Source organism: Paenibacillus sp. 1-8, assembly GCF_056316205.1.
Genome location: NZ_CM149995.1, coordinates 4,827,672 through 4,885,342, shown reverse-complemented (window position 1 = coordinate 4,885,342; position 57,671 = coordinate 4,827,672). Strand labels below are relative to the sequence as shown.

At 45.8% G+C, this 57,671-nt stretch carries 53 protein-coding genes (2 of these 53 cut by a window edge); 51 read left to right on the top strand and 2 right to left on the bottom strand.

Translation table 11 applies throughout. The annotated features are described in order from the left end of the window. From AC0WRU_RS22500 to AC0WRU_RS22295, 42 genes are all read left to right on the top strand, one after another. Positions 1-340: the end of a sensor histidine kinase gene (locus AC0WRU_RS22500; RefSeq protein WP_025681980.1), read on the top strand. 821 nt of this gene lie to the left of the window's left edge; only the last 340 of its 1,161 coding nucleotides appear in the window; the start codon falls outside the window, past its left edge; its stop codon occupies positions 338-340. Between the two features lie 4 nt (positions 341-344). Beyond that, complete coding sequence (locus AC0WRU_RS22495; RefSeq protein ID WP_137060550.1) at positions 345-1,067, top strand: response regulator; 723 nt, start codon at positions 345-347, stop codon at positions 1,065-1,067. Positions 1,068-1,156: 89 nt separating this feature from the next. Further along, positions 1,157-1,597, top strand: a complete 441-nt coding sequence (locus AC0WRU_RS22490) for a hypothetical protein (protein ID WP_431086414.1) — start codon at positions 1,157-1,159, stop codon at positions 1,595-1,597. A gap of 199 nt (positions 1,598-1,796) precedes the next feature. After that, on the top strand, positions 1,797-3,884 hold the full coding sequence (locus AC0WRU_RS22485) for a helicase-related protein (RefSeq protein WP_476126363.1): 2,088 nt from the start codon (positions 1,797-1,799) through the stop codon (positions 3,882-3,884). Between the two features lie 535 nt (positions 3,885-4,419). After that, positions 4,420-4,797: a ComF family protein gene (locus AC0WRU_RS22480; protein WP_476126362.1), complete on the top strand. Its 378-nt coding sequence runs from the start codon at positions 4,420-4,422 to the stop codon at positions 4,795-4,797. Positions 4,798-5,180: 383 nt separating this feature from the next. Continuing rightward, the gene (locus tag AC0WRU_RS22475) at positions 5,181-5,633 is read left to right on the top strand and encodes a LysM peptidoglycan-binding domain-containing protein (RefSeq protein ID WP_476126361.1); all 453 of its coding nucleotides are present in this window, start codon (positions 5,181-5,183) and stop codon (positions 5,631-5,633) included. A gap of 808 nt (positions 5,634-6,441) precedes the next feature. Beyond that, positions 6,442-6,852, top strand: coding sequence for a TIGR03826 family flagellar region protein (locus tag AC0WRU_RS22470; RefSeq protein WP_476126360.1), 411 nt, complete (start codon positions 6,442-6,444; stop codon positions 6,850-6,852). Between the two features lie 196 nt (positions 6,853-7,048). Then, a complete protein-coding gene (gene flgM, locus AC0WRU_RS22465) occupies positions 7,049-7,324 on the top strand; it encodes a flagellar biosynthesis anti-sigma factor FlgM (protein WP_476126359.1) in 276 nt (91 codons plus the stop codon). A gap of 10 nt (positions 7,325-7,334) precedes the next feature. Then, positions 7,335-7,835, top strand: a complete 501-nt coding sequence (locus AC0WRU_RS22460) for a flagellar protein FlgN (RefSeq protein ID WP_476126358.1) — start codon at positions 7,335-7,337, stop codon at positions 7,833-7,835. An 18-nt stretch (positions 7,836-7,853) separates the two neighbouring features. After that, positions 7,854-9,422 (top strand): flagellar hook-associated protein FlgK, encoded by a 1,569-nt coding sequence (flgK, locus tag AC0WRU_RS22455; RefSeq protein WP_476126357.1) that lies wholly within the window; start codon positions 7,854-7,856, stop codon positions 9,420-9,422. 66 nt (positions 9,423-9,488) lie between these two features. Continuing rightward, positions 9,489-10,409 carry a flagellar hook-associated protein FlgL gene (gene flgL / locus AC0WRU_RS22450; protein WP_476126356.1) on the top strand — a complete coding sequence of 307 codons (921 nt, stop codon included), beginning with the start codon at positions 9,489-9,491 and terminating at the stop codon, positions 10,407-10,409. Positions 10,410-10,425: 16 nt separating this feature from the next. Continuing rightward, positions 10,426-10,995 carry a DUF6470 family protein gene (locus AC0WRU_RS22445; protein WP_476126355.1) on the top strand — a complete coding sequence of 190 codons (570 nt, stop codon included), beginning with the start codon at positions 10,426-10,428 and terminating at the stop codon, positions 10,993-10,995. Between the two features lie 95 nt (positions 10,996-11,090). After that, complete coding sequence (gene fliW / locus AC0WRU_RS22440) at positions 11,091-11,543, top strand: flagellar assembly protein FliW (RefSeq protein WP_044648599.1); 453 nt, start codon at positions 11,091-11,093, stop codon at positions 11,541-11,543. Between the two features lie 2 nt (positions 11,544-11,545). After that, a complete protein-coding gene (gene csrA / locus AC0WRU_RS22435) occupies positions 11,546-11,785 on the top strand; it encodes a carbon storage regulator CsrA (protein ID WP_044648598.1) in 240 nt (79 codons plus the stop codon). 151 nt (positions 11,786-11,936) lie between these two features. Then, positions 11,937-12,752 (top strand): flagellin Hag, encoded by an 816-nt coding sequence (gene hag / locus AC0WRU_RS22430; RefSeq protein WP_476126354.1) that lies wholly within the window; start codon positions 11,937-11,939, stop codon positions 12,750-12,752. 174 nt (positions 12,753-12,926) lie between these two features. Then, the gene (locus AC0WRU_RS22425; RefSeq protein WP_476126353.1) at positions 12,927-14,816 is read left to right on the top strand and encodes a glycosyltransferase; all 1,890 of its coding nucleotides are present in this window, start codon (positions 12,927-12,929) and stop codon (positions 14,814-14,816) included. 14 nt (positions 14,817-14,830) lie between these two features. After that, positions 14,831-15,841: a Gfo/Idh/MocA family oxidoreductase gene (locus AC0WRU_RS22420; protein WP_476126352.1), complete on the top strand. Its 1,011-nt coding sequence runs from the start codon at positions 14,831-14,833 to the stop codon at positions 15,839-15,841. After that, the gene (locus AC0WRU_RS22415) at positions 15,802-16,941 is read left to right on the top strand and encodes a DegT/DnrJ/EryC1/StrS family aminotransferase (protein WP_476126351.1); all 1,140 of its coding nucleotides are present in this window, start codon (positions 15,802-15,804) and stop codon (positions 16,939-16,941) included. The genes AC0WRU_RS22420 and AC0WRU_RS22415 overlap by 40 nt, the downstream gene beginning before the upstream one ends. Before the next feature lie 30 nt (positions 16,942-16,971). Next, positions 16,972-17,979: a hypothetical protein gene (locus tag AC0WRU_RS22410; protein ID WP_476126350.1), complete on the top strand. Its 1,008-nt coding sequence runs from the start codon at positions 16,972-16,974 to the stop codon at positions 17,977-17,979. 206 nt (positions 17,980-18,185) lie between these two features. Then, positions 18,186-19,517, top strand: coding sequence for a hypothetical protein (locus tag AC0WRU_RS22405; protein WP_476126349.1), 1,332 nt, complete (start codon positions 18,186-18,188; stop codon positions 19,515-19,517). An 84-nt stretch (positions 19,518-19,601) separates the two neighbouring features. After that, positions 19,602-20,000, top strand: coding sequence for a flagellar protein FlaG (locus AC0WRU_RS22400; protein WP_149095588.1), 399 nt, complete (start codon positions 19,602-19,604; stop codon positions 19,998-20,000). A gap of 13 nt (positions 20,001-20,013) precedes the next feature. Beyond that, positions 20,014-21,513: a flagellar filament capping protein FliD gene (gene fliD, locus AC0WRU_RS22395; protein ID WP_476126348.1), complete on the top strand. Its 1,500-nt coding sequence runs from the start codon at positions 20,014-20,016 to the stop codon at positions 21,511-21,513. Positions 21,514-21,534: 21 nt separating this feature from the next. Next, positions 21,535-21,927: a flagellar export chaperone FliS gene (gene fliS / locus AC0WRU_RS22390; RefSeq protein ID WP_476126346.1), complete on the top strand. Its 393-nt coding sequence runs from the start codon at positions 21,535-21,537 to the stop codon at positions 21,925-21,927. Between the two features lie 3 nt (positions 21,928-21,930). Continuing rightward, positions 21,931-22,269 (top strand): flagellar protein FliT, encoded by a 339-nt coding sequence (gene fliT, locus AC0WRU_RS22385; protein ID WP_476126345.1) that lies wholly within the window; start codon positions 21,931-21,933, stop codon positions 22,267-22,269. A 354-nt stretch (positions 22,270-22,623) separates the two neighbouring features. Further along, a complete protein-coding gene (locus AC0WRU_RS22380) occupies positions 22,624-22,821 on the top strand; it encodes a cold shock domain-containing protein (RefSeq protein ID WP_013373372.1) in 198 nt (65 codons plus the stop codon). 482 nt (positions 22,822-23,303) lie between these two features. After that, entirely contained in the window at positions 23,304-23,864 is a 561-nt protein-coding gene (hpf, locus tag AC0WRU_RS22375; RefSeq protein ID WP_025684132.1) for a ribosome hibernation-promoting factor, HPF/YfiA family, read from the top strand. Positions 23,865-24,280: 416 nt separating this feature from the next. Then, positions 24,281-26,731 (top strand): preprotein translocase subunit SecA, encoded by a 2,451-nt coding sequence (gene secA / locus AC0WRU_RS22370; RefSeq protein WP_476126344.1) that lies wholly within the window; start codon positions 24,281-24,283, stop codon positions 26,729-26,731. Positions 26,732-27,085: 354 nt separating this feature from the next. After that, a protein-coding gene (gene prfB / locus AC0WRU_RS22365) for a peptide chain release factor 2 (RefSeq protein ID WP_155985392.1) occupies positions 27,086-28,199 on the top strand; the annotation gives its coding sequence in 2 pieces (ribosomal slippage) (positions 27,086-27,157 and positions 27,159-28,199; 1,113 coding nt in all). 99 nt (positions 28,200-28,298) lie between these two features. Beyond that, entirely contained in the window at positions 28,299-29,198 is a 900-nt protein-coding gene (locus AC0WRU_RS22360; protein WP_476126343.1) for a YitT family protein, read from the top strand. A gap of 269 nt (positions 29,199-29,467) precedes the next feature. Next, positions 29,468-30,517 (top strand): N-acetyl-gamma-glutamyl-phosphate reductase, encoded by a 1,050-nt coding sequence (argC, locus tag AC0WRU_RS22355; RefSeq protein ID WP_476126342.1) that lies wholly within the window; start codon positions 29,468-29,470, stop codon positions 30,515-30,517. 106 nt (positions 30,518-30,623) lie between these two features. Continuing rightward, complete coding sequence (argJ, locus tag AC0WRU_RS22350; protein WP_476126341.1) at positions 30,624-31,850, top strand: bifunctional glutamate N-acetyltransferase/amino-acid acetyltransferase ArgJ; 1,227 nt, start codon at positions 30,624-30,626, stop codon at positions 31,848-31,850. An 80-nt stretch (positions 31,851-31,930) separates the two neighbouring features. After that, a complete protein-coding gene (gene argB / locus AC0WRU_RS22345; RefSeq protein WP_476126340.1) occupies positions 31,931-32,770 on the top strand; it encodes an acetylglutamate kinase in 840 nt (279 codons plus the stop codon). A 39-nt stretch (positions 32,771-32,809) separates the two neighbouring features. Continuing rightward, positions 32,810-34,051 (top strand): acetylornithine transaminase, encoded by a 1,242-nt coding sequence (locus AC0WRU_RS22340; protein ID WP_476126339.1) that lies wholly within the window; start codon positions 32,810-32,812, stop codon positions 34,049-34,051. Between the two features lie 44 nt (positions 34,052-34,095). After that, positions 34,096-35,052 carry an ornithine carbamoyltransferase gene (gene argF, locus AC0WRU_RS22335; protein ID WP_476126338.1) on the top strand — a complete coding sequence of 319 codons (957 nt, stop codon included), beginning with the start codon at positions 34,096-34,098 and terminating at the stop codon, positions 35,050-35,052. 114 nt (positions 35,053-35,166) lie between these two features. Beyond that, the gene (locus tag AC0WRU_RS22330; RefSeq protein ID WP_476126337.1) at positions 35,167-36,402 is read left to right on the top strand and encodes an argininosuccinate synthase; all 1,236 of its coding nucleotides are present in this window, start codon (positions 35,167-35,169) and stop codon (positions 36,400-36,402) included. Positions 36,403-36,492: 90 nt separating this feature from the next. Beyond that, positions 36,493-37,905: an argininosuccinate lyase gene (gene argH / locus AC0WRU_RS22325; RefSeq protein WP_476126336.1), complete on the top strand. Its 1,413-nt coding sequence runs from the start codon at positions 36,493-36,495 to the stop codon at positions 37,903-37,905. Between the two features lie 556 nt (positions 37,906-38,461). Continuing rightward, positions 38,462-38,713 (top strand): hypothetical protein, encoded by a 252-nt coding sequence (locus AC0WRU_RS22320; protein WP_476126335.1) that lies wholly within the window; start codon positions 38,462-38,464, stop codon positions 38,711-38,713. Continuing rightward, on the top strand, positions 38,706-41,168 hold the full coding sequence (locus AC0WRU_RS22315; protein WP_476126334.1) for a glycosyltransferase family 2 protein: 2,463 nt from the start codon (positions 38,706-38,708) through the stop codon (positions 41,166-41,168). Before AC0WRU_RS22320 ends, AC0WRU_RS22315 begins: the two co-directional genes overlap by 8 nt. A 23-nt stretch (positions 41,169-41,191) precedes the next feature. Then, entirely contained in the window at positions 41,192-42,199 is a 1,008-nt protein-coding gene (locus AC0WRU_RS22310) for a glycosyltransferase family 2 protein (RefSeq protein WP_025684145.1), read from the top strand. Next, positions 42,162-42,581: a GtrA family protein gene (locus AC0WRU_RS22305; protein ID WP_476126333.1), complete on the top strand. Its 420-nt coding sequence runs from the start codon at positions 42,162-42,164 to the stop codon at positions 42,579-42,581. Before AC0WRU_RS22310 ends, AC0WRU_RS22305 begins: the two co-directional genes overlap by 38 nt. Continuing rightward, positions 42,578-44,179, top strand: a complete 1,602-nt coding sequence (locus AC0WRU_RS22300; RefSeq protein ID WP_476126332.1) for an ArnT family glycosyltransferase — start codon at positions 42,578-42,580, stop codon at positions 44,177-44,179. The genes AC0WRU_RS22305 and AC0WRU_RS22300 overlap by 4 nt, the downstream gene beginning before the upstream one ends. Positions 44,180-44,289: 110 nt before the next feature. After that, positions 44,290-45,921: an ArnT family glycosyltransferase gene (locus tag AC0WRU_RS22295; RefSeq protein WP_476126331.1), complete on the top strand. Its 1,632-nt coding sequence runs from the start codon at positions 44,290-44,292 to the stop codon at positions 45,919-45,921. A gap of 115 nt (positions 45,922-46,036) precedes the next feature. Here the strand turns inward: AC0WRU_RS22295 and AC0WRU_RS22290 are convergent, their stop codons facing one another. Beyond that, a complete protein-coding gene (locus tag AC0WRU_RS22290) occupies positions 46,037-46,825 on the bottom strand; it encodes an alpha/beta hydrolase (protein ID WP_476126330.1) in 789 nt (262 codons plus the stop codon). Between the two features lie 266 nt (positions 46,826-47,091). Between AC0WRU_RS22290 and AC0WRU_RS22285 the strand changes: the two genes are divergently transcribed. Further along, entirely contained in the window at positions 47,092-48,249 is a 1,158-nt protein-coding gene (locus tag AC0WRU_RS22285) for an S-layer homology domain-containing protein (RefSeq protein WP_476126329.1), read from the top strand. 145 nt (positions 48,250-48,394) lie between these two features. On the opposite strand, the gene AC0WRU_RS22280 is transcribed toward AC0WRU_RS22285, so the two are convergent. Next, positions 48,395-49,813, bottom strand: a complete 1,419-nt coding sequence (locus AC0WRU_RS22280) for a VanW family protein (protein WP_476126328.1) — start codon at positions 49,811-49,813, stop codon at positions 48,395-48,397. A 224-nt stretch (positions 49,814-50,037) separates the two neighbouring features. On the opposite strand from AC0WRU_RS22280, the gene ftsE reads away from it, so the two are divergent. From ftsE to AC0WRU_RS22240, 8 genes are all read left to right on the top strand, one after another. Then, a complete protein-coding gene (ftsE, locus tag AC0WRU_RS22275; protein ID WP_014278394.1) occupies positions 50,038-50,724 on the top strand; it encodes a cell division ATP-binding protein FtsE in 687 nt (228 codons plus the stop codon). Further along, positions 50,714-51,631, top strand: a complete 918-nt coding sequence (gene ftsX / locus AC0WRU_RS22270; protein WP_476126327.1) for a permease-like cell division protein FtsX — start codon at positions 50,714-50,716, stop codon at positions 51,629-51,631. Before ftsE ends, ftsX begins: the two co-directional genes overlap by 11 nt. A gap of 84 nt (positions 51,632-51,715) precedes the next feature. After that, positions 51,716-52,999, top strand: a complete 1,284-nt coding sequence (locus AC0WRU_RS22265; RefSeq protein ID WP_476126326.1) for a murein hydrolase activator EnvC family protein — start codon at positions 51,716-51,718, stop codon at positions 52,997-52,999. Between the two features lie 208 nt (positions 53,000-53,207). Then, a complete protein-coding gene (locus AC0WRU_RS22260; protein WP_476126325.1) occupies positions 53,208-54,674 on the top strand; it encodes a S41 family peptidase in 1,467 nt (488 codons plus the stop codon). 165 nt (positions 54,675-54,839) lie between these two features. After that, positions 54,840-56,150 (top strand): serine protease, encoded by a 1,311-nt coding sequence (locus tag AC0WRU_RS22255; RefSeq protein ID WP_476126324.1) that lies wholly within the window; start codon positions 54,840-54,842, stop codon positions 56,148-56,150. Between the two features lie 176 nt (positions 56,151-56,326). After that, complete coding sequence (locus tag AC0WRU_RS22250; protein WP_025684156.1) at positions 56,327-56,884, top strand: class I SAM-dependent methyltransferase; 558 nt, start codon at positions 56,327-56,329, stop codon at positions 56,882-56,884. A gap of 184 nt (positions 56,885-57,068) precedes the next feature. Beyond that, a complete protein-coding gene (locus AC0WRU_RS22245; RefSeq protein ID WP_476126323.1) occupies positions 57,069-57,605 on the top strand; it encodes a sigma-70 family RNA polymerase sigma factor in 537 nt (178 codons plus the stop codon). Continuing rightward, positions 57,592-57,671 carry the 5' end (the start) of a DUF4179 domain-containing protein gene (locus tag AC0WRU_RS22240; RefSeq protein WP_476126322.1) on the top strand. Its footprint extends 1,132 nt past the window's final position, so only the first 80 of its 1,212 coding nucleotides appear in the window; the start codon lies at positions 57,592-57,594; its stop codon lies beyond the right edge, outside the window. The genes AC0WRU_RS22245 and AC0WRU_RS22240 overlap by 14 nt, the downstream gene beginning before the upstream one ends.

Sequence of the window (57,671 nt, the reverse complement as noted above, 5' to 3'; positions counted from 1 at the left end):
GGGCAAGGAACATCGTCTCTCTTCCGCGATGGAAGCAGCCATTTACCGTCTGATCCAAGAAGCTTTGACCAACGTTGCCAAGCATGCTTATCCTACCTATGTGCTTGTTGAGATTACCTATCAGGCGCAGCTTGTAAAAATCGTGGTGCAGGATAATGGTCTGGGCTTTAAGCCAGAGCTTTTTCAGCAGAAAAGCAAAGATCATGGACATTTTGGTCTGATTGGTATGCGGGAAAGGGTTGAACTGCTCGAGGGGAGAATGGAAATCGAATCAGCTGAGAATCAAGGCACCAAGATAGTGATTCATATCCCAACCAACGTGGAAAAGGGAAAGGAGTAACAACATGGAAAATCAGGAAATTGGTAACGCACCCATTAAAGTTCTCTTGGCGGACGATCATCAGTTGTTCCGTGAAGGGCTTAAACGTATTTTGAATATGGAGGACGACATTGAGGTCATCGGAGAATGTGGCGATGGTATTCAGGTGTTGGAATTCTGTAATGTAGAGAAGCCGGATATCGTTCTAATGGACATTAATATGCCTATTGAAAACGGTGTGGAGGCAACGGAGAAGCTGCGTGAGATGTTCCCGGATGTCAAAGTTATCATTTTGTCCATTCATGATGATGAAAGCTATGTATTCGAGACGTTGCGCAAGGGGGCTAATGGCTACCTGTTAAAAGATATGGAGGCCGAGTCCCTCATTAATGCGATTCGCTCTGTGCATGAAGGGTATGCGTTTATTCATCCGAAGGTAACGGGTAAACTCATTCAGCAGCTCCGCCGGATGACGTATCTGAATGAAACCGGGGCTATGGCTGAAGGTCATACGAAGGAAGCTGGCGTGAAGTTCGTCGCAGGCGAAAATAACCCGCTGACCCGTCGTGAGGCTGAAGTGCTGCGCTTAATGGCTGAAGGCAAGAGCAACAAGATGATCGGTGAATATTTATTCATTAGTGAAAAAACGGTCAAAAACCATGTCAGCAGTATTTTGCAAAAAATGGAGGTTGATGACCGGACACAAGCGGTTATTAATTCCATCAAATACGGATGGGTTACGCTGTAAAGTGTAGTCTTTGAAACCCAGTACATAACCGTGACACCTCTTCCTGTTATACGGCATATATTGTCGCTATAGGAGGAGGTGGAACCTTCGTGATGGCTCATTTGGTTTGGATATTGCTTATATATGGTCTGGGAGCCGCAGTCGTGCATCTTATGTATATACGGCAGGCGGTTCAAGCCTATCGCAATGGCGACGATGTGCGCGCGTTATCTTCGGATCAACGGCCGACCCGTTATATTGTCATTACTTCTAATGACGGAGAACGTGTGGAGTGGGTGATGCGTTCATTGAGCATACTTGCCTGGTTACGTCGGAGGCCGCTGCATGTGACGGTACTGGATGATGAATCCGTGGATGATACACTGCCGATCCTTACACGGATGGTGCGTTACAGCCATATGGATGTTTCGGTTATTTCATATCGTTTTTCACCGGGAAACCCGGTTTTACCGAAGTTAGGCGGTGAAAAGCGTGTTGTTATTGACCTCAGAACAGCCAACCCGTTGGTGGATGCTCCACTTGTTCGTTAATGACAAAGTATGGTGGACATTACGGTCGAAACCGGATATAAATGTTTACAAGGAATTGCATATGCAAGATAAAAGGGATTTCGCTGAAATCCGAATGATGTGGAGCACACTTCAGGCTATGGGCCATGGAAGTGTGCTTTTTTGCTTTTTTGTTGTTAGAAAGAGGAAAATAAACTCTTGAGAAGTGAAAGGGTGCCAAATGAAAATTGCGGTATATGTGGTCAGGTATAGAGGGAAATGGGATATCCGCTTATCCGTGGATATTCGAGTAGATATGACATGGTGGTTGAAAGGGAACAAGGGACAGGAGAATGCTGTCGAAAAATGGGTGGTACTGGGGCGAGAGCTTCCGTTGCCTTGGGGCGTAAAGCTGTGTGAAGTGTTCAAGGGATCAACGGACATGAAGCGATGGACAAGGAGGCAATGGTGGCAATACGTTCTTGCACAGCTAAAGGATGAACTGAATTCAGAGTCTGGTGACGTAGAGCAACATTTAACCGGAGGGATCAATGCTATATGCATTTGGGATGGGCAACTGTTTCATCCAAGCAGCAGCATGATGTATGGGGGAGGGAGTGAGGAACGGAGAATAGCAGGAGTATCGTACCTCGGGCAAACAAGGCATTCCAACAGTGAAATTGAAAAATTGGATATGGAGCGAGTGGCACGACAAGCGGATGCGCTGGCTGATTTGCTGTCAGGTCGCCAGTTGCTTGTTCTGGAAGCTGAAGCGTTGCTGGCTGAGGTGGCACCAGGATTGGAGCGCGTTTGGCGCTTGGCTGCGCAGCTCGCGTACTTGCAAGGTCGGCTTAGCTTTGCTGCTGGCCTTGCACCACATGCGCGTAGGCCCGCTACGAGTAATCTCCGCTGCAACCGTTGCGGCCGCGGGGCGATGTACCGCACGAGCTGTGCATCGTGCGGGCGCAAGGCGTGCGCCTACTGCGAGACGTGTCTCGCGCTGGGGCGCAGCCGTGAGTGCTCGCTGCTGCTGTGCGGTGCAGCGAAACCCGCCGTGCCGTGCACGGCGGACACAGCCCCGGCCGCGGAGCTCGACCGCTGGGGGCTGAGCCCTGCGCAACGCGCCGCTGCCGAAGCGGCGCTGCGCTTTTTGGCCGCACCGCCCAGTGGGGTGCGGGGGCGCTCTCGCCCGGTAAGCCTCTGGCTCCGGGCGGGCGAGCTGCTGCGGCGTGGCATGGCTACACGCCGGGGGACAAGCCCTGCTGCTGCATCGCAGGGCAGTGTCCTTGCCCGCGACAGCGGGCATCCTTCGCCAACAACTGGCGAAGGCGTGGCAGAGCGGTTTTTGCTTTGGGCCGTGACTGGCGCAGGCAAGACGGAAATGATGTTTCCACTCCTGCAACATGTGCTGGAGCATGGAGGAACGGCGCTTGTAGCGACACCGCGCCGGGATGTGGTACTGGAGTTGGCGCCCCGTTTGGCAATCGCCTTTCCTCATGTAAGCATGGTGACGCTCTATGGAGGCAGCGATGAACGCTGGCAAAGGGGGCAGCTGACACTCGCAACGACTCATCAGCTTCTGCGTTATCGTCAGGCCTTTGATCTGGTTGTCATTGACGAAATTGATGCGTTTCCCTATCACAATGATCCAATGCTCGCCTTTGCCGCACAGGCTGTATGTAAGCAGGAGGGGAAATTCATTTATTTGTCTGCTACTCCACCGCTACTGTTGCAAAAAGAGGCTGCACGCGGCCTGTTACCGCATGCCAAGGTTCCCGTTCGTTTTCATCGCCATCCACTGCCTGTCCCATTCCGTCTGGAGACTTCTCCGGTGAAGTATTGGCTGCAAAAGGGACGACTTCCTGCATCCCTGATTCAACGCTTGTTCGCATCCATACATCGCGGCGCTCAGGTCTTCCTCTTTGTGACACGAATCTCACATATTCAATCTCTAGTAGAATTGTTGATCAGACGCTTGCCTGATATCCCAATTGCGGGCACTTCATCCCAGGATGAAGAACGAAGCGCTAAGGTACGTTCCTTTCGAGCAACTGAAATACGTGTACTGGTCACAACCACTATTCTGGAGCGCGGTGTGACCGTTCCACGGAGTGATGTTTATGTATTGGATGCGGACAGCAGCCTTTTTGATGAAGCCTCTCTGGTACAAATGGCTGGTCGAGCAGGAAGGTCGAAGGATGACCCGTGTGGAAGCGTCATTTTCACATCTCCCCAATGGACTCGCGGCCAAAAGAGGGCGATTAGACAAATTAAGCGCATGAATACACTAGCGCGAAAAAAGGGCTATCTACAGGAGGTGAAGCATTAAATGCACAAAATAAAAAAAGTTTTTTTGGAAATGTGAAACCTGATACAATATTGACACGTAAACTACCAAGAAAGGTGCATTCTGTATGATAATGGTGCGCAGAACCCAACTTTTTTTGAATTGGCTACTTCAGCGTCAGTCAGAGACATGTATCGCTTGTGGAATTCACACTGGGGGTTTTTCCAAGTTCCCCGGGATTTGTACTTCTTGTTCGGCACAAATTCCTTGGATCCACAACATTCGATGTGTTCATTGTGGACGCCCGACATTTTGTCCTGATTGTGTAAGGCCTGACCGGGCAGCACGCTACTATGTGTGTAATCGGAGTGCGACTAGCTATACGCCTATCATGAGAGAATGGATTGGGCAGTTTAAGTATCGCGGAAATGAAAAGTACGGTCCTCCGCTCGGCGAGATGATGCATCGGGCTTATCAGGCTATGAGGCATGAGTTTGCTGGTCGGGAATATTTTCGTTTCAATCAGTCTCTGCAGAACGTGAATTTGGTGACATGTGTTCCGGTAAGCGAGACACGATTGACAGAGCGAGGTTTCAATCAGGCTCAAATTTTGGCAGAGGAGCTTGCCAGGCGGAATAAACTACCCTTTTTACCTTTACTTGCTCGTCCACAAGATACTGGCAAACAAAGCTTCAAAACAAAAAAAGAACGCACAGACACGATGTACAATGCGTTCTCTGCTGTGCCGGGTATGACGGAGTTAATTAAGCCTTTTATTCTAAATGCTGAGTCTCAAACTAAAATGGGAAATCAGAAATGTGTGACTGTCTGGCTGGTGGACGATATTTATACGACAGGGAGCACTTTACAAGCGTGTGCGCGTGTTTTAGGGGAAAAGGCATCCGAGGAGGGAATACATATGACCATTTTTTGCCTGACTTTGGCAAGGTCATAAGCCCAAATTTTATGTCCCTTTACGAGAGTTTTGGTTTGAAACTAGGAAAAAAGTTCATAACGTTCCGAGGAAAACTCGAATGCTAGAGCAGAAAAGCCTTTTAAACCGCACGATAAGCAAGATTTGACAACGAGATAGAAAGAGGTATATAATAAAAATATAGACACAAACAAAAAGTAAGGAAGTGAGGGATGAAAACAGAACATTTTAATTTAGAGGTTGATTTTTTTGGAAAAGAGGAGTACAATTTCTATCTGTTGATAGCTAACATGGTTTGGTAATAAATGATTAGCTAACGACAACAGAGCGGACATTGGGAGTGTCTCGCTCGGTAGTAAAGCAGTTAATTAAAATTTAACCTAAAAAGAGGAGAGAAAAAAATCATGAAAAACGTAATGAAAAAAGTAGCAGTATCTAGTATGTTGGCAGTAAGTTTAGGTGCAGTATCTCTGTTGAGTCCACTTGCTACAGGTCAAGTATCCGCAAAGTCTAACTCGGATAACAACAAGGATCAGGTAGAACTACAACTGATCATTGAACAACAAGAAGCAGCACAGAAAGCACTGGAAGCTAGACTCTTTGGAACTGAAAATGCTACGACTACAACACCGGCTCAACCAGCTACTGAGAACAACAATCAAGCAACTACAGCGCCAACTAATACAACTGGAACACCAGCTACTGTAAATACAATCACAGTAAGTGTTCAAGATGGCGATACGCTGACTTCCATTGCTAAAAAATACGGTGTTACTGTTGAAGAACTGCTTAAAATCAACAACCTGATTAAAGTAGGCCAGGAACTGCAAGTTCCGCAAGCAAGCACTAATAAATAATTCGTTATAAATTCATAATAAAATGTTTTTATTAAACCAAGTGTTTGACTACAGTATACGGGAAGGCCTCTATTAAAACAATGCTTTTTTGAATAATTATTTGTGAAATAGCTTGTTTTTTTGGGCTGCAAATTTCCAATGGTGCGTCTATCCTATCTTAAGATAGATTTTAAGCTGGGATGATGTTAGTCGTATGATATAATGAATACCCACACTCCATGTGCGGAGCATTCGTATGGGCGCCGTTCCCCCGGAATTGTAGCAGTTACTTGGTGGCATTCGGGGCACAGGTGAACATGAATTCTTCTGAGGATTGTTTCGCCCGGTTTTTCCCTCATCTTGATTCGTATATTTACTCCATTTATAATCATATACAGCTATTTTAATTATAGTGAGGCGCTATTCCCGAAATAACCGGAATGGCGCTTATTTTATTTTAATCTAAAAACCTGAGCGTTGTATGACGATAAATAGACACATGCAATAGGATTGATCTGGCAGAAATCATTTGTCTCCTTAGGGTACATGCGATTTGCATATCATTATATAGATCTAAGGAAAGATTTGACGTTAGGTTATGGCCCCGTTAGCTGGTGTGGGATTTAAATGCTTGGTTTTCTTGTTGCACTTCCTAATACAGAGTACGTTAAGCATTTTGTACCTTTATTATGATATCGTACAAAATGTGCAATTGTGTAAAATCTATAAATCTTTTTTTAAAATATTCGCTAGACGAGGCTCTTAGATATAAGGTAATGTAAGGATACACTAATACGAGACCGGAAACAGGAAAGGGGCGCTGCAGAGGATGAATTTGGATAACTGTCCTCGCTGTGGAAAGCTGTTCATTAAGAATGTCAGGGGTATTTGTCAGAACTGTATTAAAGAAATTGAGATTGAATACGAACGCTGCGTCAAACATATACGTGAAAATAAGGGTATTCATATGCATGAGCTTTCAGAAGCTACTGGTGTATCCGTTAAACAAATCACGACATTTATACGTGAGGGACGTATTTCCATTGCTAATGCGCCCAATATGACCTATCCTTGCGAGGTGTGCGGGATACCAATTCGTGAAGGGCATATGTGCGATTCTTGTCGAACACGTCTGACCAAAGACCTGCATCAGGCCGTACGCGAAAGTAGTAATCAGGATCAAAGTAATAATATGGGCTCAGGTACCTACAGCGCGATTGATAAACTTCGTGGAAAGTAGTACAGGGGAATTAAAAACGTATTCAGCTATTCAAAAAGTTTCAAATACCGCCGATAATCTTTATAGAGCTTATCGGTTTTTTTATTTTTAGCAACTATGCACAAAATAAAGAAGTAAGGCATAATACGAACCATGTTCGACGCTATGTCGTCTGATACATTCTGACCATATCAAATAACTAAGGAAGGTGGAAGTTATGAAAATTAACGAGACCAACCGCATCGGAGCTATTAATCCATATCAACGAAATATTGAAGCAGGACGCCAAGAGGAACAAAAGAAATCCCGCCGCAAGGACGAGGTCTCGATTTCCCCGGAAGCGATGGAAATGCTGAACCGCAGCAGTGACGCAGACCGCGTTAAAAAGATTCAGGAGCTTAAGCAGCAAGTAGCTTCTGGAACCTACAGTGTGGATGCCGATAAAATTGCGGAGAAGCTGTTACCTTACTTCAAGCAGTCTTCCGAAAGCTAGGTGAAGGAATATGCCTTTAGAGCGTTTGATTGATGTGCTGGAGCAGCTAGACCAAAAGCATCTTATCTTGTTGGAACTGGCAAAAAGTAAAAAAAAAATTGTCATGGAAAATGATATAGATAGCTTGGTTCAGCATTTGAACCAGGAATCCAGACTCCTTAAACAGGTGGAACAGCTGGAAGAAGCTCGCATGGAGGTTTCGTATGAGCTTCTTCGTGAACGCGGTATCAAGTCTCAACTTAATTTGACTATAACCGAGCTGGTACGTCTTGTCTTTGATCCTGAAGATAAGAAAAAACTCCTCAGTGTACAGAGCCATTTATCCCACACTCTTTCAGAATTAAAGGAAATTAATGCAATCAATCAAAAGCTCATCGAGCAATCGTTGGTGTTTATTGACTACTCGTTAGATCTACTTGTAGGTCGTCCTAATCAGGAGATGACTTATATGCATCCGGATCAGAAAAGTAATCAACTCGCACGACCTGGATTGTTCGACACTAAGGCTTGAACCGAGGAGGAAAATAGAGTGCCATCCACATTTCATTCCATAGAAACAGCCAAAAGAAGCCTTTTTACACAAACGGCAGCTTTAAATACAACAGGACACAACATAGCTAATGCCAACACTGAAGGCTATACACGGCAAACTGTTAAGATGAGAGCTTCTATACCCATGGAGGCTTATGGTATTAACCGTTCAAATGTGCCTGGTCAGTTGGGAACAGGCGTTGAATTTGATGCTATTGAACGCATTCGTGAGAAGTTCTTGGACAGTCAGTATCGCGGAGAAAATACTGAGCTGGGCAGTTGGACGATTCGAAGTAACACCCTTGATAAGCTTCAACAGATTATAAATGAGCCGTCTGACACAGGGATTCGAAAGGTTTTAGATAACTTTTATAAATCTTGGTCTGATTTAAGCAAAGACCCAGAAAGTGTAACCGCACGAACTATTGTTAAAGAAAATGCACTTGCATTGACTGATGCAATGAATCATATGAGTAAACAGTTAAGCAATTTATCTGCGGATTTAACCTCGAATGTGGAGGCTAAGTCTAGTGAGCTACAAAGCTATGTAAACTCCATAGCGGACCTGAACCAATCAATTACTAAAATTGAAGGCTTGGGAGATAACGCTAACGATCTTCGTGACCAGCGTGATTTGATCGTCGATAAAATTTCAAAAATCGTTAATGTAACGGTGACTGATACCGATCAAGGTTACAATGTCAATATGGGTGGTCAAGCGTTAGTAGCCGGATTTACACCGACTACTGGAATTAACGGCGCTTTTTTACAAGCTGCTTTTGCTTCCAATGATTTGCAAGGTGGCGAAGTACATGGAATGATTTTCTCCAGAGATCGATTTGTAGCAGATTATACTGCCCAAATGGATAATCTTGCTAACACATTGGCAAACGGTAATATTTCTGTAACGCTACCTAAAGGCTCGGTATTGCCAGAAGGCACTGTACTGAACGGAGTGACTTATACAGGGACCAACCGCACGCTTCAATCAGATTTAACAGTTACGGTTAAAGGTCTTAATGGTTTGCATCAACTGGGTTATACCCAAGAGGATAAAGATGCTAACGGTAATATGGTTGCAGGTAAACCTTTTTTTGTAGCTTCAAATAATGGCGGGACGATAACGGCAGGCAACATCACGTTAAATACAGTTATAGCCGATAATCCTAACGCCATTGCAGCATCCCTTCGTGTAACAGGTACTGCTCCTACTGAGGAATTGGTTAAAGGTAATAATACATTGGCATCCCTGATGGCCAATTTAAAATTAAACAGTTTCACTTCTGTTTCTACGGGGAATACGGCTACTATTGATAGCTTTTTCAGTTCTATGGTTGGTCAGTTGGGTATAGAGGCTCAAGAGGCAACAAGACAGACACAAAACTCGACAGCCCTCGTATCTCAGGTGGAAACTATGCGCCAATCCGTGAGCGGTGTTTCGCTGGATGAAGAAATGTCCAATATGATCAAGTTTCAGCATGCCTACAGCGCCGCTGCTCGGTTTATGACCACATTCGATCAATTATTGGATAAATTAATTAACTCCACAGGTGTAGTGGGAAGATAAGAATGGGGATTAAATATCTTGTGTTTTTATATACAAGTGGGTATTTAATTACGGGGGGATATGATTATGCGAGTTACTAACAATATGCTGAGCTCACAGCTTTTGCTGAATTTAAATCGGAATTCCGAGCGTATGAATAATACGCAGAACCAGCTGGCGACCGGGCGTAAGCTGAACAAGCCCTCTGATGATCCTGTAGGTATTACGTATTCCTTGAGGTATCGATCTGAATTATCTTCAAATGAACAATACCAACGGAACGTAGACAGCGCGGTGTCGTGGCTTGATTTTAATGATACGGTGATGGATCAGGCGGGCCAAATTATGCAGAGAGTACGGGAGCTGACGGTCCAGGCTTCTACAGGAACCAATCCACAGTCTGCTCTTGACAGCATTAACAAAGAAATTGGTCAGCTTAAGGAACAGATGATTGATGTTGTGAACAGCCAACTGAACGGTAAATATATATTTAATGGTCAAACCTATGACAAGAAACCATACGATCTTCCTTTGAATGCTGATAATACGCATGATACATCTGGAGCAGCATCCATTGTTACGGATACAGGAAATGTTAATTTTATAGTGGGTGAAAATGTTGCCTTGCCCATTAATGTTACTGGTAATGAAGTCGTAGGAACAAGCACGGATACCGATAATTTATTTACTATTTTTAATCAGTTATCTGCAGCCTTGGCAAGTGGTAATATTAAAGCAAGTGGTGATCAATTAGCTAATATCGATGCACGTGTGGACAAAATGCTGAAAGTTCGTTCTGAAATGGGAGCTAAATCCAATCGTGTTGAGCTGATGCAAAGCCGTTTAAGCGATCTGGAAGTGAACTTAACGGACTTGCAATCGAAAACGGAAGATGCAGATTACGCCGAGCTTTTGATGAATTCCAAGATTCAAGAAAACATTTACAATGCATCTTTGTCAGCGGGAGCGAAGATAATATCCCCATCATTAATGGATTTCTTAAGGTAGGCTAAGGAGGGGTATAGTGGCCATCATTCCGATGCTTCAAATCCGTCAAACTCCGGCTATCCTGCATATTGATGCAGACCCAGGGCAGTATTCGATTCGACAGCCTTCGGCTGATATGGAATTAACAACGCGTCGTGCTCAACTGGAAATTCACCAGTACAAGCCACAGCTTACTATAGATCAAAGCGCGGCCTACTCTGCATATAACGGGGGTAATTACCTTGAGATGAATAATCGAATTTATTCAGGGTTGCCGCAAATATTTTTACAGGCTCTTGCACATAAAGTGGAGCAAGGCAACCGAATGGCGGCGATTCATATTCCTGGGAATACAGTAGCCAATGTTTTTGGAGAGGATACAGAAACTCATGTTCTTCCTGAATTCAGGGGGGCTGCATCCATGGATAATGTGGATATTCATGTTGAAACGCGTGCACCTGATATTACATATACACCTGCTGTATCGGAAATGCATGTGACCGTTAATCGTCCCGAGATTGAGTATACTCCAGGAAAACTGGAGATTTATATGCAGCAGTATCCATCAGTGGCCTATATTCCGCCTGAAATTGATGTAACGATGTAAAATAAGTTAAGGTTATAGAGGAGTTGTTCAAGCCGTCTATAGCCTTTTTTTTGTAGCAAAATGTATAAATCTGATTAAATATTGGAGGAATATTTGTGATTATATCCACATCTATTTGGGGTGACATTGAAGTTAATGAAAAAGAAGTATATCGTTTTGAAAAAGGAATTCCGGGGTTTGAGGAGACGATTGAATTTGTGTTGCTTGATCAAAACGAGGCACCCTTTTACTATCTCCAGTCCCTTCAGCAGAAGGAACTATCTTTTGTCTTAGTGGACCCTTTTATTTTTTATCCTGAATACGAGTTCGAACTGCCGGATAGTGAAACGGAAGAACTGGAGATTGGATCTAATTTAGTCGTTCGCAGCATACTAACATTACATGAGCAGGTAGAAAACTCAACGATCAATCTATTGGCACCTTTGGTGTTCAATCCCGATAATAGGCAGGCCAAGCAGGTTATTTTGCACCAGACCACATATCAAACGAAGCATCCATTGCAGCCCACCAAGGAAGACGAAACCATCCGTTCAAAGGAAGGTGAATAATCATGCTGGTACTTTCGCGTAAGAAAGGTGAATCCATCATCATACAGGATCACATTGAGGTTACCGTGCTCGGAGTAGAAGGGGATACCGTCCGTATAGGGATTTCAGCGCCCAAGCAGATGGATATCTTCCGTAAGGAGATCTACTTGTCCATTCAAGAGTCCAATCGTGAATCCGCAGCCCATACACAGTCGAATTTGGATGCTTTGCGAAGCTTGATAAATAAAAATAACGAAAAATAAAAAAAATCCTAAAATGCTATTAAAAGATCGGCGAGATTGTCGATATATATAGTACAAGCTATTACGGAGGGGCGGCCGACTTCAACGAATAGCTGTAACAACAATAAACCACATGGATGTGGGACATTTACCTTCAGGGAGGAAATTTAAAATGATTATTAATCACAATATCGCTGCAATGAACACTCACCGTCAATTGAATGCAAACACTGCTAACACGAACAAAGCAATTGAAAAATTGTCTTCCGGTCTTCGTATCAACCGTGCTGGTGACGATGCTGCTGGCTTGGCAATTTCCGAAAAAATGCGTGGTCAAATCCGCGGTTTGGATATGGCTTCCAAAAATGCTCAAGATGGCATTTCTTTGATCCAAACAGCTGAAGGCGCACTGAACGAAACACACAGCATTCTGCAACGTGTTCGTGAATTGTCTGTACAATCTGCGAATGATACTAACACTGATGCTGACCGTAAAGAACTTCAAAAAGAAGTAGCAGAATTGACAACAGAAGTAAATCGTATTTCTACAGATACAGAGTTCAATACTAAAAAACTGCTGGACGGTGCTGGTGTCAGCAATGCAGTATTCCACATTGGTGCTAACATCGACCAAAATATTAAATTGTCCATTGGAAACATGGGTGCTGTATCGTTAGGAATTGATGTAGTAAACATCGACACGCAAACAGGTGCTAACGCTGCCATTTCTATATTGGATGCAGCTATTACAAAAGTATCCTCTGAGCGTGCTAAACTGGGTGCAAACCAAAACCGTTTGGAACACACAATCAACAACTTGGGAACCACTTCCGAGAACCTGTCTGCTGCTGAATCCCGTGTTCGTGACGTAGACATGGCTAAAGAAATGATGAACCAAACGAAAAACAATATTCTTGCTCAAGCTTCCCAAGCAATGCTGGCTCAAGCAAACCAACAACCGCAAGCAGTTCTTCAATTGCTTCGTTAAGTTTAATAGAACAATTGAAAAAGGCTATAATATCTTTAGACTATCGAGAACCTTCATCTTTTTTAGATGGGGGTTTTTCTTTTTTTTATGCCTTCTAAACTAATTACTCATCTAAATATGACCGATATAAGGAGTAACGATAACTATTTTTTTAGTGAGAGGAAATTCTGATATATGTATAAAACAATTGCATTATGTATGATTGTAAAAAATGAGGAACAGTATTTAAGAAGATGCCTAGATAGTGTGAAGGACAAAGTGGATCAAATCATAATCGTAGATACAGGTTCGACCGATGCGACGGTGGATATAGCGAAAGAATATACAAATGAAGTTTATAACTTTAAATGGGTTAATGACTTTTCTGCTGCGAGAAATGAAGCGATTAAATATGCGACATCAGATTATATTTTGATTATGGATGCAGATGAATATTTGGATGAGAGCTCAGACCTAAAAGCGGATGTAAGTTCAGAATGTGATTATTATTTCCTGAAAGTTCATAACTTTTTTTCTCAGGGTCAAAAAATAGAGCATACCTCTATACGACTTTTCGCTAATTTTAGGGGATTGTTTTATCGCAATCGGCTGCATGAGCATTTAAATAATTTAGACGAGGATAAGAAGGGATTTACAAGCAATTTCGGAAAATCGTTTCTTTTTCATACAGGGTACACAGATGAAATGATGCAAGACAGAGATAAACAAAAAAGAAATTTACCTTTAATGCTACAGGAAGTAAAGGAAAATCCCAATGCTTATAATTTGTTTAATATGGGCAGAACTTATAAGTGGGTTGGGGAGCACGAAAAGGCTATACAATATTTTAAAAAGGCGTATCCATTAAGTACAAATTTAATTATTGTGTCTGATCTTTTGACCAATTTAAGCCACTGCCTAGTTTCTTTAAAAAGAGAGTTTGAGGCTTTACAGATACTTAATGATGCTACTGCTCTGTATCCCAATGAAACAGATTTACGTCACACCCAAGCACTGGTGTTCTCGGAGGTTCATTACTATAAAGATGCTATAGCAGCTTTAAAAACTTGTTTACAACTCGGTGATCAAGGAATAACAATAACTGAGGGCAATGGGGGCTTCATGGCATATTATAGATTGGCAGAATTGAATGAGAAAAATTATCGCCTTTCGCTAAGCTATGAACACATCATTGAATGCGTTCGAATAAAAAAAGACTTTATGGCTGGAATTGCAAAATATTTTGAGATAGTGACCATGGCGAGTATCCCACTGACTGATGTTTATCAGAATTTTAATCAGATATATCGTATCTCAGCCATTAAAGAGCTTAAGGTTTTACTTGAAGTGCTTTATGCTTTACGGCATCCTATATTGAACAGATATCTCAGTGACTATAAAATCAATCCCGAAGATAATGTTCTGGTGGTGGCAACTCAGTACGATAAGCAATACGACAAAGCAAAATTAATGTGGTTAGGAATGGAAAATATAGATGTGGAGAATGGTGAAGATATTTTGCTACTTGCACTAATTCTCAAGGATTCTGAGCTTTTCCAATTATCCAAATCTTATTTGAATTTAAGTGTAAAAGAAGCAAAGGTGCTTCGAAGCATTATTATAAATCACGCAATAGATACACCGAAATTTACAACATACTTGGAAAATATACTAGAAAAATTAGTTGATCGCTTGTTGGTACTCCAAGAGTATGAAATCTTCCAAAGTATTCTAGAGTATATTTGGTTGGGTTCTTTAGAACTTAAATATAATACTTTAGAAAAAATGATGAGGTATGGTTTTAATGAAGTAGCTATTGACCTTCTAGTTAAATTATTCGAGGTTAATCCTACTGATGAGAAAATAATAAGATTATTGGGGGATGCTTGTTTGAATTCTGGTTATCTGGAAGATGCACAGCTTCTTTATACAAAGCTATTAGATCTTTCCCCTGAATACAGCTCTTATGAAAGAAGCTACCGTTTGTACGAGCAATTAGAAGATAAGGAAATGATGAAGAATATTGTTGATAGTATCAAAAATAAATTTCCACTTTGTTTGTGGGTTCATGAAATAGCTAACTAAGGAAGGTGAGGGAAATGAAAGTTAGAGTTGCTGTCATTGGTACAGGTAATATGGGTCTTCATCATATACGGAACTTATACCATAATCCTAATGTGGATTTAGTTGGCGTGGTAGATATTGATGAAGAACGAATAAAGCAGGCGCAAAAATTTTTTAGTGTGGAAGGGTTTAAAGATTACAGAGAACTTCTAGGAAAAGTTGATGCAGTAAGTATAGTAACACCAACAAGTACGCATTATGAGATTGCTAAGTTTTTTCTCGAAAATCATGTAAATGTTCTTTTGGAAAAGCCCATTACTCAAGAGATCCGCGATGCTGAGATGCTTATTGGAATATCAGAGAAAACGGGTAGTCGACTGGCTATTGGGCATATTGAGCGTTTTAATCCTGTCATGACAGAATTGAAGAAGCTACTTAATGGTAAAAAGCCTGTCTATATAGATATTCATCGGGAAAGCCCTTTTGATCCTCGAATCTTTGATACAGATGTGATATCTGACCTTATGATTCATGACATCGACTTATTATACTATTTGCTCAATGAACCTGTACAGGTTACATCTGCTCAAGGCGTATGTGTTCATTCTAATAGGAATGATTTAGTAAATGCACAACTTATAAGTCGAAGTGGTGTTCTTATTAGCATAACTACAAGCCGCGCTACTGAGCAAAAAATAAGGTCATGGAGAATCATTATGCCCGAGAAGTTAATTGAGGCAGATCTTTTAGAGCGTAAGCTATATCTAACCCGTAGAACATCAGTAGGAGTGGACTTATTTCAAACAGGCTTTGATCATAAATATACACAGGAGCAAATTACTGCGAAAGTCTTGGTTGCTAATCATGAGCCGCTGCATATGGAAATAAATGATTTTATTAAGTCTATACAAACTGGGGTTGCTCCCCAAACCGGTGGAACTGCAGGTCTCCAAGCCTTGAAAATAGTAAAAGAAATTCAAAAAGCGACAACAGAGGTTTCAAAATCGTGGGAATTACAAGAACAGGAGCTGAATATAACGATATGAGACATATTTCCATAGCAAAGCCGTCGGTGGGAACAGAAGAAATTGAGGCCGTAACTCGAGTTTTGGAAAGTGGACAGTTAGCTCAGGGAGAGACGGTTTACCAATTTGAGAGAGAGTTTTCAGAGCATTTTGGCTATACAGGATCAGCAGCGGTTGCCAATGGTACTGAAGCTTTGCACGTTGCCCTATTGGCTGCAGGCGTAAAGCCAGGGGATAAGGTTCTTACAACTCCATTCACCTTTGTAGCAACTAGTAATGCTATATTATATTGCAATGCAGTCCCTGTTTTCGTAGATGTAGACGAGGCCAGTTTTAATATATCACCAGAAGCTATACGTAAGGCAGCCAATGATTTCCCTGAGGCAAGATATCTTCTGCTTGTTCATTTGTTTGGACAATCTTGCGAAATGGACAAAATAGCTGAAATAGTTAAAGAATTTAATTTAACTATTATTGAAGATTGTGCTCAAGCCCATGGTGCAACTTATCAATCCAAGCCAGTAGGTACATTTGGATGTGGCGGCACGTTTAGCTTTTATCCTACCAAGAACATGTCTACTGGGGAAGGGGGAATGATTGTTTCTCAGGATACGCAGTTCTTGGATACTAGTAAATTACTAATCAATCATGGTTCAAAACAAAGATATGTGCATGAAGTACTTGGCTATAACTATAGAATGACTAATATTGCGGCAGCTATCGGTATTGAGCAACTCAAAAAAATTGATCAAATGAATTCTGCTCGCAGAAAAAATGCGGAATATTATTTCTCCAATATACACAACAATCTGGTTACGTTACCATTTGTTCATGAGTATTCACATCATGTGTTTCATCAATTCACAATAACGACTACTTATAGAGATCAACTCGTAAACTATTTAACTGAAAAAGGAATTGGGACGGGCATTCATTATCAATTACCAGTCCATAAGCAATTGCACATAAAAGAGTACTTGGCATCTGTTAAGCAAAAGCAGTATTCATGTCCTACAGCAGATAAACTATCAGAGCAGGTTCTGTCTATTCCTGTGAATCCTGCACTGTCTATGGAAGACCTTGAGTATGTAGTTCAGACAATTAATAACTTTTCTGTATAACTGAAATTTAGCATGGTAGGGTGATCTTAAATGGAAATTGAATTATGTATGGACCCCATATTGTTATCTTCTATAGCGGAACAATTTGATTGCAAAGTTTTAGGAGACGATATCCCTATCTCGAGATTTGGTAATTTAACCAGTAGGACAAATATGCCTCAAATGCAGCTAAGCTATACTAATTCAGAAGTGTATGTAGAACAATTTAATAATTCTAGCATTGGAGCTTGCATTGTTCATGATTCCTTAGTGAAATTGAGAACTTACAGTTCAGCAAAAAGCTATTTAGTAACAGATGAGGATCCTGAGAAGTTGTTCTATCGTATTTTTATGTATTTTGTTCATGAAAATACATTTCAAGTTGTAGAAGAACGAAGAGGAGCTAATATTTTTTTAGCAAAGACAGCGGTGATTGGAGAATCAGTCGCTATTGGGAATGATTGCGTAATAATGGATAACGTAGTTATCATGCCTAACACTATTTTGGGTGATCGGGTCGTTATAAAACCCAACACAGTTATAGGTGGAAATGGATTTCAAGTGAAAGATATAGGTGGAAAGAGGAAAGTTATTCCGCATGTGGGTGGTGTCTATATCTCTGATGATGTTGAAATTGGATCATGTGTGACGATTGATAAAGGTCTATTCGGGGAATTTACAACAATTGGTAGTGAAGTAAAAATAGATAATCATGTATATATAGCGCATTCTGCTTGTATTGGTAAGAGAACGATGATTGCTGGAGGAGTAGTGGTAGCAGGAGGAGTATCCATAGGTTCAAGTGTATGGTTGGGTATACAGGTTTCAGTAAACCAACTCTTAACTATTGCAGATTATAGCTATGCAGGAGCTCATGCGGCTATAGTGAGGTCAGTGAGAGCTCATCAGAAGATAGTTGGTGTTCCAGCAAGAGCAATCGGATGGTTATGTACTTGTGGAAATGATTTATATCCAGCAAAAGAACCTTCAGTCTGGATTTGTCCCCAGTGTGAAAGTCACTATATGTTAAATGATAGTGGAAATTTGAATAAACAATAGAACCTGCAAGTTAAAAAATAGGATAAGTCTTAAGGAGATGAAGGACTATTAATGCAAAAAATGGAATAGATGTAATTGATTACTATAACGATATTGAGAAGCTAAATGTACTTAGAAATGAAATGGTTGGACTGAGTAGTGATGAAGAAATATTTAGTTGTATTAACATCCTGGTTGAATTCATTATTGGAAGCCAAAAATATTTAATGTACCAAGAGTTCGAACAACTAACGGAGAGGGTCACTACATTTATTGAGTATTGTAATGGTGAGTATACACGAGAAGAAATGATTTCACTCTATCAAGGAGTTATATTTAAATGCAGTGAGTTTTATCAAGTTCTAAAAAATGAACATCGAATCAATATTTATTTTTTAGGACAAGATGATCAAAATATTATAAGCGAATGTTTCCATGAAGAAAATACAGTATTTAAAGGGTTCTTCTCAAATGATAAAAGTTCGTTACCCTTTTTAAAGGAAATGGTTGAGAAGCGAGAGGTCAAATATAATGTTTTGATTCAAAATGTGGATGATGTAAGTGAAGAACTAGCTGGTTTGCTAGCTAGTTTTGACGAAGTCATTAGTTATAAAAAATTGGTCCAGGAATTGATTGGTAATTTTGTGAATCGGAAATATTATAGTAATTATGACTACTACTATTTATCCAAAAATATTAAGGAAAATACTGATTCAGAAATTTTAGCAGCAGGATCGTCTTATTCAATGTTTGGGCTTAGTGAACGCAGTTTTGGTAAAAGTGTTTTGAATTTGTCTCTTGCTTCTCAGGATCTTTACTACAGTCGTAAAATCGTGAAAGAGGCCTTGAAGTATAGTAGAAATATTAAATACTGTATTATAGGTATGTCCTACTACAGTTTTCACTATGATCTATCCAGAAGTAAAAAAGAAGCTGTGAATAGGATTAACAAGGTCTATTATCCTATTTTTAAGGATTCCCACCATTTCGAAGTAAAAGATAGTGTTACCTCATCTGATATGAATTTTGATAATAATTTAAGTTTTTTATATCATATTATATTCAATAAAATAAAATTAGACCAAACTATTGTTGATGCAGTAATTGTACACGATTCATACTTTAATAATAATATTAACAGAGAATTTTTCAGCTTACTCGGGAATATTAGATTGGAGGACATGGATCTGTCGCAAAAGGTAGCAGCAGGTCAACAAAGAGCAGAACAACATAATCAATTATTAGTCCATAATGAAACTGTAAAAGAGAATACTAATGTTTTGAAAAATCTTATCAATTATTTAAACGAAGAAAGGATAACTCCTATCGTTGTGGCGTTCCCTGCGACGGAATATTACCAAAACTTTTTTGATCCCGAATTTAAAGCTGTTTTCTATGAAGTTATGAATAGTCTGGCTAGTACGCACATATTTAGGTTAGTCGATTTATTTGATTCAGATGACTTTGTTGAGTCTGATTTTTTAGATATGGACCATCTTAATGAAAAGGGTGCTATTAAGGTTACCAATATGCTGAATATAGTATTAGATAGTCTTTAATATACCTATTATAGTTTTATATTCTTCACAATATACTCTACACAACCGATAAAATAATAAATAGGCCATCGGGAGGTTGGAAGAATGAATCTGCAATTTTCAGTTTCAACGAATCAGATGAATGGACAGGCGAACGGTGTGTCTCAAATTAGTGAAGGTTCCACTGCTGGAAACAAAACAACTGAGTTATTAGTAACTGCCATTAAAAGTGGATCAGCTCTAACTAAATTGGAGCAGCAGGGGGTTGCTATTCCTCTTGGAGAAGAGCAGCTTATCCGTGCTATAGACCGCGCAGTCAAAGCTCTTCAGGGGCCCACAACCACATTGGAAATGAGTGTGCATGAGAAGACACATCAGATCTTGGTCAAAGTTCTCAACAAAGATACAGGTGAATTGATTCGAGAAATCCCACCTGAAAAGACTTTGGATTTAGTAGCAAAGATGATGGAAATTGCAGGAATTCTTATCGATGAAAAAGTATAAGGGGGCAAATTAGATGCGTATAAATGGCTTCTCCGGAATGGATATAGATAGTATGGTCACATCAATGATGACTGCCAAAAGAGTTCCTTTAAACAAGCTGAATCAGCAGAAACAGACATTGGAGTGGACGCGTGATAGCTATCGTGAATTAAACACCAAAATCGTACAATTTAGTCAAAAAATGAAGGATATGAACCAGTCAGCTGCTATGAACACTCAAAAATCGACGATAACTGGTAATGTAACAGCTATTAAAGCAGACGCGAATGCTGATGCTAACTCTACACCTATGTCTGTAGTCGTTAACAAGTTAGCAACAAAGTCCAATATGCAAACCTCTACAGGCTTACGTACTGCTGGAAGTAGTACAGCAGATGCTACTAAAAATACAACATTGGAGCAAATTGCAGGTGGTAGTGCATCAGATACTTATGAGTTAAATATAAATGACAAAACAATCACTTTTCTAAAAACCGATACAATATCTGCAGTGATGGGCCGTATCAATTCGGAAGGGGCGAACGTAACAGCGACCTTCGATGAAATCAGCGGCAAGTTCTCCATTACAGCTAAAGAATATGGGGATAGCAATAATATTAAATTAACAGGTGCCGATAAGCAGGCTAAAAGCAGTACGCTCATGGATTTATTCCAAATTAGTTCTACAGATGTAAAGGCGGCTGAAAAAGGAGAAGTTATAGTAACGAATACTGCAGATTCGAGTTCTAAAACTTATAATCCTGATGGAAGTTCTCTGGTTGTAAATGGAGTGAAACTCACTCTGTTAGAAACTACGGGGACTACGGGGCCAGTTAAAATTACAACACAATCAGATCCTACAAAAGCTATGGAAACTATTAAATCCTTTGTAGAGACCTACAACGATTTATTAAGTACATTTAATACGAAACTAAGTGAACAAAAGTACCGTGATTTTCCTCCATTGACAGCCGATCAGAGGAAAGACATGAAAGAAGATGAAATTAAGCAGTGGGAAGAAAAGGCCAAAAGTGGCCTCCTCAAAAATGATTCCATTTTGAGTTCTGCTGTGTCTTCTATGCGCACGATTATTTCCAGTAAGTTAGGTGATTTGAGTTCAGTTGGTATTACTACAGGTCAGTACTACGAAAATGGTAAACTACAGATTAATGAAGAAAAGCTGAAGGCTGCTTTAACGACAAATCCTGAAAAGGTTTTGAATATATTCCAAGGTTCGTCTGCTGATGTAAACAGTAAACCGATCTATAGCGAACTAAGAAGTAAGCTTGATACTACGTTAGACATGTTTGTAAAAAAAGCGGGTACATCCAAATTTGATACGAATGGCAGCATGACCTTTAAAACAGAAAGTGTAATGGGGGATCAATTAAAAAGCTATAATCGCCGTATTACAGATCTAACAAGCAGGCTTAAAGATGCTGAAACTCGTTATTACAAGCAGTTCTCAGCCATGGAATCGGCTATGAGTAAGTATGAATCGCAGTCGTCCAGTTTGACAGGTCTTTTAAAATAGTAAAGAAAAGGGTGATCAGTTTTGATTTCATCTCCTTATGAAAAATATAAACAGTCTTCGGTGCAGACATCTACTCCGGGGCAACTCATTATTATGTTATACGATGGTGCCATTCGCTTTGTAAAGGCCGGTCTTGAGGGAATATCATCAAATGATATTGCTAAAGCCAACATGAACCTGGGCAAGGCACAAACAATCATCAGCGAGCTAATGTCAACGTTAAATCATTCGTATGACATTTCCAAAAATTTATATGCTTTATATGAGTATATGAACTATTTATTGATCCAAACCAATATCAAGAAAAAGATTGAGTCAGGTGAAGAAGTTCTTGGTTATCTGCAAGAATTGCGTGAAACTTGGGTTGAAGTGAACAAGCTGACAGTAGGTATGTCATTATCTTCGGAACAGTAAGCTATGATTAATGAAGCTTTATCCCAATTGGAGCAACTAACCCAACAATTCATACTTCGACTGAATGAGACAAATTACGAGGAAGTTGAGATTTTTGTCGAAGTTCGTCAAATGAAGGTGGATAAATTGCTGAGTGTCTTGGAAAATTCGCCCATGACAGAAGAGCAAAAACAGAAATTAGAGTTTATTCTAAGCCATGATGCAATAATTAATCAGCACATGCAATCGCTAAAACAGGAAGCCCAAAATTGGCTTGTCCAGCGAAATATGGCCAAATCGCAGCGCAGTGCTTATGAATCTAACTATACGCCTGATAGCTTTCTGATGGATCGTAGGAAATAAATTTAAAAAGCTCTCGCCCAACACGTTTTATTGTGTGGACGAGAGCTTTTTAACATTTGTAAAGCCTCTAATAACTTTAACCGAAAACAAAGGGCGTATACAAAAAAATCTATCAATTTATCGTTTCAGGCACTAAAATGTAGTTTAAAACATGATTAGTAAGTCTACTTTAGTCCCAAGTTTTAATGGTTCAAGAGAACAAAGTTGTTGACTATTTACCCATTGTATTATATATGGAATAACTATGCATGAAAACATTATCAATTCCAATTGACAATGGATAACCTTGGGTGGTATAGTCGGAATTGTAGGCGAGAGCCTCACTTCATTTGATGACGAAGGGAATGTTAGTGCATGCAAGGTAAAGTTAAATGGTTTAACGCAGAAAAAGGTTATGGTTTCATTGAAACTGCTGATGGCGGCGACGTATTCGTTCATTTTTCCGCAATTCAAACAGAAGGCTTCAAAACACTTGAAGAAGGACAAGACGTGGAGTTCGACATTGTCGAAGGCGCACGAGGACCACAAGCCGCTAACGTAACCAAATTATAATCATCCCCGGCATAGCCGACCTACATAATTGGTAAGATGGTTAGCAACGGATAACGCGCTAGCAACTGCCCTGGAATATATTCCAGGGCTTTTTTATGTTTTCTAGATGAGCAGATGTACAATAAAAACATAAAAAAGCCTCTTACACGATGGTAAGGAGCTAGGCGATACACAGCACGGTGAAAAGCTACTTTACAGAACCGTCGAAGTCAGCCATCTCCACAAAAATGGTGTTGAAGGAAATAGCTGAGCATCAAGCCAAGAATATATAGATGTCATGATGCAACAGAGCAACTTTTTTATCATTATTCACATGTGTATGCAGGTCTCTTTAAAACATGATCTTTTTCAAAAGATGAGATAGTCGCCAAGGGTTTTATCGAAAAAAGAAGATTTTTGTAAAATAGCTCCGAAATGTTGGGTGTTTTTTTACTTGGCGCTAACATATGTGCTATACTGAAGGGGCAAAGGAGGCGTGCCCTATGAACTTAACAGTACGAGGTCAACAGATCGAGGTTACCGACGCTTTGAAGGACTACGTTGATAAGAAATTCAGCAGACTTGAGAAGTATTTCGATGCACCCCCGACGTCTGATGGAAGTGTGACGTTAAGCACAACCAGAGATTTGCACACTGTAGAAGTAACCATTCCTTTGCCGGGGCTTGTACTCCGTGCCGAAGACGAAAGCGACGACATGTATGCGTCCATTGATGCCGTGGTAGACAAGCTTGAGCGGCAGATCCGCAAGCATAAAACCAAGCTGAACCGTAAATTCCGTCAGGAAGGCAGTTTGAAGACCCTTTTTGTGGAAGGGACGGCAGGTAGCGTGGCTGTTGCTGAAGATGAGGATGCAGAATTGGATGAGCTGGAAGTCGTCCGCACCAAGCGTTTCTTATTGAAACCGATGGATGTGGAAGAGGCCATTCTTCAAATGAACATGGTTGGACATAATTTCTTCGTATTTGCCAATATCGATAACGAAGAAGTCAGCGTGGTTTACAAGCGCAATGACGGCAAATACGGCCTGATCGAACGGGAATAATCTGTAAGGCAGGAACTTATCATGTTTTAAAATGAATAGCGGGTTCCCGATTGAAAGCATGCTTCATTGGAGATTGGGAAGAATGAAAATAACGACGAGCCTTATCCTTGCGAACCTGGCGGGGTAGGGCTCTTTTATATGTTTTTCTGAAAATGAAATGTAAATTTTGATGCAAATAAGCGTAACCAAATGTGTATTTCATGCGTCAATTGTTTTGGTATCTTTAACCGGATGCAAATCAGGGAGCGGCTTGTGTTGCGGCATGTCCTACAAACTGTTACAATTTATGCAAAGAACATCGCACGATGGGCTGGTATAGCCGGGCCTGTCAAACATATCGGGAATCAATTTCATCATGGACCCTTTCTTATTGTGAAATTGATTCTATTAATTGTTTTGCGTGAAAGGGGTAAACCATGCTAGGAATTGTAAAGAAAATTTTTGGAGATACAAATGAACGTGACGTCAAGCGTTTAATGAAGACGGTTGAGCTGATCAATAAATTAGAGCCGGATTTCGAGAAGCTATCGGATGAGGAGCTGCAAGCGAAAACGGCGGAGTTTAAAGCCCGGATCGAGCAGGGAACTACGGCGGAGGAGATTTTGCCGGAAGCTTTTGCAACCGTCCGTGAGGCGTCCAAGCGGGTGCTGGGCAAACGTCATTATGATGTACAGATGCTTGGCGGTATTGCGCTGCATGAAGGTAAAATTGCCGAAATGAAAACCGGCGAAGGTAAAACACTGGTGGGAACACTGCCGGTTTATTTGAATGCACTGTTGGGCAAAGGCGTGCACGTGGTTACGGTTAATGACTATCTGGCGCAACGTGACAGCGGAGAAATGGGACAAGTCTATAACTTCCTGGGCATGTCGGTCGGGCTGAATTTGTCCGGTCTGGGTCATGGAGAAAAACAAGCTGCATATGCTTGCGACATCACGTACGGCACGAACAATGAGTTTGGATTCGATTACCTGCGTGACAACATGGTGCTTTATAAAGAACAGATGGTACAACGTCCGTTGTACTTCTGTATCATTGATGAAGTGGATTCGATTCTCGTCGATGAAGCTCGTACACCATTGATTATTTCAGGACAAGCTCAAAAATCAACGGAGCTGTATTTTGCGGCTGACCGTTTTGTGAAGAGTTTGAATGTTGAAGAAGATTACACCTTGGATATCAAGGTGAAGTCGGTTGCTTTGACTGAGAACGGTGTATCCAAAGCTGAGAATTTCTTCGGACTGGAGAACCTGTACGATCAGGAAAGTGTGACAATTAATCACCACATTGTGCAGGCATTGAAAGCTAACGCCATTATGCGTCTGGATGTGGATTATGTCGTAGCTGACGGCGAAGTTCTGATTGTCGATGAGTTCACAGGCCGTCTGATGGCCGGACGTCGCTACAGCGATGGTTTGCATCAGGCGATTGAAGCGAAGGAAAATATCGTTGTACAGAACGAGAGCATGACGCTGGCGACGATTACTTTCCAAAACTATTTCCGTATGTATCGCAAATTGGCGGGTATGACGGGTACAGCTAAAACAGAAGAAGAAGAATTCAAAAAAATATATGGTCTGGAAGTTCTCCAGATCCCTACGAACCGGGCGAATCAGCGTGTGGATATGCCTGACGTAGTATACAAGAGCGTAAAAGGTAAATTCCATGCGGTAGTGGATGAAATTGTGGAGCGCCACAAAAACAACCAGCCGATATTGGTAGGTACGATTTCTATTGAAAATTCGGAGCTTCTTTCCGAAATGCTGAAACGCAAAGGCGTCCGGCATAAAGTGCTTAACGCCAAGTATCATGCCGAGGAAGCTGAAATCATTTCCCGCGCAGGTGAAGCGGGTTCAGTAACCATTGCCACGAACATGGCAGGGCGGGGTACAGACATCGTGTTGGGCGAAGGCGTATCGGGTATTGGCGGTTTACACATCATCGGTACAGAGCGTCACGAATCTCGCCGTATTGATAATCAGCTTCGCGGACGTGCAGGACGTCAGGGTGATCCGGGCTCCACACAATTTTACTTATCGCTGGGCGATGAGTTAATGAAGCGTTTTGGTGCAGACAACGTGCTGAATATGATGGAGCGCTTGGGCTTCGAGGAAGATCAACCGATTGAAAGCCGAATGATTACACGTGCTATCGAATCGGCGCAAAAACGCGTTGAGGGCAACAACTTTGACCAGCGTAAAGTCGTTCTCCAGTATGATGACGTGATGAATCAGCAACGTACTATTATTTACAAACAGCGTCGTGAAGTGCTGGGATCCGAGAACATTAAAGAAGTTGTGTTCGACATGATCAAGCCTGTCATTGAGCGTGTGGTTGAAGCTCATTGCGGCGATGACATTCCTGAAAACTGGGAACTTGAAGAAGTGGCAGAATATGTGAACAGCAATCTGCTTGATGAAAATGCAATCAGTCGTGATGATCTGTGGGGTAAAGAAAAAGAAGAGATCGTTGAAATGATCTTCGAGAAAGTTACGGAAAGATACCACAGACGTGAAGAGACGATTGGTGAAGACATGGTACGCGAGTTCGAGAAAGTTATCGTATTGCGTGCAGTGGATAGCAAATGGATGGATCATATCGATGCTATGGATCAGTTGCGTCAAGGTATTCACTTGCGTGCTTATGGTGGTACCGATCCATTGCGTGAATACCAGTTTGAAGGTTTTGAAATGTTCCATGCCATGATCGCCAGCATCCAGGAGGAAGTAGCGACTTACATCATGAAGGCGCAAATTGAATCCAACCAAGAGCGTCAGGCCGTTATCGACGAAGACAAAATTTCGACGAGTGGCGAACCTGCTGCTCCTAAAAAGAAATCCGCCCCTTCGCGTCCGCGCAGAAGATAACGGATTGAAGGACGGATTTAGGGAAGCATTCATTTCCTGTAATGCATATAATGGCAGGCGGCAGTTTATCCAACTGACCGTCGGCCATTTTGTGCCATACAGGGGAGCACCCTGTTATTTAAAATTCGTTTGACTTTACGGCGGTCGGTAGCGAAGCGAAGGATTTGAATCTGGAGAAGCGCCAGCGTTCGCCTTTGCAGTGAGATGCCCACCTTTAAATGTGTTATTTCAATCAAGGGCATCTCACTGCAACAGCGATCATAAGATCAAATCATTCGCGTAGCGTCTCCTTACCCAGCCGTAACTCACAACGCATTTAAACCTTTAATCACATATTAAAAGGAGAATGACATAATGATCGATCCAAATGTAAAGCATGATTTAAGAGAAATAGGCAAGAAATTAACAAACCTTAGGGGGTCTCTTTGACTTAGATCTCAAACAGGAAATGATCGCAAACTTTGAGGAAAAGATGGCTGCGCCTGATTTTTGGGATGATAACGATAAAGCCCAAGCCGTGATCGCGGAAATGAACGCGGTTAAGTCTTCTGTAGACAGCTATGAACAGCTCCGTCAGGAATATGAGGATGCGGGGATGATGGCTGAGCTGGCTGATGAGGAAGGCGACGAAACACTGGCTGGAGAAATTGAAAACAGTATCAGGTCCTTGCTGAGCAAGCTTCAGGAGTTTGAACTGCAATTGCTTTTAAATCAGCCATATGACAAGCTTAATGCTATTTTGGAGCTGCATCCGGGGGCAGGGGGAACCGAGTCGCAGGACTGGGGTCAAATGCTGCTACGGATGTATACACGCTGGGCAGAAAAACGCGGCTTTAAGGTAGAAACGCTGGATTACCTTGCGGGTGATGAAGCAGGGATCAAGAGCGTAACGTTGCTGATCAAGGGCTATAATGCTTACGGCTACCTCAAAGCAGAAAAAGGCGTGCATCGTCTCGTTCGCATTTCTCCATTTGATTCTTCGGGTCGTCGGCATACGTCGTTCGTATCCTGCGATGTCGTGCCGGAAATTGCGGATGATGTGGACGTTGAAATCCGGACAGAGGATCTTAAAATTGATACGTACCGGGCCAGCGGTGCAGGCGGTCAGCATATTAATACGACCGACTCAGCAGTTCGGATTACGCATCTTCCTTCAGGCATTGTTGTAACTTGTCAAAATGAGCGCTCCCAGATCAAGAACCGTGAGCAGGCTATGACGATGCTTCGTTCCAAGCTCTACGAGCGCAAAATTGAAGAGCAACGGCAACAATTGGACGAAATCCGTGGGGAACAGTCTGATATTGCATGGGGCAGCCAAATTCGTTCTTACGTGTTCCACCCATACAGTATGGTGAAGGATCACCGTACCAGTGTAGAAACAGGCAACGTAGGGGCTGTCATGGATGGCGATCTGGACCCGTTCATCGACGGTTACCTGCGGAGTCAGATCAAGCTGGACGCAGAATAATAGCCTGTACGTTTTCCTACAGTCCCGTAGGCCAAGTGCCTGCGGACTGTAGGAATTTTTGTGTACACGGTATTTTTAAATTAAAGGAGAATACGAAAGATGTCCCAAATGAATCTCCCCGCTGCTCGGCGAAGACGCCGTAAGCCTCTGATTGCCGCCAGCGGCCCCGCTCGTAATGCGATGGATATTCTGCTCATTGTGCTCGGCTCCTTCATTACGGCGCTGACCTTCAATATGTTCCTGCTTCCCAACCGAATTGCATCCGGGGGTGTGTCGGGTTTATCTATTTTGGGCGAGGACCTATTTGGTCTGGAACCAGCTTATACGCAGTGGGGAATGAATATTCCGTTATTTATAGCGGGAGTGCTGCTGTTAGGAAAGAAATACGGTTTGCGTTCCCTGCTGGGGAGTATCATGCTGCCGTTATTTGTGTACGTAACTAAGGATTGGGCAGTTCCGACAACGAATCCGCTGTTGGCTTCGCTGTATGGTGGAATTGGAGTAGGTTTGGGATTGGGCACCGTGTTCCGGGGCAGAGGCTCGACGGGTGGGCTGGCTATTTTGGCGCAGATCATTCAAAAGTATACCGGCCTCAGCCTATCACTCTGCGTCATGCTCATGGATGGTACGGTCATCACACTGGCTGGTTTTGCTCTATCGCCGGAACGGGCGCTGTATGCACTGATTGGTTTGTTTGTAACCGGCAAGGTCATTGATGCGGTGGAAATGGGGTTAAGCTACTCCAAAGTGGCCTATATCATATCCAATCAGAAGGAAAAGATCACACAGGCTATTTTACAGGACTTGGATCGGGGATTGACGGAGCTGGCAGGACGAGGCGGTTATACGAACGAAGAACGTCCTGTGCTAATGGTTGTGGTAGGCCAAAATGAGGTGACTCGTCTCAAAACGCTTGTTCGCCTGGTAGATCCGGATGCTTTTGTAATCATTAGTAATACGCGTGAAGTATTGGGTGAAGGGTTTAAGAAGGAAGGCTAAAAACAGGATGGCTTGTCGGGAGACATGGTTTTAGTTAATAAAATAGGGGGAACTCCGTTTTTGCAAAACGTGGTTTCCCTTTTTGTATTTATACAGGCTCTGATAGGAACCTCGACATCAAGTACAGCCAATGGATAATCTAATGAATACTAATGCATGAGACAATCATTTCAAGTTTGGGTGAATAACTTTACATGAGTATGTTGTATTTATATGAATAAGATCGTATAATAATACATATTTCATAGGAACGGAATGGAGGAAGGTCTGTGAGCAGCAAGCTAAAAGTGGCAATTGTCGGTTCCACCGGGTATGGCGGGGTGGAGCTCATTCGTTTTTTGGTTCATCATCCGCAGGTAGAGATCGTATCTGTTATTTCTTCGTCCAGCGCGGGTGTTCCGATCAGTGACGGGTTTCCACATCTGACGGACATTGTGGTTCGGGATTTGGACGGTGTCGATATTCAAGAGATTGCTGCCAAGGCTGATCTGGTTTTCACAGCTACGCCTTCTGGTATCAGCACCAAGCTGGTGCCGCAGCTTCTGGATGCCGGATTGAAGGTCATTGACCTCTCCGGGGATTTCAGACTGCGAAGCGGAGAAGCATATGAAGCATGGTATAAAAAGCCTGCGGCTTCACCCGAATATCTCAAGCAAGCCGTATATGGACTCAGCGAGGTGTATGCAGAAAAGCTTGCTGGCGTCTCTTTTATTTCTAATCCGGGTTGCTACGCAACGGCTACCTTGCTGGGAATTATCCCTGCGTTGAAGGCGGATTGGATCGACCATCGGACGCTGATTGTAGATGCCAAATCCGGGGTATCCGGCTCCGGCCGGGGAACAAGTCTCGTTTCGCATTATGCGGAGATGAACGAAAATTTTAAAGCCTACAAGATTAACAAGCACCAGCATATCCCTGAGATCGAACAGGTATTGGGCGATATTGCGGGTGAGGACGTTATGATTACGTTTACGACGCAATTGGTTCCGATGACCCGAGGAATTATGAGTACGATCTATGTCACGTTGAAGGGTGAACATACAGATCAGGATCTCATTGGGCTATACCAGGATTATTATAAAGACCATCCTTTTGTCCGTGTGCGCGGTGAAGGTATATGGCCAGCAACGAAGGAAGTATTTGGCTCCAATTATTGTGATATCGGTTTTGCAGCAGATGCACGGACTGGGCGCCTTACGATTATTTCGGTCATTGATAATGTCGTGAAGGGTGCTGCCGGACAGGCGATTCAGAACTTAAACTTGATGATGGGATGGGAGGAGAACCTCGGACTGGGCTTCATACCGGTATATCCGTAAGCAGCAAGCAGCCGCAACATGGAAACGGGAAACGTAAGCGGGCGGGAATGGCTTCGCAAATGGAACCGTTACTTATAGAAAGCGTTGCAGACGAGGGCACACAATTATGGGCAAATTAGGGTTTACAGTAGTAAACGGGGGGAATATCGTAACTCCGCGCGGCTTTACAGCCGGAGGATTGCACTGCGGACTTAAAAATACGGACCGCAACGATATCGGCGCGATTCGCTGCGAGGTAGAGGCGACGGCTGCTGCGGTATACACCACCAATGTATTTCAGGCTGCACCGCTCAAAGTGACTCGCGAAAGTCTCGTGGATGGTCGGCTGCAAGCGGTCGTGGTGAACAGCGGGAACGCCAATGCCTGCACCGGACAGCAAGGAGAGCAGGATGCCTACACTATGCGCTCGGCTGCGGCTCGTGAGCTGGGTGTTGCGGAGAGCAATGTAGCCGTTGCATCGACGGGCGTGATTGGCGAGCATTTGAAAATGGATCGTGTGCTTGGCGGCATATCCGCATTACCTGGCCGTGTAAACGGGGAAAACGACGGAGCGGAGCAATTTACGCAAGCCATTTTGACGACGGACTTGGTTAAAAAGGAAGCATGCGTGGCGGTTGAAGTGGATGGTGTGACCGTACACATCGCCGGGGCGGCGAAGGGCTCAGGCATGATTCATCCGAACATGGCGACGATGCTGGCTTTTATGACCTGTGATGCCGTGATTGAGCAGACTGCACTTCATCAGCTATTGAAGCAGGCAACGGATACCAGCTTTAATATGATTACGGTAGATGGCGATACGAGCACGAACGATATGCTGATCGCGATGGCAAGCGGGCTGGCGGGTAACGGTGAGCTGCACGCAGGACATCCCGATTGGGCTGCTTTTGCCGAGGCGTTCACCTATATCTGCCGTGAGCTGGCGAAGGCAATTGCCCGCGATGGGGAAGGCGCTACGAAGCTGGTAGAGGTGTCCGTGAGCGGCGCGGTAAGCGACGCATCTGCTCAAGCGATAGCGAAAACAGTGATCGGGTCCAGTCTGGTGAAGTCGGCCGTTTTTGGTGCTGATGCGAACTGGGGCCGGATTATTGCAGCTGTCGGGCGGGCCGGAGAGCCGGTCAATCCAGATACGGTAGACATCCGCTTGGGTGATATTGTTGTGCTGAGCGCGTCCAGCCCAGTCGCTTTTGATGAAGATGAGGCGCTCTCCTACCTTCGGGGAGATACGGTGCGGATTATTGTGGATTTGCATCACGGGAACGGAACCGCCACAGCTTGGGGCTGTGACTTAACTTACGATTACGTGCGGATTAACGCTGCATATCGGACATAGACAACGGAATAAACACGGATGTAATTCTGGCATTATTATAAAATGGCACGGACTGTGCAGAGGAGAAAAGGGGAGATTATATGCAATCGGCAGTGGAGAACGCGGATCAAGCCAATCATGCGGGATTGGCGCGTCGTAATTTTGTGATGAAATGCGGAGGAAGTACGCTGGCTGCGTTGCCTGATTCCTTCTTTGACGATCTGGCCCGCTTGCAGTCGGAAGGTCTTCAACCTGTTATTGTACATGGCGGCGGCCCTGCGATCTCCGACAATTTGGCGAAGCTGGGCATCGAAACGGAATTCATCAACGGACTGCGCAAAACGACTGAACCCGTGCTGGATGTCGTGGAAATGGTGCTGGCGGGCAGCATTAACAAGCAGATTGTACGCAGGATCGGAATGCACGGAGGTCGAGCGCTCGGCTTGTCGGGCAGTGATGGCTATTTAATCGAGGCAAAACCTGTGTCGAATGCCGCAGAGGTCGGCTGGGTCGGAGAAGTGACATCCGTTGAAGCTTCAATTATTACAGGCGTGCTGGATATGAACTATATGCCCGTTATTGCGCCCATCGGGATCGACAGGTCCGGTCAGCGTTACAACATTAACGCGGATACAGCGGCGGGTGCGGTGGCATCTCATATCGGTGTTAGCCGGATGATCGTCGTTACGGATGTACCAGGCATATTGAAGAAGATCGGCGGAGAGAAGAAGGTACTGGACTCTATCACCGTACAGGAGATTGAGGATATGATCAGTACAGGTGAAATATACGGCGGCATGATCCCTAAGGTGAGAGCGGCTATAGCCTGCATCCACGGTAAAGTGAAGGAAGTCGTCATTGTGAACGGCAGCGAACCGCAGGTATTAAGCCGTGTGCTGGGCGGGGAAGCCATTGGAACGCGCGTCGTGCGCATGCAGTAATCATCGTATACAACCAAACGAAAAAGGAGCGTGAACATAATGAGTAAGGAACCAAATACGCTGGTGAGCGTCGAAACACCGGCTACGGACGGGGCCGTTGTTGGAGCACAAACAGACAGCTCTCTTTTTCCAACCTACGCAAGATACCCGCTTACACTGGTCAAAGGAAAAGGAAGCTGGCTGTGGGATGATCAGGGCAAGCGTTATCTGGATTTCATGTCAGGCATTGCGGTTACCAATCTTGGACATGCGCCACAGGCTGTAGCTGAACGCTTGAAAAAGCAGATTGATGAACTATGGCATGTATCCAATCTGTTTCATATTCCGGGACAGGAACGGGCCGCCGCTCTACTGACTGCCAATAGCAGCGCAGACGCCGTGTTTTTCTGCAACAGCGGAGCGGAAGCTAACGAAGCTGCGATCAAGCTGGCGCGTCGTTATCACCAGAAGGTGAAGCAGACCGGACGCTACGAGATCATTACGTTCACGCAATCCTTCCACGGACGGACGCTGGCAACCTTGACCGCTACGGGTCAGGATAAAGTAAAAGAAGGCTTTTTGCCGCTTCCTGCCGGATTCAAAAGCGTTCCCCTCCACGATCAAGCTGCGCTCGAAGCTGCGATCAGCGAGAATACCGCCGCAATCATGCTGGAAATGGTGCAGGCAGAAGGCGGAATGTATCCGGTCGAACCTGCTTTTGTAGACGTGATTACAAAGCTGTGCGATGAGCATGGATTGCTTTTGATCATTGATGAGGTACAGACGGGCATGGGACGCACAGGTAAGCTGTTTTCCTTTGAGCATTACGGCATTGAGCCGGATATCTTTACATTGGCAAAGGGCTTGGGCAGTGGTTTTTCCGTTGGCGCGATGCTGGGCAAAGGGTACTTGCGCGAAGCGTTCACAGCGGGCAGCCACGGCTCTACCTTTGGCGGTACTCCGCTTGCTATGGCAGCGGTTCAGGCGACCATTGAAACGATTATTGATGACAAGCTTCCAGAGCGTGCGGCTGAGCTGGGCGAGTATTTGTTCCAAAGCTTGCAAAAGCAGCTTGGAGAGATTCCTTTTGTGAAGGATATCCGTGGAAAAGGTCTGATGGTCGGTATCGAGTGTGCTGAGCCTGTGGCGAAACTTGTTTTGGCAGGTCAAAAGAAAGGCATTCTGTTCATTACCGCAGGTCCTAACGTGATTCGCCTGTTGCCTAACCTGTATGTAACGAAGGACGAAATAGATCAGGCTGTAGCACTGGTTACCGAAGTGATTCAAGAGCATATTGCTTAGTGCGGCTAAACCACTTAGATTAGAGTATAAAAGGAGATGATAGCATGAGCCAGGGCGGCGCATTGCAGCAAATCAATCTAAAAGGGCGGGATTTTCTGGAGTTGGAAGACTACTCGACCGAAGAAATTCAATATTTAATTGATCTCGCCATCGAAATCAAGCGCAAGCATAAAAATGGAGAAACCTATCAGCCGCTGAAGGGGAAAACGATCGGACTGATTTTCGAAAAATCCTCTACACGTACGCGAGTGTCTTTTGAAGTCGGCATGTTTCAATTGGGCGGGCATGCCCTTTTCCTCAGTAAAAACGACATTCAACTAGGACGCGGTGAGCCTATTAGCGATATGGCGCAGGTGATGTCTCGCTATCTGGACGGCATTATGATCCGTACCTTCGGGCACGATAATGTTGTAGAGTTGGCGCGTTATGCCTCTGTTCCTGTGATCAACGGCTTGAGCGATTTGGCGCATCCGTGTCAGGTGCTGGCTGATTATCAGACCTTGTATGAGCAGAAGGGCAAGCTTAAAGGGCTTAAATTGGCCTACATCGGGGACGGCAACAATATGGCGCATTCCCTGTTGATTGGTGGAGCAAAGCTTGGCGTGCATGTATCGATTGCAAGTCCTGCTGGATATGAGCCTGATCCGAGTGTTGTGGCAGCTTCCCGTGAGATTGCCAAGCAAACCGGCAGTGAGATTGTGATTACCCAAAGTCCGCAAGAAGCAGTAAAGGATGCAGATGCAATCTACACGGATGTATGGGCGAGCATGGGCTTTGAGGAGGAGCAGAAGGAACGGGAGCTTGCTTTTGCCGACTTCCAGGTGAATGAGGAGCTGGTTAAGCTGGCGAAGCCGGATTATCTGTTCCTGCACTGTCTGCCTGCGCATCGTGGCGAAGAAGTGAGCGCAGGTGTAATCGACGGACCGAATTCAGTGATTTTTGATGAGGCTGAGAACCGTCTGCATGCCCAAAAAGCATTGATGGTTGCTTTGATGGGATAAAGAAGTTATGTTTTATGGTTAGAAAGATTGCAATTGTGGAAGATGATCTGTAGATTTAGATGCAGATGTGAATGAAAGATAGTGGCTAGAAGCATTCGGGGAGGACTTTCAATCATGGCAAAAGAAAAAATCGTACTCGCATATTCCGGCGGTCTGGATACGTCGGTCATTTTGAAATGGCTTAAAGAAACCTATGACGCTGAAATTATAGCGTTTACCGCAGATATCGGACAGAAGGAAGAACTGGATGGTTTGGAGGAAAAAGCGCTCGCTACGGGAGCCTCCAAAGTGTATATTGATGATTTGCGTGATGAATTCGCCAAGGATTTTATTTATCCGATGTTTCAGGCGGGTGCTTTGTATGAAGGACAATATTTGCTCGGAACGAGTATTGCACGTCCATTGATCGCTAAACGGATGGTGGATATTGCGATTGCAGAGGGTGCAACAGCTATCGCTCACGGCGCGACAGGCAAAGGCAACGATCAGGTGCGCTTCGAGCTGAACGCGGCGGCGTTGACGCCGGATATCAAGGTGATCGCACCTTGGCGGCTGGAAGAGTTCCGCAATCAGTTCCCGGGCCGGGCAGAAATGATTGCCTATGCGGAGAAACACGATATTCCGGTAACCGCTTCTGCGGCCAAGCCGTACTCCATGGACCGTAATCTGCTGCATATTAGTTATGAAAGCGGGGTGCTGGAGGACCCTTGGTTTGATCCGAGCGCTCCTGCAAATAAAGAAATGTTCTTGCTCAGCAATGCGCCTGAGGATGCTCCTGATGAAGCGGAATATTTGGAGCTGGAGTTTGAAGCAGGAAACTGTGTTGCTTTGAATGGAGAGCAGCTAAACCCGTTGCAGGTTATGGAAAAGCTGAATGAGCTGGGCGGCAAGCATGGCATCGGACGTGTGGACATGGTGGAAAACCGTTTTGTCGGTATGAAGAGCCGTGGAGTGTATGAGACGCCGGGCGGTACGATCCTGTTCACAGCTCATCGCAAAATGGAGTCCATCACGATGGATCGCGAGGTTATGAATCTGCGCGACAGTCTGATTACTCGTTATGCTACGCTGGTCTACAACGGTTTCTGGTTCGCGCCGGAGCGTGTGGCTTTGCAGGCATTGGTTCATGAGAGCCAAAAGAATGTCAGTGGTACCGTGCGCGTGAAGCTGTACAAAGGCAACATTATCGGCGCAGGTGTCAAAAGTCCGGTCAGCTTGTACAACCCGGATATTGCGACAATGGAAGCCGATCCGACACAAGCCTATGACCAAGGGGATGCAACCGGCTTTATTCGCTTGAATGCCTTGCGTTTGAAGGTCAATGCGGGAGTAGCCAAAAATAATAAATAAATGAGTTAACCTAAAAATGTACGGGATGTGGGCCGTCCTTGTCCAAGCGACGAGGGCGGCTTGTATTGCAGAGAGGGGATCTTGCAAAAAATGAGTAAGCTATGGGGCGGACGTTTTACGAAGCAGACCAACAAGCTGGTAGAGGAATATACGGCTTCCATCGGATTTGATCAGGCGTTGGCGGAAGAAGATATTCTGGGTAGTTTGGCTCATGTGGCCATGCTGGGCAAATGCGGCATTATTCCGCAGGCTGATGCGGACACGATTAAGGAAGGACTACACACGGTATTGGAGCGTATCCGTCGTGGGGAGATTGAATTTTCGGTTTCGGACGAGGATATTCATATGAATATCGAAAAGAATCTGATCGAAGCGATTGGCCCGGTTGGCGGAAAGCTGCACACCGGGCGAAGCCGTAATGACCAGGTGGCAACGGATATGCACTTGTATTTGCGCGGACGTGTAGTGGCGCTGGTCGGTATGCTGCATGATGTGCAAGCCGCACTGATCGGGCAGGCGAAGGATAATCTGGATACGATTGTACCCGGGTATACGCACTTGCAGCGGGCGCAGCCTATTTTGTTCGCGCATCATTTGCTGGCTTATGTGTCTATGCTGGAGCGTGACATTGACCGTCTCAAAGACAGCTACAAGCGGATTAACGTATTGCCGCTCGGCGCTGGAGCTTTGGCCGGAACCACTTTTCCGATAGACCGTCATTTTGTAGCAGAGCAATTGGGTTTTGACGGAGTTTATGAAAATAGTCTGGATGCCGTTAGCGACCGGGACTTTATCGTAGAGTTTCTGGCTGGAGCTTCGCTGATCATGACGCATTTGTCGCGTCTAAGCGAAGAACTGGTGCTGTGGAGCAGCACGGAGTTTGGCTTCGTGGAGCTGGATGATGCTTTTTGCACAGGCAGCAGCATTATGCCGCAGAAGAAAAACCCGGACGTACCAGAACTGGTACGCGGTAAAACCGGACGCGTGTATGGTAATCTCGTTGGACTGCTGACCGTTTTGAAATCCTTGCCGCTAGCGTACAACAAGGATATGCAGGAGGACAAGGAAGGTATGTTCGATACTGTTGCTACGCTGGAAGGAGCCTTGCAGTTGTTCGCACCGATGATCGCAACGATGAAGGTGAACAAGGATCGCATGCGTCAAGCGGTCAATCAGGACTTCTCCAATGCGACAGATATCGCAGATTTCCTCGTCGGCAAAGGACTTCCGTTCCGTCAGGCGCATGAGGTTATCGGCAAAACGGTGCTGTATTGCATCCAGCAAGGCAAGTATCTGCTTGATCTGACACTGGAGGAATTCCAGCAGTTTTCCGATTTGTTCGACGACCGCATCTATGAAGTGCTTCAACCGGAAGCAGTAGTTAATGCTCGGAATGTATATGGCGGAACAGCAACTGGACAGGTGCAGGCAGCTATTGGACGCAGTGAACAGCTACTGAGCAGCACGTCTACATGGTTTGAAGGGCACAAACGGAGTAACTAATCAGCTGAACTGAAAAAGGTACATGAAAAACGGAGTAGGCGGAATGGTGCTGTACAAGCGAAGCGGTCGCTTTTGTCCCCGGATTTCTATTCTAATCATATCAAAACAGTAAGCAGGGCGCCGTTCGCGGTGCCTTTTGTGCTTTTTAAGGTATTTGGCGGGTATTTGGCTTTAATGATGATCTGAACCATGGTGGATTGCGTAAGGTTTCTTAGACAGGTGCAATCACGGGAACTATAAAATAGCTCTATATACCTATGTATGCGTTAGTATGAAAGTTTCTAGAATTTACATTTTCGTATACCTACTCCTATTACGATTATGGTAGAATAGCACTAAGTTTTTAATTGTATTACCAATTCATCAGGACAAGACTGGTATCAATTGAATAAATGGAATATTTTGTGGGTTCCCTTTTGACCAGAAGACTTGCATTAATGTGTAAATGAAGGGTTTAAATGAGAATAAGAGAATGCCCTGCTTTCCAGGAAGACGTAAGACCATGGATGCAGGGACAGGGTAAGAGGCAGAGTCGGGGACGGTTCAGGGAGGTATTATGAGAAGCAAAAGAACGGCGCGGCAGTTAAAGAGCGCATGGATCGGTTATCGCGCTTCTGACGCCGATCAACTGGTGTCTTCGTTGCACGAAGAACGGATACAGGCGGAGAAGTTGCTGCGCGAGGAACGGGAGCTTTTCCACGCGGCGCTGGAACGGAAGAAGCAACGGGACGCGGAGTTGAAGCAGCTGCTTGCGGATGCGCTCGCAGAAGAGCGGCGTTGGATTGAAAGGGCGGGAATCCATGGGTGACAGGCTGAGGTGGCAGGTTGGGGGAGTTTCAATTCTCCAAGCCAAGAGAAGAATAAAAGAAGAACGTCAGCAGATCGCTCGACTGCAGCAGCAGTTGGAGGCCCAGCGGACGGAGCAGGCCCCGGTGCTGTACAAGCTGGATTTTCATATTGAGGAACTCGAACGGCGGCTTCAGGATACAGAACTGCGTATTCAGGCATTACAGAGCGCAGCGGATACGGCAGCAGCGGTGGAGCAATTGCTGGATGAGAGTGTGCAGGATGGACAAGCGCAGGAGGCACAGGTCCAATATGCTAGCGGCCAACAGGAACAGGCTGCGGCAGGAGCCGCCTTTGGAGTAGTCTCCGGCGCTCCTGGTTCAGCAGGCGGAGAGGCCGCCACGGGAATACAGAACGGACGGAACGGCAAGGCCCGCCTTGGAGATCAGTTGGTGGACAACGGCATAATTACCCGCGATCAGCTTACCGACGCCATCCGAAACCAAAAACGTTACGGTGGCAGGCTGGGCGACATTTTGGTAGAGATGGGCTTCATTACCGGAGAGCAGTTGCAGGAGCAGGTGGACGGTGATGAATCCAAAGAGCGACTGGGCGACATGCTGGTACGTTCCGGCTATATTTCACCAGAGCAACTGGAGCGAGCGCTGGAATTCCAGGCGAAGAGCGGCGGGCTGCTCGGTGATATTTTGCTGTCATTGCAAATGCTAGAGCCTGCGGATTTGTACCGCGCGATTGCTACACAGAACCGAATCGGCCGTATTGGCGAAGAGCTGGCACTGGATGCGGCCTACAAGCTGCCGGAGCAGGTGGCGATGGCTTACGGCGTGGTTGTTATTCATGAATATATGAACCGCTATATTGTGGCGGTCAGTGATCCGTTGCCGGAAGAGCGGCGCTTGAAGCTGGAGGACATTCTCGGCATGCCGGTGGAGCAGGTGCTAGCGACCAAGGAAGAGATGGAGCAGCTCTGGGGTAAAATCTACGGTGAAGAAATGATGCAGGAGAGCACGACCGGATTGTTGGAAAAAGAGCCGCACAATTCGGCGCGTACGACCTTTACGAAGGGACAGCTCTGGGTGTTCGCAGCAATGGGCGTAATTACAGTGCTCGGTCTTTTCTGGAATAGCTGGAATACGGTGCTGATCATCAATATGCTGATTCAGTTGTTCTATTTTGCCATGACGCTCTTCAAATTCGGTATTATTTATCTCGGTTCCCGGCGTGGGGCGCAGCTTCGCTTCTCAAAGGAAGAGGTCGACGCCATGGATGAGAAAAAGCTGCCGATCTATACGATTCTCGTACCGATGTACAAGGAGGCGGGCGTGCTTCCGATGCTGTTGCGGAATTTGGAGCAGCTTGATTATCCAAAATCCAAGCTGGATGTGCGGCTGCTGATTGAAGAGGACGATATTGAGACCATTGAGCTGCTTCGTGAAATGAAGCTGCCCGCCTATTATACGACACTGGTCGTCCCTGACGGCTTGCCCAAAACCAAGCCGAAGGCGTGTAACTACGGACTTATTCGGGCGCGCGGCGAATTTGTAGTTATTTATGATGCCGAGGATCGTCCCGACTCCGACCAGCTAAAAAAGGTCATTGCGGCGTTCGACTCGCTCCCTGAGCATTATGCGTGTATACAAGCCAAGCTCAACTATTTTAACAGTACGCAAAATTTGCTGACCCGCTGGTTCACGCAGGAATACAGTATGTGGTTCGAACTGCTGCTGCCGGGTATTATGCAGTTAGATACGCCTATTCCTTTGGGCGGAACATCCAATCATTTTCGGGTATCCGTACTCAAAGATATCAATGCGTGGGACCCCTACAATGTAACCGAGGATGCCGATCTGGGTATACGTCTGTATAAAGGCGGCTACAAAACCGCCATTGTCGATTCCCGTACATGGGAGGAAGCGAACAGTCGCGTAGGGAACTGGATTCGTCAGCGGTCACGCTGGATCAAGGGATACATGCAGACATGGCTGGTTCATATGCGCAATCCGGTGAAGCTGGTGCGCGAGGTGGGCTGGAAAGGCTTTTTCGGCTTTCAGGTAATGATTTTGGCGACACCGATGCTACCTTTGCTGAATCCGATCTTTTGGGGATTGCTGATTTTATGGTTTGGCTGGGAAATGGCCTTTATTCCCAAGCTGTTCCCAGGTTATGTGTATTACCTGGCGAGCGCGGAATTTTATATCGGTAATTTTTTGTTCGTATTCAGTAACGTGGCCGGAATGTATTGGGTCATCGGGGAACTGGAAGAGCGCGGTGAACGTACATTTTCATATGCGATGGTCAAATATGGGCTACTCTCGCCATTATATTGGGTACTTATGAGTATAGCTGCGGTGAAAGCAGCCTGGCAGCTCATTACCAAGCCGTTCTATTGGGAGAAGACGACACATGGTCTGACTGATATGCACGACTTGGATGATGCCCCGGCACAGTCCTCCTGAATATAAAGAAAGAAGGAGCAAGAATGGAGACAAAAACACCTTTTTTATCCGTTGTCATTCCCATGTACAATGAAAGCTCGCATCTGGAGCGTTCCCTCAAGGTGATTGACGGGGTGCTGTCTGTCGCCACTTCACGTTATGAGCTGATTGTCATAGATGACGGTTCCAAAGATGATACGTGGCTCAAGCTGTCTGAATTGTCCCGGCGTATGCCTTCTCTGCTTGCACTTCGGCTGAGCCGGAACTTCGGCAAGGAGCTGGCGCTGTGCGCTGGTTTGGAAAATGCCTCCGGCGATGCCATCATCGTCATGGACGGCGATTTGCAGCATCCTCCTGAGATGATTGGGGAAATGGTGCGTTTATGGCAGGATGAGGGCTACGATCTGGTCGAATGTGTGAAGGAATTCCGGGGAGAAGAGTCGATGGGCAAAAAGCTTGGGGCTTCATTGTTCTACGCGACCTTGAATCGTTTGACAGGCTTTAACCTCAAAGATGCCTCGGATTATAAGCTGCTGGATCGCCGGGTGGTGGACGCGTGGATGGCGATGCCTGAGCGGATGCCGTTTTTTCGCGGAATGACGGCCTGGCTTGGTTTCCGCAAAACCCAGATTTCATTCCGGGTGGCTCCGCGGGAGGAGGGTCCCAGCCGCTGGAGTCCGTTTGGGCTGTTTCGGCTGGCAGCAGAAGCGATTGTTTCGTTTTCAACCGTACCGCTGCGGGTAGTAAGTCTGATGGGAATCATTTTTATGCTGATTTCAGTCGTCTTGGGAATTCAAACCTTGATGCGCAAATTAATGGGTGACGCTGTGACCGGTTTTACCACTGTCATATTGCTGCTCTTGATCATTGGCAGTGTCCTCATGCTGTCCATTGGAGTGGTAGGAGAATATATTGCCGCCATATATCACGAAGTCAAAGCCCGCCCCCGTTATCTAATCGCAGATAAACGGGCGAATGCTGACCGATTGTGGGTGGATAGGGAGTTTAATCAACATGATCAGACGTTCGTATCTAAAGTATCCAATCATTAAATACGGTATTGTGGGACTGCTGGGTACAGGTATTCATGTCGGTGTGCTTGTGCTGCTGGTAGAGCTGTTCAAGGTGCCTGCGGTAACAGCTACGACGATAGGATTTGTGGTGACGCTGCTCGTCTCGTATGTGCTGAATCGCAACTGGACGTTCGAGCCCACCGGCGAGGGGAGTCGCACCCAGTTTCTTAAATATTTGTTGGTCTGCTCCTGTGGCCTGCTCTTGAATGCAGGTCTTATGTACGCAACCATTCACTGGATCGGCTGGCCGTATCTGATCGGTGAGGTACTGACCACCATCATCGTGCCCGTTCATAATTACATCTGGAACCGCTATTGGATTTTCTCCGTTCCGCAAAAGCGTCAGAAAGAGGCTTCATGATTTTAAAAAAACACGGAAAAACGTTGTTGTTATTTGCTTGTATTGCTGCGCTTGAAATGGCTGTAGGCATTTATTTTGCCTGGTATCTGGGTTATATGCACACAGATGCCCTCAGTCGCGTAGCTAACGCATTTTATGTGCTGTACAGTCGTGACCCGCATTTGGGAGCTATCGGTTTTGTATGGAATCCGCTGCCCAGCTTGATGGAGCTGGTTGTGCTGTTGTTTTATCCGTTATTTCCTGTACTGGCTTCCCACGGGCTGGCGGCCGTCATTGTGAGTAGCCTGTTCGCAGGCGCAAGCGTAGCCTTATTGTACGGGACGGGGAAGCAACTGGGGCTTCATGGCGGTATCAGTCTGCTGATCGCGCTGTTGTTTTCACTGAATCCGTTTATGTTTCTATTTGGCTTCAACGGCTTGAGCGATTCGCCCTATATCTTTTTTATTTTGTTGACGGTGAGTCGTTTCTGTATGTGGCTGAAGGATCGCAAGACGGCACACTTGATTGTGTCAGGCTTTGCGCTTGCCTTGGCCTTTTGGGTACGCTATGAAGCAGTTCCGCTCGGCGTTGCTATGGCTTTGGGTGTGCTGCTGACGGTTCTTTTTCTACATGGGCGGCGCATCGCCAAAGACAGGAATACAAAGGAATTATCCATCCGTGAGCGTCTGTACAAGGTGGAAGCGACCTGGCTGTTGTTATTGCTGCCGATCATCTTTTCCGGTCTGCTCTGGATCTTTTTTAACTGGATTATTATGGGCGACCCGCTTTATTTTTTACGTTCGGAATATTCCAATGCCACCCAATCGGCGGCTTTGCTGGAGGATCAGCGTTTTGCGGCGATGTTTGCCCATCCTGCGCTGATGCTGCAATTTATCGGGCAACGTACTTCATGGTATGCGGCCCCGCTGATTGCAATTTTGCTCGTACGTTTATTGGACAAGCGTCTGTTCAGTTGGAGCACATTAACACTGCTGGCAATCTTCCTATCCGTACCCGGTCTTCAATTTTTGCTGATGCTCAAGCAGTCTTCTTTCGGCTGGTTTCGGTACTTTATGTACGTGTTCCCGATTACGATCGCCTGGGTGCCATATGAGCTAAGTTTATTGAAGGGGAAAATGCGGGGAGTCGGAGTGTCTATGGTGACAGCCGGGATGCTGATTACAGCAGGCTTGTTGTCCTATGCGCTCAGCAATCCCGCTATTGCGGCAGATGAACACAGCTACCTGACGCATAGTGGAAATGAAAGCTATGATCGGCAATTAATTGAACGAAAAATTGCGCCGTGGCTGGATGAGCATTATAGTTCGTCTCTCATTTTGACAGATTCCTATGCGGCTTATCCAATCATTTTGAGCAGCAAAATTCCAAAGAAATTTATGATTACGAGCGACTATGATTTTGGAAAATCCTTAACGGATCTGCCTGCTTCCAAGGTGGATTATGTTCTGGTAACGCGCATGGTGGAAGGGGTTCCACTGGATCAGGTAAATCGAAGCTATCCCGATCTGTTTGAAAAGGGCGCTCCGTGGGCTTCCCTGATACGTGATTTTAGTGGACAGTGGCGGTTGTACAAAGTGGAACATGATATAGAGCCATGATAATTGTATTTCTGGCAGCAGAGTAGTCGTGGTTGGGTTGATTCGGCTGTAGGGTGGAAAGTACGGCTATAGCCGAATCGCCGCAACAAGTTTGAGGGGGAACGAGAGGAATGTCCTTTCGCAAAGGGTCTGCAAGCAGATGGATGGTTATAGGTCTGTTTGTGTTTATACTTGTGCTGGAGCTGTCCGCAGGCATCTATTTCAGCTATGTACTGGGATATATGCATACGGACGCGCTCAGTCGCGTAGCCAATGCATTTTATGTGCTGTATAGCCGTGATCCGCATTTGGGTGCCATCGGATTCATCTGGAATCCGTTGCCCAGTCTTTTGGAACTGGTGATATTACTGCTATATCCGTTATTTCCAGCATTAGCATCCTACGGATTGGCGGCTGTCATTCTGAGTGCTACCTTTGCCGCTTTGACAGCTGTGCTGCTGTATCGGGCAGGTGTCAGAACAGGGCTTGGCTCGGGAATGAGCTTGATGCTGGCGCTGCTCTATGCGCTGAATCCGTTTATTTTACTATTCGGTGCTAACGGACTGAGCGATTCGCTATACATATATTTTATTATGATGACAGTGATTGAATTTGCGCTGTGGCTCAAGGACCGCATGACGGCGAGTCTGATCGTATCCGGATTAGCGCTTGCCATGGCGTTCTGGACTCGATATGAAGCAGTCCCTCTGGGGGGGGCGATGGCAGGCGGTGTGGTCGTAGCCGTTCTGTTTCTTCACCGGAACATGGACAGACGTAAGCTGCCTTTACGGGAAAAGCTACATAAGGTCGAGGCGACCTGGCTGCTTCTCCTGCTGCCCGTTGTCTTTTCCGGTCTGCTTTGGATTTTCTTTAACTACCTCATTATGGGAAACGCCTTTTATTTCCTCAATTCGGAGTATTCCAACACGGCGCAATCGGCAGAGCTGCTAAATGATGATAAATTCGTGGAAATTTTTACTCATCCGTTGGTTGCCTTGAAATTCATCGCTTCCAAAACTCTCTGGTATTCTGTGCCGTTGTTCGCTATTCTGTTCATTCGCCTGTTAAGCGGGCGGTTGTTGCGGTGGGGAACGCTGATTATTTTGCTGTTGTTCCTGTCTGTGCCGGGTTTACAATTTTTACTCATGATGAAGCAATCTTCATATGGATGGTTCCGCTATTTTATGTATGTGTTCCCGATTACCGTCGCCTGGCTGCCGTATGAGCTGAGCCAGCTCCAGGGGAGAGGGCGACGGGCGGCCTTTGGTCTGGTATCTGTCAGTCTGGTGCTTACCGCCGGATTACTCTCTTATGCGCTGACTCGCCCGGATATCGCGCCGGATGAGAACAGCTTCCTCACACGAACAGGTAATGTGAACTATGTGAGACAGGAATCGGACCGGAAAATTGCGGTCTGGCTGGATGAGCATTTGCCCAAGTCGACCATTATGACCGATTCGGCCTCAGCCTACACCATGATCGTGTATAGCCAGTATCCAAAGCGCTTTCTAATCACGAGTGATTATACGTTTAACAGGGCATTAAGCTATCCGCAGGAAAGTCATGTGGATTATATCCTTGTACCCCAGATCAAGTCGGACATGCCACTGAGTAAAATCAACATGGTGTATCCGAATTTGTATGAAAAAGGAGCACCCTGGGTTCAGCTCGAACGCGAGTTTAACGGGGAATGGCGCTTGTACAAAGTGCTACCCAAGTCACAATCCGAATCTCCATCTACGGCTACGACGACAGCTCCTTGATGTGTGGCAGGACCATGAAGTATTGGTTAGCATATCGCTTCATAACGAATACCCACAGCTTAACCACTTCGCCATGATACGGCGAGGGAAGCTGCGGGTATTTTTTTACACCTATTTACCGCCCCTTGAGCGGCAGCCAAGCGAGGACATCCTGAATTTTTGCGTCCCAGTATCCCCATTCATGATTCCCTGGACCCTCTTCGTAGGTCAGAGGAATCCCGGCAGTATCGCAGGCTTTACGAAAGGTCTGGTTTCCTTCATACAGAAAATCCTCCGTACCACAGCACTGGTAGAGCCGGGGGAGCGAAGTCCCCAAGGTAGCATGACGTTGCAGCAGCTCCAGCAAATCGTGGTCTGTTCCCCGTATTTCATTTGGACCAAAAATGTGACTCCATTCCGCAGAACTCATTACTTTATGCGTAGGATCGATGCGTGCTGCATGTAAATCCATCACCCCTGAGAGACTGGCAGCGGCCGCAAAGCGCTCTGGATGCTGGAGTGCCAGTTTGAAGGCTCCGTACCCGCCCATGGAAAGACCCGCAACAAAGTTGTCTTCCCGCTTGGCGGACAAGGGAAAGAAGGAGCGTGCCAAAGCCGGCAATTCTTCACTGATAAAGGTCTCGTAAGCCCCTCCCTGCTCCATATTCGTATAAAAACTCCGGTGAACCTGCGGCATCACAACAGCAATACCGAGTGAAGCAACGTAGCGTTCAATGGAGGTTCTGCGTAACCAGATCGAATCATCGTCCGACAGGCCGTGCAGCAAATACAGTGTTGGGTGTGGCCCGGTTCCTTGCTTGCCCTCCAGCCCTATCTGCGAATGGGTTTCCTGAGGGAGAATAGCATGCATGGATGTGCTCAAGCCAAGAACTTCCGAATAAAACTGACATTGAATAAGAGCCATAAGAAAACCTCTTTTACTAAGGATTTTGTGACCTCATGCAGTGATTTAACATACGACCGATGATTCATTCAGTATAACGTAGTCTGTCCAAATATACATATCCAAGTAAATAACTAGGCATTAAGTCCCAAGTCTCATGTATCCTACATAAGGACGGGTTATGGTTATATGGGACGATTTTTTTAATTTGGGGGTTATTTGGGTTTGATTTCTGGTAAAGTGTTTAAAAAAGAATGGTGAAGCCAATCAAAGGAGGAATTCAGAGTATGGGAAATAAGTTCAGAAACACAGTTACTAGTGTATTGAGCACAGGTCTTATTCTTAGCGCATTCAGCGTAGCAGCAGCCGCCCCTCAGAATACAAGCGGTCATTGGGCAGGAGACCAAGTACAACGTTGGTCGGCTACAGGAAAATTAGACGGTGCGGTGAAAACGGATGCAGCCATCACACGTGCAGAATTTATCGTTCTCTTGAACCGTAGTCTCGGTACGTTCACGCAGGATACTCCAGCCGTGACGGACGTAACGTATGCGGGCAGTGTTCAGGTAAACGGTAATGGAAGCAGAACATTCACAGATGTACCAGCTTCGCACTGGGCATACAATGAGCTGACAAATGCTGTGAATGCAGGTTACATAAGCGGCTATGCAGATAACAAGCTCAAACCGAATGGAAAAGTAACGCGTCAGGAAGCTGCGGCTATTGTGGGCAAAGCCATTGGACTGACAGCAGGTAACGCGGCAGATGTCACCAAGTTCATAGACTCCGACAAAATCGGATCATGGGCGAAGAAAAGTGTAGCCGCCGCTGCGGAACAAAAAATCATCAACGGTTATCCTGATGGTAAATTCCAGCCATTGAAGTCGCTGACACGCGCAGAAGCGGTTGCCATTCTGGATGCAGCTTCCGGTTACAACCTGAGCGCGGTTGATAATCTTACATCGACTCCTGGCGGAACGGTAACAGATTCCACATACAGTAACGTTACGGATTCGACGTATGGTAACACGTCTACTTCTTCTGGAAGCGAAACAGAAGATAGCAGTACCAGCACAGACAGCACAACGAACAACAGCACTAATACGACTACGGATACTTCGGACAGCTCCACAACAACAGATACAAGCACCGATACAACAACAGATACAAACACTGATGCGGTAGCTACCAGCGATACACTTAAAGTAAACGAAGTGTATGACGGTGAAGGTACAATTACGGGGACAGCTAAAGCAGGTTCCACGGTAACCGCCTATTCCAATGATCTGCCAATCGGTAGCGCAGTAGCCAAGGACGACGGCATGTTCAGTATTAACGTGCTTACTCAAAAAGCCACTGTTAGACTGGTTATCAAAGCTGTGGATGCCGATGGTAAGGAAAGTTCGCCTGTAGAAATTTCCGTTTCAGGCAAACGCAGCGAGTAAAACTATCCCGTCACTTCATATCGGCAATTCGTGATTTTGATATCGAAATTTTGAATCTGTCGCGCTAAAATCCCCCTTGAACTCCGCTGGTACTCAATCCAGACGGTAGTTGAAGGGGGATTTTTGTTATGCTGCTATGCGAGCTTTATTCACTTATGCCATCTTCTACAATAGGCTCCTGCTGTTCGCGTGTCTGCGGCTCAGGTGATGCGCTTCCGCCGCGAACAGCCACAATGTGCTGCTGCGCACGGTAAGTATCACGGCTGATTCGGGTGCGTTCCACGGTCTTGCCATCTACAATCTTCATTCGATATGTTTCCACCACGTATCCTGCCTTGCCCTGCCGAAGCACCTGATAGAAGCCGGGGGCTAGTGAGTCATTGCGAATTGTCTTCTCTGGGATGGGTAATACACGAACCGTACGCGATTCCAGCTCATAGGACACATTGGACGGGAAGGTGCCGAAAAATTTGACGGTAAGCAGTCGATTTTGGACGGCAGCACGAAGGAGCAGATGCTTGCCTGTATTGTTTTTGAAACGGAAATTGATGGACCCCGTAGCAAAAGTCGCATCCTGCCCTTTGGGCAAATAGCTGACCGGTAAGGAATGGTTGCGGCGCTCAACAATGTCCAGACCGACTCGCAGCGCCGCATTGTAGACGGTGCTGGATACCTGACAAATCCCGCCGCCGATGCCCAGTTCCAGCTGCCCGTTCACGATCACCGGAGCTTCACGAAAGCCGTGTGTGCGCTCAGCCTTGGCAATGATTTGACCATAATCGAATATCTCGCCCGGCTTGAGAATCAAACCGTCAACGGTGCTTGCCGCCGAATTGACGTTGTACACACGTCCTTCCGAGCTGCTGCCGAGGCTGGTGGAAAACTGGACAATTTTGCGCTCAATCCCTTCGCTTCGCAGAGCGTCGACGGTAATGTCCGGCTCCAACTGACGGAACGGCAACTCCACCCGCACCGGCTCCCCGGAAGCAGTAAAATCCTTGGGTAGCGCCTTATCCAGCGCTACGCCCAGTTTGGGCCAATCCAGGCGACTGGCAGAGCGGCCCGAAATATAGCGAACCTGATCGTCCCCGTCGATCTGGCGCGTGGCATTGACAGGTTTGCCGTATCGCTGTTCCTCCCAATCGGCTCCCAGCCTGGCCTGCAAGGCCGACTCCTGCCGGGAAGGTGTGAGGGTCCATTCTTTTCCAAAGGAAAACCGTGTCAGTGCGCGAGTCCAAAGATGCTTCGAGCCGAGCGCGTTCACGGCATCACGGAATGCCTTCGCTTCATAGTGGATACCCGCTTCCCCAAGGGTAAGCTTGATATCCTGCGCGCTACTGTCGCTGTCCGTCAGGATCAGGGGGCGTTGCTTCAATGCATTCAGCTCCGTGTCCAGCAGTCGGAGCGCGGCTGTTTTATCCATGTTTCCCACATTGACTGCTCCGACTGTTATGCTCTTCGGCAGTGTTTGCCTGTCGGCGTACAGATGCAGTCCTCCCCACAACACGGCCAACGCCAGAATTACAGTCCATATCCAGATGAAGGATAAATGAATTTTTTTCATAATGCGGCTGTCTCCTGTCTCGTAAGCTTGGCAGCGTATTCATGTGCCATAATATTCATATATATGTGCCAAAAGCGGAAAACTTTCGGTACTATTTAGGTAACAAATTTGTTACAATGATAAACGGTATGATGAAATACGGAACTTTTTAAAGGAAATGCATGGAATATGTCGAATGGATATTAAGTTATACGTAATATGATTAAGCAACGGGAAGTGATCGAGTGATTGAAATGCAGGATGTGTGGAAGACCTATACTAATGGAACCCACGCACTTCAGGGAGTATCGGTCAAAATTGACCGTAATGAATTCGTATACGTAGTCGGCCCGTCCGGGGCGGGTAAATCGACTTTTATGAAGCTTATTTATAGAGAAGAAGTACCGACCAAGGGGCAAATTTCAGTTAATGGATTTAATATCGGGAAGCTCAAGCAGCGTAAAATCCCCTACGTTCGTCGCAACATCGGAGTCATTTTTCAGGATTTCCGGCTTTTGCCGCGTTTGACGGCCTATGAGAATGTCGCTTTTGCGATGGAAGTCATTGAGGCTCCCAAGAAGCTGATTCGCAAGCGGGTGCCGGAAGTGCTCGAACTGGTTGGCTTGAAAACGAAAATGAATCGCGAGCCTGCCCAGCTTTCCGGTGGGGAGCAGCAGCGCGTAGCTATCGCACGGGCTATCGTCAACAATCCGTCCGTGATCATTGCCGATGAACCCACAGGTAATCTGGACCCCGAAACATCGTGGGAGATCATGCAGTTGCTGGACGAAATTAATTTTCGCGGCACGACCATTGTGATGGCGACACACAATAAGGACATCGTAAACTCCATGCGTAAACGCGTCATTGCCATCGAAAATGGCAACATCGTAAGGGATCAGGTGAGAGGGGAGTACGGATATGACTTTTAATACCTTCTTGCGTCATCTGCGGGAAGGCTTCAAAAACATATTCCGCAATGGCTGGATGTCCGTGGCATCCGTCACCTCGATTGTTGTGTCACTGCTTATACTGGGTGTGTTTATTATGCTGGTTCTCAACGTCAACTCCCTGGCTGACCAGGCGGATAGCCAGGTGGAGGTTAACGTATTTTTGGAGCTGAATGTGGAGCAAAGCATGCGTGAAACGCTGCAAAAGGAAATCGCGGCGATGCCGGAAATTAGCAAAGCCACCTTTATCACCAAAGCTCAAGGCTTGGAGGAGCTGCGAAAAGATTTGGGAGACAGCGGCAAGGAGCTGCTGGAGGGTTTTGATAAGGACAGCAATCCGCTTCCAGACAAAATCGTTGTAGAGGTCATTGAGCCGACGACGGTCCCATTTGTGGCTGAGAAGATTGAGAAGCTGAATACGATACATCCGGAGAAACCGATTTTAAAGGTCCGTTACGGAAAAGGTACCGTGGAGACGCTCTTCACCATTACCAAGCTCATCCGTAATGTAGGCTTTGTATTCGTAGCTGGATTGGGACTTATGTCCATGTTCCTGATTTCGAATACGATCCGCGTGACCATTTTGGCACGACGCAAAGAGATTGGCATTATGAAACTGGTTGGTGCGACCAACTTTTTTATACGATGGCCATTTTTTATTGAAGGTGCGCTTATTGGCCTGATGGGTTCCGTGATTACGGTAGGTATTTTGTTTGCTGGTTATCAGCGTTTGCTTACAGCCGTTCAAGGCGATATTGCACTGAACATGTTGAAGCTTATGCCGCTTCAGGGCGTTTGGATTCAATTGAGTGCCTTGCTAATCATTTTGGGGATGCTCGTCGGGATTGTAGGCAGTACCCTATCCATGCGCAAGTTCTTGAAAGTATAAAGATTCATTGGTGGACGTCACAGTCGGTATTCTTTAGAACGGGGAAGCCGGTGTTATTTTGCGATAAAGGATGGGGAGTGCAAGTTGAAAAAAACAGGATCTGTGTTGGCCGCTACTTTGGTAGCCGCATTGCTAATCCAGCCTTCTGACGGATATGCCAAAAGCATGCATGAAATCAATTCGCAACTGAATCAATTGGAAAAGCAGGCCCAATCTGCCAAGCAACAGCAGGAAAAGGCGGCTCAAGATAAACAGTATGCCCAACATTACAAAAATAAAACCGTGCAAAACCTGAAAATTGTACTCGACCAGATTAACAGCGTCAGCGACCAGTTGACTCGTGTAGCGGTTCAGATTGATCAAACCGAAGATAATCTGCGTGCAACCAAAAAAGATTTATCTGAAGCCATTGACCGCATTCAGGCACGTGAAAAGATGCTGGAAACCCGTGTGCGCTTGATGTATACGGACGGAACGGTCTCGTATATGGACGTCCTTATGTCCTCGGCCAGCTTTAGTGATTTTCTCAGCCGGGTGGATTCCCTGAAAACGATCGTGGAGCAGGATCAAATCCTGTTGGACGAGCATAAAAAGGACAAGGCTCTGGTCGTAAGCAAGAAGAAGCAGCTCGACACGGAATATAAAAATGCCAAGAGGCTGTATGCGCTCAAGCAGGACGCCAAAGCAGAACTGGATTCGAAGGAGAAAGAGAAGCAAAGACTGATTGCCAATTACGATCATGATATTGCCGAGTCAGATGAAATCAGCGAAGAGCAAAATGATATGCTGGTAGCCCTCGCTAACAAACGTGTGGGTCTGGTGCAGGAGAAAAACAAGCTCAGAGCGGAGCAGGCTGCCAAAGCAGCACGCGCTAGAGCGGCTGCGCGTGCCGCTGAGGCCAAGCGATATGCTTCTTCATCCTCAGGCGCCGGCTCGAAATCCAGCCATGCGGCAGCCAGTACGTATACGGGCGGATCAGGCACGCTGGCTTCGCCTGTATCTCATTACCGACTCTCATCTACTTTTGGCATGCGGGTACATCCGATTAGTGGCAAGCTTAAAGGCCACACAGGCATTGATATGGCGGCTCCGCAGGGAACCGATATACATGCAGCAGAAGACGGTGTTGTCATTGTTGCGGAATGGTGGAGTGGCTATGGAAACACGGTTGTGATTGACCATGGAGACGGGCTATGGACCCTGTACGGACATATTCGCAATGGTGGTACGGTGGTGCATACAGGACAGACTGTGAAACGCGGGCAAAAAATTGCAGAAGTTGGTTCGACGGGCAATTCCACGGGACCCCACTGTCATTTTGAGGTGCGCGAGAATAACAAACCCGTAAATCCGATGAACTATTTATAGTAGATATGGTAAGCCCTATTTATAACCAATTCGGTTGTAAATAGGGCTTTGCTTTAATAGCTGTATTCCCGGTGCAGAACAGGTGCATTGAGACACAGAGTAGGATACAATTAACATATTCCGTACAAGCTAGACGTATACTGCGTGGATGGATATACGTTGTAAGGCAATAGGATACAAGATAACATAGAAGGCGGTGGACGATTAGATGTTGAAAAAAAGTACAGCGGTACTCTTGATGGTGATCGGGCTGCTAGGCGGCAGTCTGCTCACTTTTGCTTATACTGGAGCGACGACAGTGGGAAACAGCGCTCTGGGCGAAGGACTGCTGGCGAGTGTGACAGGTAGCAGTTCCGCCTCCAGAAGTGATATCCGCAAAATCGAGACAGCGATGGATCTGATCCAGGGGCAATATTATCAGAACGTCGACCGTACCAAGCTGGTGGACGGAGCCATCAACGGTATGATGGAATCGCTCGGCGACCCATATTCCTCTTATATGGGCAAAGAAACAGCACAGCAGTTTGAACAGTCCATTGAAGGCTCCTTTACTGGAATCGGGGCCGAGGTAGCGGCGGAAAACGGAAAAGTGGTCGTGGTAACGCCAATTAAAGGCTCACCGGCCGAGAAAGCGGGACTGCGCTCCAAGGACATTATTTTGTCCGTTAACGGTGAAACGCTGGACGGATTGGATCTGAACAAGGCCGTTTCCAAAATACGTGGACCTAAAGGTAGTCAGGCCAAGGTCAAAATTCAGCGCAGCGGCTCTCCTGATCCGATGGAATACACCATTACCCGTGACAGCATTGATATGGAAACCGTGACGGCTCATATGGAAAGCGGCGGTGTAGGCGTCATTACGATTACCCAGTTCTCCTTGAATACAGCAGGTCGTTTCAAAGAAGAACTCGCGAAGCTGGAAAAACAGGGACTTAAAGGGCTCGTCATCGACGTGCGTAATAACCCGGGCGGCGTACTTTCCGTCGTGATTGATATTGCACAGCAATTCGTACCTTCTGGCAAAACGATCGTGCAGGTGGAAGACAAGAACCAGAAGCGTGAAGAAGAGAAATCCAAAGGTTCACGCAAAAATTATCCGGTGACTTTGCTCATGAATAAAGGCAGCGCAAGCGCGTCCGAAATTCTGGCAGGTGCTCTCCAGCAATCGGCTGGTGCAGTATTGATCGGGGAAAATTCCTTTGGTAAAGGAACTGTACAAACCAGCTATGACAAGCAAATGGGTGACGGCAGCCTGCTCAAAATCACGATTGCCAAATGGCTGACGCCAAATGGAACGTGGATTCATAAAAAAGGCATTAAACCGGATATTGCGGTGGATCAGCCTGAATTCTTCACAGCAGCACCACTGAACAAGGAAAAGCCGTTGAAATACAATATGAATAGCGGCGATGTGAAAAATGCGCAAATTATTCTACAAGGCTTGGGCTACAAGCCGGGCCGCGAAGACGGCTATTTTGACAAAGTGACGGAAAGCTCCGTTATTGCTTTTCAAAAACAGGCGAAGCTGACGGCTAGCGGCGTGATTGATGCGAAGACAGCAGCGGCGATGGAAACCAAGCTGATCGAAAAAATCCGCGATCCGAAAAACGACAATCAACTCAAGCAGGGGATTGAAGAGATTCGGAAGGAAATGAAGACCAGCGCAGCGAAATAATAATAAGGCTACAACAAAGGGGGCTGGAAACAGCCTCCTTTTATTTTGGGATTTATTTGCAGTCTGCCGGATTGTCTTCCCTACGTTGGCAATTTCATATAGAATAAATGGATATGAAATGTACGTGATCCGCTGAACAGCGGGCCAGGGGCATAAGGAGTGTGAATGAACTTGGAATGGGCTTTACAATGGGGATGGAGCGTTCTAAATGCTTGCTTGTACCTGCTTTTGCAGCCGTTTTACTATATCTCGATACTCATTGTCGCGCTTGGCTATCGTCGGCAAATGCTGCTGGAGCGCAAGCTCTTTCATACCAAGCTGCATAATTGGGCGGGTGAGACGTGGCATGTGGTCTGGAGTGGTCTAATCGCGGGGCTGGCCCTGTCCGCTCTGGGAATGTTCGTAAGTGTCCATCTGACCTCGGCTTCTATCGTATGCCTGTGGGTGACCACATTGCTGCTTATGCTGGTACGCGTGCGTTACCTGTGTCTGGCCTATTCGGTGGGCCTGCTGGGTGTAGCCCAGTTTGCTCTGAACGTGGCAGAGGGCTGGCAGCCTGTGGGAGCGCTTGGAGCATCGGTGGCAGCCATCCGTGGATTGGATATTCCGGCGTTGCTGGTGCTGGTTGCTGTGCTGCATGTGGCTGAGGCGCTGTTGGTTCGCTGGCAGGGAGGAAAAGCCGCAACGCCACTGTTCGTGGAGGGCAAGCGGGGTAGGCTGGTCGGAGGCTACCGGATGGAAGACCTCTGGCCCATTCCGTTGTTGCTTCTGGTTCCTGTTCAGGGAGGCTTTTCGCTTCCGTGGACGCCGCTGTTTGGTGATGGAACCGGATATATGCTGGCAGCCTTGCCTGTCCTTATGGGCTTCAGCAGCGTGACGCTAGGCCAGTTGCCGCGCCAGAAGGCGGTGCTAACGTCTAACCGCCTGCTTCTCTACAGCGTAGCCTTGCTCCTGCTAAGCCTGCTGGCGGCGTGGTGGAGTCCGCTGGCGCTGGTGGCAGCGTTGTTCTCCTTCCTGGCCCATGAGGCGCTGATCTGGTACGGCAACATGGAGGAGAGCCGCCTCAGCCCTATGTTTGTTCATCCGGAGCAAGGGCTGCGTGTACTGGCTGTGCTGCCTGATAGTCCGGCGACGGCGATGGGTATTCTGCCCGGCGAGGCCATTTACCGTGTGAACAGCGTCGTCGTGAACAGTCGTAACGAGCTGCACCAAGCCTTGCGGATCAACTCCGCTTTTTGCAAGCTGGAGGTACGCAATCTTCAAGGTGAGAGCAAGTTTGTGCAGCGCGGCATGTATGATGGCGATCACCACCAATTGGGAGTCGTGCTTGCTCCAGACGCGGACGCAAGCTGGGCTGTATCCATACGCCCTGCCTCGATCTACCGGATTATTGCTATGCGCTTGGGCGCACGGCGGCGTAAAGGTGGACAGGCATCCAAGACGGAGAGTCCAGGTTTGGACACGATAGAAAAATAAAGAGTACAGCGAGAGGGCAGTTTTATTTGACTGGATGTGAATAAGGCTGTCCGCTTTTTATATTCAAACAGTAGCCTGCTTGAAATGACTATTCTGATCGAGATACAATGAATATGTAATGCGATATCTTGATGAACCGAATGCCTATTATGTGTGTCAAGCAGGGAGAGGGAAAGATGAATGCGATTCACTTTATTCGAGAGTACATTAGGCATCCACGCAGCGTAGGTGCTGTCATGCCAAGCTCAAGACAGTTGGCCAAGCAAATTGCCACACCGATTTTTTTTGACAGAGCATCGTGCATCATTGAGTACGGTGCAGGTACCGGTGTGTTTACGCAAGAACTGATTAAGAACAAGCGCCCGGATACACTACTTATAGTGATTGAGTCCAATGAATCGTTTTACAAAACATTGCAAAGCAAGTACGGACACTTGGAGCAAGTCCACGTCATTCATGGATCGGCCGAGCATGTAGCCCGGTATATGAAACAGTATCATGTCTCAAAAGTGGATTACGTCGTATCAGGACTCCCTTTTACCAGTTTACCAGCCGCTTTATCCAGCCTGATTTTGGGACAAACGGCCGAAGTATTGGGTCAGGAGGGCAAATTTATTACGTTCCAGTATAGTAAGGTAAAACACAATTTTTTTCGTACCTTCTTTGGCGACATCCAAATCAAAAAGGTACATTACAACGTCCCGCCCGCCTATGTTTTCACTTGCAGCCTGTAATTGGTCAGCTATGTAGAGGATTAGAATAGATACGAATGTGAAGATACGGATTTCCATGAGAAGACCTGGTCAGCGTCATTAAGATGTTGAAAAGGTCTTTTTTGTTGAGCATTTTGGAAGAAAATTGTAACGCATGGCCCTTTCAAATGATCTAATAGATAGGCAACTTGAAAGGAGGACTCCTTTGAATATCGAGAATGAGGTCAAAAAGGCACAAGGCGGGGATAGACCAGCTTTTGTGAACATCATTAGAGAAGTGGAGAGCGACCTGTACGGGATGGCGCATTCTATCCTGCGGAATGAACAAGATAGTGCTGATGCTCTACAGGAAGCAATACTCAAGGCATACAAGTCCTTGAATACACTACGGGATGGAAGTCTCTTTAAAACCTGGATGTATCGGATTGTAATCAACGAGTCGAATAAAATAGCTAAAAAGCGTTCTCGCTCTGTTACGGTATCTGAGTTTTCACACCCAATGGGCGTTTCAGGTGAGTATGAAAACATTGAATTGCATGAAGCGGTAGAGCAGTTGGAGGAGCCGATGCGGATCGTCATTATTTTGAAATACTTTTATGATCTGAATATTAGGGAGATTTCAAAAGCGTTGGACATTTCAGAAAGTCTGGTTAAAACGCGTTTGTATCGTGCAAGGAAATCCCTGCTGCGAAAGCTATCAAATCCAGGAGAAAGGGGAGCACCGATCCATGGAAGATATTAATCTGGATAATGAGTGGAAAACAGCTAAAGAAAGATCCCGCAATAAGCATGTCATTACCCCATATGT

Excerpts from the sequence above, each read along its gene's own strand:
- AC0WRU_RS22470 (WP_476126360.1), top strand. The coding sequence starts at position 6,442 with ATGAATTTGGATAACTGTCCTCGCTGTGGAAAGCTGTTCATTAAGAAT.
- AC0WRU_RS22300 (WP_476126332.1), top strand. The coding sequence starts at position 42,578 with ATGATTTTAAAAAAACACGGAAAAACGTTGTTGTTATTTGCTTGTATT.
- AC0WRU_RS22475 (WP_476126361.1), top strand. The coding sequence starts at position 5,181 with ATGAAAAACGTAATGAAAAAAGTAGCAGTATCTAGTATGTTGGCAGTA.
- secA (WP_476126344.1), top strand. The coding sequence starts at position 24,281 with ATGCTAGGAATTGTAAAGAAAATTTTTGGAGATACAAATGAACGTGAC.
- hag (WP_476126354.1), top strand. The coding sequence starts at position 11,937 with ATGATTATTAATCACAATATCGCTGCAATGAACACTCACCGTCAATTG.
- AC0WRU_RS22320 (WP_476126335.1), top strand. The coding sequence starts at position 38,462 with ATGAGAAGCAAAAGAACGGCGCGGCAGTTAAAGAGCGCATGGATCGGT.
- AC0WRU_RS22460 (WP_476126358.1), top strand. The coding sequence starts at position 7,335 with ATGCCTTTAGAGCGTTTGATTGATGTGCTGGAGCAGCTAGACCAAAAG.
- flgM (WP_476126359.1), top strand. The coding sequence starts at position 7,049 with ATGAAAATTAACGAGACCAACCGCATCGGAGCTATTAATCCATATCAA.
- flgL (WP_476126356.1), top strand. The coding sequence starts at position 9,489 with ATGCGAGTTACTAACAATATGCTGAGCTCACAGCTTTTGCTGAATTTA.
- AC0WRU_RS22290 (WP_476126330.1), bottom strand. The coding sequence starts at position 46,825 with ATGGCTCTTATTCAATGTCAGTTTTATTCGGAAGTTCTTGGCTTGAGC.
- AC0WRU_RS22330 (WP_476126337.1), top strand. The coding sequence starts at position 35,167 with ATGGCAAAAGAAAAAATCGTACTCGCATATTCCGGCGGTCTGGATACG.
- AC0WRU_RS22495 (WP_137060550.1), top strand. The coding sequence starts at position 345 with ATGGAAAATCAGGAAATTGGTAACGCACCCATTAAAGTTCTCTTGGCG.
- AC0WRU_RS22295 (WP_476126331.1), top strand. The coding sequence starts at position 44,290 with ATGTCCTTTCGCAAAGGGTCTGCAAGCAGATGGATGGTTATAGGTCTG.
- AC0WRU_RS22360 (WP_476126343.1), top strand. The coding sequence starts at position 28,299 with ATGTCCCAAATGAATCTCCCCGCTGCTCGGCGAAGACGCCGTAAGCCT.
- AC0WRU_RS22400 (WP_149095588.1), top strand. The coding sequence starts at position 19,602 with ATGAATCTGCAATTTTCAGTTTCAACGAATCAGATGAATGGACAGGCG.
- AC0WRU_RS22310 (WP_025684145.1), top strand. The coding sequence starts at position 41,192 with ATGGAGACAAAAACACCTTTTTTATCCGTTGTCATTCCCATGTACAAT.
- AC0WRU_RS22425 (WP_476126353.1), top strand. The coding sequence starts at position 12,927 with ATGTATAAAACAATTGCATTATGTATGATTGTAAAAAATGAGGAACAG.
- AC0WRU_RS22305 (WP_476126333.1), top strand. The coding sequence starts at position 42,162 with ATGATCAGACGTTCGTATCTAAAGTATCCAATCATTAAATACGGTATT.
- AC0WRU_RS22285 (WP_476126329.1), top strand. The coding sequence starts at position 47,092 with ATGGGAAATAAGTTCAGAAACACAGTTACTAGTGTATTGAGCACAGGT.
- argB (WP_476126340.1), top strand. The coding sequence starts at position 31,931 with ATGCAATCGGCAGTGGAGAACGCGGATCAAGCCAATCATGCGGGATTG.
- AC0WRU_RS22420 (WP_476126352.1), top strand. The coding sequence starts at position 14,831 with ATGAAAGTTAGAGTTGCTGTCATTGGTACAGGTAATATGGGTCTTCAT.
- AC0WRU_RS22280 (WP_476126328.1), bottom strand. The coding sequence starts at position 49,813 with ATGAAAAAAATTCATTTATCCTTCATCTGGATATGGACTGTAATTCTG.
- AC0WRU_RS22315 (WP_476126334.1), top strand. The coding sequence starts at position 38,706 with ATGGGTGACAGGCTGAGGTGGCAGGTTGGGGGAGTTTCAATTCTCCAA.
- AC0WRU_RS22340 (WP_476126339.1), top strand. The coding sequence starts at position 32,810 with ATGAGTAAGGAACCAAATACGCTGGTGAGCGTCGAAACACCGGCTACG.
- AC0WRU_RS22405 (WP_476126349.1), top strand. The coding sequence starts at position 18,186 with ATGTACCAAGAGTTCGAACAACTAACGGAGAGGGTCACTACATTTATT.
- AC0WRU_RS22485 (WP_476126363.1), top strand. The coding sequence starts at position 1,797 with ATGAAAATTGCGGTATATGTGGTCAGGTATAGAGGGAAATGGGATATC.
- AC0WRU_RS22250 (WP_025684156.1), top strand. The coding sequence starts at position 56,327 with ATGAATGCGATTCACTTTATTCGAGAGTACATTAGGCATCCACGCAGC.
- argH (WP_476126336.1), top strand. The coding sequence starts at position 36,493 with ATGAGTAAGCTATGGGGCGGACGTTTTACGAAGCAGACCAACAAGCTG.
- AC0WRU_RS22410 (WP_476126350.1), top strand. The coding sequence starts at position 16,972 with ATGGAAATTGAATTATGTATGGACCCCATATTGTTATCTTCTATAGCG.
- AC0WRU_RS22255 (WP_476126324.1), top strand. The coding sequence starts at position 54,840 with ATGAACTTGGAATGGGCTTTACAATGGGGATGGAGCGTTCTAAATGCT.
- argF (WP_476126338.1), top strand. The coding sequence starts at position 34,096 with ATGAGCCAGGGCGGCGCATTGCAGCAAATCAATCTAAAAGGGCGGGAT.
- csrA (WP_044648598.1), top strand. The coding sequence starts at position 11,546 with ATGCTGGTACTTTCGCGTAAGAAAGGTGAATCCATCATCATACAGGAT.
- AC0WRU_RS22260 (WP_476126325.1), top strand. The coding sequence starts at position 53,208 with ATGTTGAAAAAAAGTACAGCGGTACTCTTGATGGTGATCGGGCTGCTA.
- fliT (WP_476126345.1), top strand. The coding sequence starts at position 21,931 with ATGATTAATGAAGCTTTATCCCAATTGGAGCAACTAACCCAACAATTC.
- hpf (WP_025684132.1), top strand. The coding sequence starts at position 23,304 with ATGAACTTAACAGTACGAGGTCAACAGATCGAGGTTACCGACGCTTTG.
- fliD (WP_476126348.1), top strand. The coding sequence starts at position 20,014 with ATGCGTATAAATGGCTTCTCCGGAATGGATATAGATAGTATGGTCACA.
- argJ (WP_476126341.1), top strand. The coding sequence starts at position 30,624 with ATGGGCAAATTAGGGTTTACAGTAGTAAACGGGGGGAATATCGTAACT.
- ftsX (WP_476126327.1), top strand. The coding sequence starts at position 50,714 with ATGACTTTTAATACCTTCTTGCGTCATCTGCGGGAAGGCTTCAAAAAC.
- AC0WRU_RS22380 (WP_013373372.1), top strand. The coding sequence starts at position 22,624 with ATGCAAGGTAAAGTTAAATGGTTTAACGCAGAAAAAGGTTATGGTTTC.